This window comes from Anoxybacillus eryuanensis, assembly GCF_051200995.1.
Taxonomy (GTDB): Bacteria; Bacillota; Bacilli; order Bacillales; family Anoxybacillaceae; genus Anoxybacillus; species Anoxybacillus tengchongensis.
In genome coordinates this window covers 1-57197 of sequence record NZ_JBPODS010000004.1, presented here as the reverse complement: position 1 = coordinate 57197, position 57197 = coordinate 1, and the positions used below count along the sequence as shown (strand labels likewise).

The following is a 57197-nucleotide window of genomic DNA, read 5'->3' as shown; positions in this document are numbered from 1 at the left end:
CTCCATGACCTTTGGCAACACGTGCCATATGTAACGCTGCCCATTCGAAAAAGCCAATTTCATCCAAAATTAAAGAAATAATAATAATTGCGATAAAAGCAAGTGTCGCGTTCCAGACGATGCTCGTTACATCGATGACATCTTGAACATCAACAACCCCAACGAGCAATGCTAATACTGCACCACCGCATGCAGACCAACCAATTGATAAATTGCGTGGTTGCCAAATGACAAATACAAGTGTCACGAGAAAAATCAATAATGCGAGAATCACAGAAAGCAAAAAACCACTCCTCTCGTTTATTCGCAAACCATGCGTATTCCTTTTTGCGCGAGTCGATCAATTTCTTCTCTCTGGTTCGGCACATGAGCTAAAATACTTTGAATAAGTGGGTAGCACACGTGTTGTTTGTTGAGTGAATAAAATACCCATTGTGCTTTTTTCGTTTCTTTCACTAAACCGTTGTCTTTTAATTTGCGTAAATGTTGGCTAATGGCTGGTTGACTCATTTGTAATATGTCGACAAGTTCACATACACAACAATCGGTTTCATTTAATATAGCCGTAATTGTTAATCTTGTTTTATCTCCTAATAGTTTTAAAATCGTTGCAGTTTCTTCGATGTGATACATATACCTCCCTCCCTTATCCGTTTATCATTATATAATTATATACTTATATAAAACAAGTAAAGATTTTGTAAAGATGAAAAGAGTCGATCTATTGATCAACTCTTTTCACACAAAACTAGTCGTCATCTACCGTCCATGTGATATTCGTTTTTGTTTGTTGTTTCATTTTTCATTCTCCTTTCATCACGTATTTTTCCGAATTACAAAATGCAAATTAAAACAATTGATACATTGAACATTTACGATCCATCATCTCTTCTTCAACTTGACGAATGAGCTGTTCTCGCTCTATTTCTTCAGCTGTCCATATTCGTCGTTGAATGGAAATCGTTAAAAAAAATAAATGAAATTTCATGATTTGTTCACCCCCTTTCAATAAAAAATCCGCAAGGCAGAATCCCTTTGCGGATAGAACACAAAAAACCGCAGGGAATAGATCCTTCCCTGCGGTATGCGATCATTTGTAAAAAAAGTTCACATCGGAAGGGCGGACCAATCTTGCTTTGTTTAATTGGGTAATATACTACTGTCATTGTTGTCATGGTCCTTCCCTCCTTACAAAATCGATTTATATAGTAAATTATATACACAAAAAGATAAGTTTGTAAATACGTAATAAAAAATTTTCCAAACAAACCACGAAGATATGTATATGAAAGAAAACAAAAGGTATGCTGGGATAAATGTATTATTTTTTTTCTTTTATAAGCATGTGTGATATATTTTTGCTTGTACTATGTATGACATTTGAATATGATCCAAAAGATCATGTAGAGAAAGGAGCGTTTTATGGAACGCACAGAGGTATATGTTTTATCTGGTTTTCTTGGAAGTGGAAAAACAACATTATTAAAGCGGCTGTTACAATATGAAAAAGAACATGGACGGAAAGTTGCTGTTGTTATGAATGAAATCGGCCAAGTGTCGATTGATTCACATGTTGTTTCAGAAGATACTATGTTAAGCGAGTTATTAAGCGGATGTGTATGTTGTACAATTCAAGATCAATTTGAAGTAGAGCTTTATTCGCTTCTTCAGCAACATCGATTAGATGTGATTTATATTGAAACAACAGGGGTAGCGCATCCGGTTGAAGTACTTGATGCGTGCATGTCACCATTATTTGCTGATCGCATTCAAACGAAAGGCATCATCACGACTGTTGATGCAATCCGCTGGATAAATCGTGACCAACTTTCCATTCCGCTACAAATGCTATTAAAAGAACAAATTCGTCATGCAGATGTCTTAATTGTAAATAAAACCGATGAATTACGTCCCGATGAACAAGCAAAATTGTCTTTTGAATTACAAGCAATCAACAGCGAAGCACGTACCATTTTCACAACGTTTTCTAACGTTCGCATAGATGATATACACTCATTTTCCCGTCGTATGCAAAACGAGCATAAGCAGGTGACTATTGAACGATTACGCATTCAAACGTATGTCCACACATTTACAAAACCAATTGATTTAGACATGTTCGAACAATGGGTACGACAGCTACCCGATACAATTTATCGCATGAAAGGATTTTTACGCTTTACTCATACAAGCGGAATTTACTCGTTTCAGTATGCGTATGGTACGCCGTTGTATATGAAAGAAGAGATGAACGTACCGTTACATTTTGTTATTATCGGAGAACAACTCGATAAACAAAAATTAAAACATGAACTCGATAACATACAAAAAGGAGAAGGATAAAAATCCCTCTCCTTATTACTTTCGGCCAAAATCTGCTTTAATTTCTCCCCATTGCTCCGTTTCCCATTTCATAATTTCATTCGTATAACGGTGCGTACGCAACCATGCTTCTGCGCGTTCAATAAGTTGCCAAACACGTTCTGTTTCAGCGATGCGGTCGAGCGTTGTATTCGCTTTTTTTCCTTTTACCCATTTTATAGCTGTAACAGAATCAGAATAAATCGGCCAGTTTTTGTTTTGTTGTTGTAGCCATGCTAACCCGTGTACAATGGCTAAAAACTCACCGATGTTGTTTGTTCCGATCATCGGTCCGACATGAAACAATTGTTCTCCTGTTTTCGTATGTACACCTCGATATTCCATCCATCCTGGATTTCCACTACATGCCGCATCAACACAGATGCTTTCTTCCACATAATTCGTTGAGTACGTTTTATTTTTTTTCGTACAGTTTGCCATCGGACCAGAGGAAAATGCTTGTTCCGCTTCTTCTTTAGATGAAAATGAGCGATATTTTGCTCCTGGAATACCAATTACATATTGTTTACACTCGTCCCAAGAAGAAAAAATACCTGTTTTCGCCCCTTGCCAAACAACATAATATTTTTTCAATATGTCACATCCTCACAAATCGGAATAAAAAAACAAAGTTGAAGATAACAAAGAAGGAATGAAAGAGGAGATATGGCGGAGGAGGGGGGATTCGAACCCCCGCGGGCTTTGACACCCCTATCGGTTTTCGAGACCGACCCCTTCAGCCAGACTTGGGTACTCCTCCGTATGGTGGGGTGCCAAAGAAATTATAGCGAAAACATGATTTTTCGTCAATTATCTTTTTTGTTTTTCCGTATAATCAACAAGTCCCATCGCACACACTTGTAAATCAAGTTGAAGTAGTTTATATACATCTGCATCATCTGGTACTTGCTGTTTGCGCAAAAATGTTTGAACGATGTTAAATAAACGTTTGAAAACAGCCTCTGTTTTTTCTGTGAAAGATTTATGCATTTGTTCATTCACGATCTCGTTGCTTTCTTGAACGAAAATAGGTAACCAATAATGAAGTTGTTCCCAAACCGCCTGCGTATGTGTTGACATACCGAAATGGCCAAAATATATACGATCTGGACGCAATGCCATAAATTTCTCAATTGACGCGCTCATAGCTTCTGGGTCAAATTGATTTGGTGATGTAGAAGGCAAGTATAACTCAACGTAGTATGAAAGTAGCTGTGGATAAAAAACCCCAGCCGTATCACCTGTAAAAATTCCATTGCTTTTTTCATCATAAATAGAAAAATGGTGATTCGCATGCCCAGGTGTATGAAGAAATGTCAGCGTGCGATCTTTTCCAATTTGTAACGTTTCCCCATCTTCTTTTACAATTAATCGATCTTCAGGAATGGGAACGATCGGGTCAAATAATGCGTCAAATTTTTCACCATAAACCGCTTTTGCTCCTTGAATGAGACGAGACGGATCGGCTAAATGGCGCATTCCTTTTGGATGGACAAATACGCGAGCATTTGGACAATGTTGCAATAACAAACCTGCTCCACCAGCATGATCTAAATGAATGTGTGTGACAATGATATTTTTTACGTCGCGCAAATCAATCGATAATGCTTCTAATCCTTTAAGTAAATAAGGAATAGATGGACTTGCGCTCGTTTCAATAATCGTCACCTCTTCTTCCCGAAAAACGTATGCTCCTGTCCGCTGAGCAGTTTGTAAATCATACAAATCAATGAGTGAAATGCCAAATCCTAAATCAACAGGTCGCGACATGGCTATTCTCCTTTCCCTTTTTGAATGAGTTGAGTGAAATGATATACGATTTTTGCTGTTAATCCCCAGATCACTTTGTCTTTGTAGTAATAAAAATGTTCCTCCATGTGTCGTGGATGCCAATTATACTCTCTTCCCCCTGGGATATCATCAAATGGAAAATCTTCCTCCGGTTTTGGCTCAAATGAAACACGATATATTTTTGGTTTCGTTTCTAAAAAGAAAGATAGTGGTACAGTAAACACATCATTTACTTCTTTCTCATTTACTTGCATACAAGTAATATTAGCGAAACCAACAAATGGATAAATAACCATACCAAATGGTGAAAATATATAGTCAAGCGGGACAATATGTGTAATATGTTCTTTTTCAATCCCTAATTCTTCACACGTTTCCCGAATAGCTGTTTCTCTTGGACTTTGATCACACGAGTCCATTTTCCCACCTGGAAAACAAATTTCTCCCGGCTGGCGACGTAGTTGCAGTGAGCGTACTTCAAATAACACAAACACCTCATCATCTTGTTGAATAAGCGGGAGAAGCACAGCATACTGAGCAAATTTGTCGAAATCCATGATTGTTGGCGTCCGTCGTTGCAATTCATTGATTAATGTGGCAATCATTTTATTCATTAGTAAACATCCCTTTTCGTAAATACATAAAAAGAAACAATCAGCGCAACAAGTGCCCAAGTGGCGAGCACCGTCATCGAAAAAGAAAGCGTCATTCCATCAATAGGTGGTGCCATCCCACTAATGTAACTTGTAAGACGTAAATTGACCATGAACAAATATTTTGCCGATTCCCACGATGATACCATACTTGATAAAATGGCTCCTGAAATAAGAGCGGCAAGCATAATTCCCATAACTGCAGCGGTACTACGTATTAACACAGATAACATAAATGTTAGTGTGCCGACGACAAGTGAAACAAAAAAAGCAAGTCCAAATTCAATAAGTAAGTATTTCCATTGGGGGATAAGATGAACAGCTGCCGTATTTAATTCTTCGCCTTGGATCGAAAATCCTGTTAAAAGCGGCAAATTCCATCCCTCGTATCCAAATACAATACCAGAAATGGCGTACGATAAAATAGCGACAGAAAACACGATAAACGATGTAGATAAAGTCATGGCGATATATTTGCTCATTAAAATTTTCCATCGTTTCACAGGACGTGTCAACAATAGCTTGATCGTTCCACCACTCGCTTCTGATGAAACAAGGTCAGCTGCAATGACCATAACAAGTAGCGGCAAAAACAATTCAATCGAGTTTTCAATAAACATGCGCATAAATGTCGGAGCACCGGGAGCCATCGGATTAATATCGTTATCTAAATAATATTGTTGTTGCTGTAAACGAATTTTGAGAAACTTTTTCCATTCTTCAGAAATTCCTGTTGAGTTTAAGCGGTTTTGTGTATCGATGATTTGTTGTTGCAGTTGTGTGCGCCAATCTGTTGTTCCAATGCGTTCTCGAATCGTTTCAATCTGTTTAAGTTGTGCATATGTAAATAAACTAACGAGAACAGCTACGATGGCTGCAATGATAAATAGTCGTTTTTTGCGAACAATTTTTAACATTTCATTGTATACGAGATTAATCAATCGTTTCCCCTCCTGTTAATTCAATAAATAAATCTTCAAGTGTTGGAAGTTTTCGCTCGATTCCACTGACAAGCACTCCTGCTTCAATTAAACGAGCATTGCACCGAGCAATCGTTTCGTTTGATTCATAAATCGTAACGATCGCTCCATCCTTTTCACCGATGACAGTCGTCTCATTTGTTAATATTTCTTTAGCTGTATGAATCGGGACAACGTTCCAATATGTCCGTGCTTGTTCTTGTAATAAATGTTCGACCGTATCAATGCGAATAATCTCTCCTTTGGACATAATGGCGACACGATCGCACATGAGTTGTATTTCACTCAATAAATGCGATGAAACGAGAACGCTTAACTGCTCTTGTTCAGCAAGCGAGCGAATAAACTGTCTCATTTCACGAATGCCGACAGGATCTAAACCGTTTGTTGGCTCATCTAAAATAAGTACCGTTGGTTTTCCAAGCAACGCTTGCGCAATGCCAAGGCGTTGACGCATACCAAGCGAATATGTACGTACAAGATCATAAATCCGATTTTGTAAACCGACAAGTTCGACTACTTCTTGAATGCGATGCATGGTCACTCCTGGAACCATACGCGCAAAATGCTCAAGATTTTCCCACCCGCTTAAATATGGATAAAGTTCAGGGTTTTCAACGATACAACCAATGTGTTGAATGGCTTTTGTAAATTGTTTTTGTAAATTGTATCCACAAATTGAGATCGTTCCAGATGTAGGGCGAATTAATCCGACAAGCATGCGAATGGTCGTTGTTTTTCCTGCACCATTTGGGCCTAAGAAACCAAACACTTCTCCTTTTTTTAACGAAAATGAAAGTCCTTTAATAATTTCTTTTTTTCCAATTGTTTTTCGTACGTTTCGTACAACTAATGTTTCTTCCATTATTTTTCCCCTTTCGTTAACGTAATGAGCGAGGCAACACGTTCACCAATTCGTTTATATCCTTCTTTGTTTGGATGAAATTTATCTGTATACAAATAGTCGTTGACTTGCAGTTCAAATAAATCATATGTCGGAACGCATATGATTGATTTATAGTCGTCTGCTACTTCAGATGCTGCATAATTCCAACTGCGCACAATGGCGGATGTTTCTTTTCCATTGTCTAAATCGTTAAACGGATTGTATAAAGCGATATAGAATACAGGTGCATCATTATTTGCTGTGCGAACAAGTTCGAAAATCGTACGTAGCTGCTGTACAAATTTCTTTTTTTCCTTTTCAATCTGCGTAGTGGACAAATCTCTTAGCGCTTCACCACCGCGAAACAAGTCATTCCCTCCGATTGTCATCAAAATGATGTCCGCTTCTTTTAATTGACGCTGGATTTCTTTTTGTTTTAGTTGATTGATTAACTGTGCCGATCGTTGTCCTTTAATTGCTAAATTAGTTAATTGAATATGTTGGCTTTTTCGTTTTTTTAGTTCGTCAACGACATGACCCACGTATCCCTTTCCTGTTTCATCTCCTGTTCCACGTGTTAATGAATCACCGAGGGCAACGATTGAAAGCGTATCGTTTTCTGCTTGACTTGACGTAATCGATTTCGGTTGTTGTATTGCTGAAGAGGCTTCGTAAAAAAATTGGTCTTGAATCGTGACGACTAAACCAACAACCCATAATAACGTTGTTGCGGCACAAATCACCACAATCATCGTAATCATTCGTTTAGACACAATACCACCCTTTCGCTATTTTCTATGTACCATCATAAACCATTTGTTGTTCAAACGCATAATGAAAACATGCAAAAAGCGAGCACAATCGCTCGCTTTTAAAATTTCGCTTGATAATGTTCAATTTCCCAAGCATGAACTGCTGTTCGATAGCTATCCCATTCATTCTTTTTCATTGCGACATACTCACCAAATACGTGGTTGCCTAACGTATGACGTCCAATTGTTCCATTTTCTAACTCTTCAATCGCTTTCCCTAAACTACCTGGAAGATTTTCGATGCCAAGCTCTGCACGGCGTTCAGCTGTCATATGGAAAATGTCTTCATCAATTGGTGTTGGACAAGTGAGTTGTTTTTCTACTCCATCAAGTCCTGCTTCAGCAATGACTGCAAATGCTAGGTATGGATTGGCAGATGGATCAGGACAACGAAGCTCAACGCGTGTTGCCAATCCTCGTTTCGCAGGAATGCGAATAAGTGCGGAGCGGTTCGATGCTGACCACGCAATATAACAAGGTGCTTCATATCCTGGGACAAGACGTTTATATGAGTTTACAAGTGGGTTTGTAATGGCTGCGAAACTTTTCACGTTTTGCAATAAACCAGCAATGAATTGGTATGCCGTTTCAGATAATTGATTGTCGTCCGATGGATCGAAGAAAGCATTTTCGCCGTCTTTAAATAACGAAATGTTCACATGCATTCCTGAACCATTAATACCGAAAATCGGTTTTGGCATAAACGTAGCATGCAATCCGTATTTTTTAGCAATCGTTTTTACAACCCATTTGTATGTTGTGGCATTGTCCGCAGCACCGAGGGCATCGGCATATTTGAAATTAATTTCATGTTGTCCTTCAGCAACTTCATGGTGTGAAGCCTCAATTGTAAATCCCATCGCCTTTAATGCGCGATAAATGTCTAGGCGGACACGTTCACCGAGATCTTTAGGTGACGGTTCAAAATACCCGCCGTTATCTTGTGGCGTCGTTGTAGGATTGCCATTTTCGTCAGTTTTAAATAAGAAAAACTCTAATTCTGGACCGACGGAAATCGTGTATCCTTTTTGTTTTGCACGTTCAACTGTTTTTTTCAGTACGTTACGTGGATCTCCTTCAAATAACGTTCCGTCTGGGTTGATGACAGAGCAAAGAAAACGAGCTTCTGCATATCCGTCTTCTACAGTCCATGGTAATACCGCAAACGTTTGTAAATCGGGAAGTAAATATAAATCTGAGCGATTGATTGGTGAAAAACCTTTAATTGAAGATCCATCAAACATGATTTTTCCTTCTACCACGTCATCGAGTTGTTCCGTTGTAACTGTGACGTGTTTTAAGACTCCTTCAATGTCAACAAATTGCAAATGCAACAGTTCAACGTGTTTTTGTTTTATGATCTCTTTAATTTGTTCAATTGCTGAAATAGTTGTTTGTTCAGAAACGAGCAATTCACTCATGTTACATTACCTCACATTCCTATGTATAATTTTATAACATGAGTTTATTATATGTAATCATTCTTCTTTTTTCAATAGTTTTTTATCAAATTTTCTGTATTTTTATTTAAAAAAGGACACGCTCATAGGAAGCGTGTCCGAACAAACAAAAACGACGGAAACCCTACCTCTCTTCCGTCCTTACAGCTCCGAAGCTGTGCCAGTGAGAATTTGTTTTGTTGCATATAAAAACGGGATCTCACGAAAAGCGAGATCCCGTACGTTTGACTATTTATGCTTTTTGGACGTTTGCCGCTTGCGGCCCACGGTTACCATTCACGATGTCAAATGTTACTTTTTCGCCTTCTTCCAACGTTTTGAATCCAGTACCTTGGATCGCTGTGAAGTGAACGAATACGTCTGTACCTCCGTCCGTCTCAATGAATCCAAAACCTTTTTCTGCGTTAAACCATTTTACTTTACCTGTGTTCATGTGAAATTCCTCCAAAACAATTTTAAAAATTGACCACCGTTTCATTACTCATAAAACAAAAGCTACACTTCTGTCAAGTCCTTATAAGATGAACCCGACAAAGGTGCAACTTATAACGATCATTGATATAACGAACGAAATGGTACTTCTTAAGTATATAGGCTTAAAAACAAAAAGTCAAATGTTTTTTTTTATTTTTCTTTCCATTTGATACTGCAACCGATGCTTGGCTTTTGTTCTTTCGGAACAGGTTTATCTAATAGCAATGCGTCTAAAGCTGATCGAATCGAAGAACCTGTAACCGGGATTCCGTTACTTGGTCGAGAATCATCGAGTTGACCACGGTAAACACATTGTAGTTCACCATTAAATATGTAGAAATCCGGTGTACATGCAGCTTGATATGCTTTCGCTACTTCTTGTGTCTCGTCAAATAAATACGGAAACGGGTATCCAAACTGTTCAGCTACCTCTTTCATTTTTTCAGGGGAATCATCTGGGTATTTTTCAATATCGTTCGAATTGATCGCAATAAACGAAACTCCTTTTGGTTGATAATCATTAGCTAAACGAACAAGTTCTTCTTGAACATGTTTTACAAATGGGCAATGGTTGCAAATAAACATAATTACCGTCGCAATATCCGATTTGACATCTTCCAGACGAACGGTTTGTCCGTTGATGACGTTAACAAGCTCAAACGATGGCGCTTTTTCCCCTAACGGAAACATATTTGATTCAACAGCTGGCATAGAAATCACCCTTTCTCTTTTCATTCATTTACTATTATAGCAAAATGTACACATATCAAAAAATAAGCGAGTCCTAAGCCCGCTTATTTTTTGATTAGCTGTCCCCGCGTGACGCCAAGTTGATTAATGGCTTTTAGTGTACGCCATACGCTTGTGCCGCTTCGTTTGCCCTCAAGTGCTTCACGATATAAACTGACGACTTCTCCTACTTTTTTCGGCGACTCTTCCAAAAACTCAATACGATATGAACGGACACCAAGCGATAAAAAGTTCGGAATGTATTCGGCACCAGATTGCTCGATCGCATTGTATACCGTATTGCGGCAGCCGATATCGACACGAACAGGATGAAGCATACCGATGCGATCGCGTAAGGATACCCGATGTTTTTCACACGGACGTCCACAGTTTGTGAAATCGGTTCCTTCACTTAAAAATGTACAATATACACAATGCTCAGTATGGAACATCGGCAAGTGTTGATGAATAACAATTTCAATATGTTCGGTTGGTGCCGCTTCAAGTAAATCCATCATTTGTTGGATGTTTAAATCGTATGAAGGGGTAATACGATCAAGCCCTCGCGATAAAAACAATTGCGTAGCCAGATGGTTTGAAACATTAAGTGAAAAATCACCAATTAACGTTTGCTCAACTAATTGACTCGTATAATATTGTACCGCTCCTAAACTACGCACTAAAATGGCATCTGGCTCGGCTTTTAAAATTCCTCTCAAAATTCCATTTTCTCCAGGCATATGAATGCGCGGAGTGGCTAAAGCAATTGGCTTATTTGCAGCTCGTGCCATCTGTACAGCTTTCGGATAATCGGTTGTAAATTCGAAATCCGCATACACCATTTCTACATCCGTATCACATGCCGCTTCGACTTGTTCAAGCGTACGGCAAAGCGCCATTAAAGAAGGATTCTCTGCTCGTTGTTTTTGTCGATAAGGAGATGCCAAATCAACTGCTCGTTTCATATATACCCGTGGACGTTGCCGTTGTTGAATGAGTTGTTCAACAGCTTGTCTTCTCATTCGGTTTAATTCTTTAACAGGAAGAATCACATTACCTGTAATATGCATGTGAACATCTTTTAGTTCAAAAATTGTTCCGCCTAATCTCCCAAATTGTTCTTTTATAAATTCTAGTGTTAACGGTCGTTTTTGAGCAACATCTAACAACTGCTCAGATTGAACAGTTACTTCATTTCCTGTCGTTTCATCGCGCCATGTTGAAATGAGCGGTTTTCCTGCTTCACCGTACACACGCACAGTTAGCGGAAACAACTGATATGGTCGCTCGGTTTCAAACGTTTTGCGCAAGCGACGTTCAAGTTCTTGATCGCTCGTTTTCCAAATGCGATCTCCGACATGTATACGTGTTAAATTGATGTCATGTCGGCCAGGGATAATTTCAACGACACCTTTTTCGACTTCACCCTCGACTTTTTTTCCGTGTTTTCGTAAGTCATACACGCGACCGCCTTCTTCTTTTTCTTCTGGGCGTCCTGCATCAAATACAATTCCGTCTCCACGTTTTAGCGGAGCTTGCAACTCACATAAAACACCATCTTTTAATACTTTTTTGACCGTTCCAAGAAATACGCCACGACTCTTTGGGAACGTTCCATCAACAAGCTGTTTATTGTTCGTTCCTTTTAAAAATCCATGTGTAAATCCACGACTAAAACTTTGCTGAAGTTCGCGTATCTCTTCTTTCGAAGGGGTATAATGCCGCCCCGCTAAATATTCATCAATAGCTTTTCGATATTTACTAACAACATTAGCTACATATTCTGGTGATTTTAATCGACCTTCAATTTTAAATGTGCTAACTCCCGCCTCAATAAGCTCTGGAACGAGATCAAGGGCTGCTAAATCTTTCGGTGAAAGTAAATAAGCAACGTTCCCCATTTCTTTTTGTTCGCCATCAACAATTAAATCGTATGGGAGACGACAGGCTTGAGCGCACTCGCCACGATTGGCGGAACGTCCTCCCCACATTTCTGATGTTAAACATTGTCCGGAATATGATACGCAAAGCGCTCCGTGAACGAACACTTCCAACGGTACGTTCGTTTTCTCGGCAATTTTTTGAATGTGTGTTAAATTATTTTCCCGACCGAGTACCATGACTTCTAAATGATACGGCTTTAAAAATTCAACCGCTTCTGGAGATGTGATGGTCATTTGCGTCGATCCATGAATCGGAAAATCAGGCGACATATCACGAATGAGTTGAACAAGTCCTAAATCTTGTACGATGAGCGCATCTACTCCTGCATCTATACATGCTTCAACTAACTGTTTTGCTTCTTCTAGTTCATTTTCAAAAACTAAAATATTAAAAGTGACATATCCGCGAACATTGTATTTATGCAAATAAGCCATGACATCCTTTAATTCTTCCATGCGAAAATTTTTTGCCCGTACACGCGCATTATATTTATCGACACCAAAATAAATGGCATCTGCACCGTTTGCAACAGCGGCACGAAGACAATCCCAATCTCCGGCTGGTGCTAATAATTCAATTCGTCTCACAACTAGTCAACCTCTCTATTTTTTATCATGAACAACAATATATTACCGAATATCCCCCCTATTTGCCAACAAAGAAAAAGACCTGAATACACAGGCCTTTTAATCAACAAATGGAGGGACGAGATGTTTGGAAAATGACTGTATGTCAATATGACCATTTTTATAGTAAATACCTACAATATAATCCCCTCCTCTTCCATCAGCCATTTGTAAACATTGTTCAATTTTCTTTTTATCATGAACGATTATTTTTTCTTTTTCACGCTCAATCATTTCTGGTGTCCAATCATATATCGGGACTTGTTTTATATTTCTTATAATTTTCACTTCCGCGATATCATTAGCTGTTACTCTCGCTTGTTGCAATAAACCGCGATTTTGTAGCCACTGTTCAATAAGATGGTACGATTTTTTCCATTCAACGCTATCCTCGCGGTATTTTTCATATACTATGCTAATCGTTCCCCAACTTCGATACCCTATTATTTCCCCATCAAACGTTTCATTTAAAAGTTGTTGCTGTAAGATCGTTAAAAACGATTCAATGTCTGCACGATCTTGTAACCGAACGAATTTATCTTCTGAACCAATTTTGATTTGTAAAACATTTTTAAAATGATTTGTGCGCAAAATTGGATAATGATTTTTTTTGAATTCAAGTGAATTAAAAATTGGCGCGTAAAATTGATTGTATATATTTAATGGAACGGTATATTGTCGAACGATTCGGTCTCCATTCTTTAAGTCGTAACCAATCACAACGTGACGTATATCGTTTTCTGTATCTGTATATGTTCGTTGCTCAATAAGTTGTTGATGAAATAAATAAATGTGTTCAATATTTTCTTTTTCGTAAAAAAATGCGTTTTCCTCACTTTCCGTATCATTTTCGAAATAGTATATATGGTCGCCAAAGTAGGCACGCTTCACTTCATCGAGTGAAGGTTGGCGTGACTCGTAACCAAATAGATCAGACGTAAACATCAAGCCGACAACAATGATAAAAATCGTATATCCAACATATTCTTTCCAACCTGTGAATACACGCCATGTTTTTTCTAAAATCATACGGGCAATAACATAACCTAACAATGAAGAAAATACGTAGCCAAAGATGATCCATCCCATCCGTTGTTGCATTTCACCAAAATAAGCTCCACCGACAAGCATGACACAAAATGTAAAACCGTATGTAAACACTGGGCGGAGCGGGCGAAAGGCAATTGCATCTGTCGCTGTTTCCACATGACGTTTTTTGTATAGCCACAAACTTAATACATAAAATATAAAAGTGAGAACAATATATATGAATATTTCAAGCGGTTGGATTCGTCTTGTTTCCCAGTTTAAAGATCGGATAAAAGGCACAATCTCGTTCATGCTATAGGATAAATAATATTCATATGCAAAACCGTATAAAAAATATTTCAAATTAAACATAAGTAAAATGAATATGCCTGCTGGGAAGAAAAAGAGAACGTAAGCAAACACACCTTGTAACACGGACATACCTGTAAGCATTCCAACAAATACAGCCCCAGAAAATAACAATATGTTCATTGCTACTGTACCCGCAAACCAAATAGCTACATGTTTAAATGAATACAACGAAATAGGAAGAAACGGCTTTATTAGTATTAAACATCCCGCTATTATTGCAATGGGTACGATAAGAACGACCATCCCAACAATGATATGCTGAAAAAAAAGCGCTTCTCGCTGGAGTGGCAGACTATGCATGTAATCCGCAGACAATTTCACTTGCATATAACGAAATAAAAAAATAGCGAGCAAAATTGGAAGTGTAAACATAAGAGGAAACTGAATTATGCTTCCAATATCAAATATGCGGCCAGTTTGATGATACATAAGCCAATTTTTATTTTCAGCCATCATAAAAATATGAATAGGCAATGCAAAAAGAAGGCCAACGAAATAAACAAGTGCCACCCATCCAACGTTACGAACAATTTGATTGAAGATCCCACGATTAAACAAGAATGTTTTCAATGTCATACCCCTTTTCCCCCATTTCATAAATAAAAATTTCTTCTAATGTTAGCGGCAATAGGTCAAATAAAATTGGCTCATGTTTTTGAATATGCGCAATGATTTGTTCCTCTTTTCCTCGGACGATACAAAGTAAGACGCTACCGCGATATTCTTGATAAACAACATCCATCTGTTTAAGGAAAGAAGAGGGAGTTTGTCCGTGAAACGCCACTTGTACTTTATGAATGTTTGTTTTCAAGTTATCTAGTTCTTTTTCAATAATGATTGAGCCATTATGCAAAATGCCAATACGGTCACATAAATCTTCTACTTCAAATAAGTTGTGTGAGGAAATAACAACGGTCATTTCTCGTTCTGCTACGTCTTGAAATAAAATGTTCTTCACTTTTTGCCTCATCACAGCATCTAGCCCGTCAAGAGGCTCATCTAAAATAAGCACATCAGGCATTGCTGAAAATGTTAACCAAAATGCGACTTGGCGTTGCATCCCTTTGGACATCCGATGTATTTTCTGATTCATGTTAATTGGAAATAGCTCTTGCATTTTGTAAAAACGTTCTTCGTTCCATTTCGGATATATATGACGATAAAAATCGGCCATTTGTCGGATAGTGGTGTGTGGAAAAAAATAAAGTGCGTCAGGTAAAAAAATCATTCGCTCTTTTTGTTTAATGTTTTCAAAAACCGGTTCACCATCAATAGTAATCGTTCCTTTGTTTTGTTTGTAAATCCCTGCCATCATCTTCATAAGTGTTGTTTTTCCGGCACCATTTGATCCAAGTAACCCATAAATTGATCCTTTTGGAACGAAAAATGTTACGTCTTTAATCGCCTCGAACTCTCCAAATCGTTTGCTTACATCATGAATTTGAATCATGTTCCTCTCCTCCTCGTATCGCACGTTCGGCGCGTTCAACAATCGAAAAGATTTGCTCCTTTTTTATCCCGATATAAAATGCTTCCTGACATAGTTTAAGTATATTTTCCTCTAGTTGTTTGACTTTTTCATCGTAAATAGCCTCTTTTTTGTTGGCGACGAAACTTCCTTTACCCGGAATAGAGTAAATATACCCTTCTCTTTCTAACTCTCGATATGCCTTTTGAATGGTATTTGGATTAATGGTTAACTGTTTAGCGAGCAAACGAACAGATGGCAGTTGCTCATTCGGTTTCAGCACATCGTGAATAATCATTTCCTTCATTTTTTCGATCAGTTGTTCATAAATCGGTTTTCGGCTCCGCAAATCAAGATCAAACACATCGCCCCCCCCTTTCTTTTCTGTACTAACTGTAATAACTGTATTATATTAAATAATACGGTTGTTGTAAATAGTCATAAATATTTTTTGAAATTGAATAAAGCACTCGGCTCAAAAGAACAGACCGAGTGCTTCTAACTAACCTGAGTGTTTATTCAGAATGACTTTAAATTAAATTTTTTCATTAATTCCTCTTTAAATTTATAATTCTTTGCTTCTTGAGGCACGCCAACTTTTTCGCCATCATTACCAGGAATATCAATGTTGTGTTTACCCTCATTGACACCAGAAATTACATACAGATCATCGTATTTCAAATCAGGCACAAGAAGCAGCATGTAGCTATGGTTTTTATCCATGTTTCGGTAGTTATTAATTGAAAATTTAGTCTTTCCAGGCATAATACCATTATCGTAAACGTAGCTTGGTTCAGCTACCTTGATAATATCCCCAGCTTTATAATCGTGAGTAGTTCTATTTTCAAGGACCTTATTTATTTTAAACTGAGTAATTGTATACGCATCTACTGTAAACCCTCTCTCATCGAATGTTACGAAGTTCTCACTTTCAATTGGTTTTCCAGTAACAACAAGTTGAGAAAAGGTAATCATTTCATCTACTGTGTTAAAGGATACTTGTTTAGCATCAATAGTTGATAAACTTACTTTTTTATCAGCCGACATATACCATAGACTTGAGCCGAGAGAAATAAAACCTAACAGTGCTATTGAAACAATGATAATCTTATTTTTTTTCATATTCGTAATATCTCCTTTCATCTATTAATTTCCCCATTTTTGTTTTAGATGGTCTTTATCCGTCTGTTGAGGGGATCCGTATGTTGTTAGTTCATACTCCTTCATTACAGAGGCACCTGAATTGTCATTATGTCTCAAGCTTAGTGCGTGTCCAAATTCGTGAATAATAACGTCAGTTGATTCAGCAGAAGTTAGTGTGTTCATTTGAGGTGTATTGAGTCGAATTCTTGAACGATCCCTTGCATCCTCCGGATTTACTTGGCGCCATCCGAAAAAGCCATACGTCCAATAATCTGCGGTAGCATAAACGGTTGAGCCTGAGATAGTTCCTGCATAAACAACAATGCTATAATATGTAGGCTCAGAAGTGACTTGTGAAATAGCAACCTTTGAAGAAATGTTATTCCAAGTTGCATATGCGGTGTCTGCACGATTATGGTAACCTGCACTGGAAACACTAGCATCACGCCAATACTTAAGGTTTTGTGCCCCAGTATATCCATTAGGATTATAATGATCTGAGTGGGCGTTAACTAAGATGGTTGGTAGTATAAAAGCTAGCGCGAGAATAAGTAATAAAATTCTTTTGACTTTCATAATTTCATTCCTTTCTATAAAATGTTAATTTCATGGATATCATTCTCCATCGATCCTCTTCATCCCCTTCTTTTTTACAAAAATATTTCGTCACAAGCGAAGAAGCATAGAATAATGGCGAAATGTTATTCTTGGGAATCCTATACTCATTAAGCACCATTTCATTTCAATGTATATATTTCTGATTTATATCTAACAATACGTTAATTGTAGTTTTCAAAAAATTAAAAAGCCGCCCAAAAGGCAGCTTTTAATTATGGCTATGTCCATCGTTGTTCATATTTCCATCTTGATGACCATCTTGTTGCATATTGTCGCCATGACCGTGACCTTGTCCATCGTTTTTATTTTGCATCATTTGTTTCTTTTTCATATAACGTTCGTGAGCGACTTTATCAACATCGTCCCATGATACAATCATTGCATTCGGTTGTTCACTTATAAATTTATCAGCATCTTCTTTCTTTGCAAAAAACGCATATCCGTAGTTCATCGGTGTTTTAATATCTGCTTTCACCACTGTCGCGTTTTGTAATTCAATCCATTCTAATGTATTGTAATCACGTACATATTTTTTTGTAGCTTCACTGTGATCTCGTTCATAGTTAAATAAACACCCGATGTCATCAAAAAACAATACGTCACCGTTTTCCGTCGCTGATTTCGCTGTAAATTTGCCGAGTTCATCCTCTTTTGGATATACTTTCATATTACAAAATGCGCACATGGTGTTTTCATCTGGCTCAGCCATCATTGCTTTCGCAAACGCATCTTCTTGTTTTGTTTGCTCTGTCTTCTTGTTTTGTTCAGTTTGTTTTGTCTCTTCTTGCTTATCCCCTGTTTCATTGTTGTTGCACCCTGCTAATGCAAAGATAAGTGCGCCAATCAATAGTATGATCCATTTTTTCATGACTAACGATCCCCCTCATTTTCATTCAATCCGTAAGCAAGTATAATACACATTTGTGAAATTTATTTGAAAAGGTTGTGTAAAAAATGAAAAAAGCGGCATTATACCGCTTTTTCTGTGAAATAATGCTTATAATATCCGCCAACTTTGCCACGGTTATCGATAATAAAATAAAAATCATCTGTTTCGTTTTTTACTTCATACTCTTTGCCTGGTGTTAATACGTTATGTACGATGTATTTTTCTGCATTCGTATGGTTGCATACAACTATTTTAATTGTTGGACGCTCATGCCAATTCAAATGAATCATCAGCGATTTCCTCCTTCAAGAACCTTTATATTTATTTAAAAATTTAGCGAGCTCATGTAGCGCTTGCAATACTGCTAAATGTTTATCGTTTCCGCTCGCTTGTGCTGTAGCCACATCTTTAAACTTTGCATGTGCTTCGTATGATCCATTTTTTTTGTATACGTCTACTCGCACGGTTCCTCTCGGATGCGGAACGATAAAAAATTCCATTCGTTTCATTTTGTTCTCCCCACCTTTAAATCAAGCGTTTATTTAATTTAATAATAGTAGAAAATATGTTAGTTTGAAAGCATTGTTTTACGTGGAGAGAAAAAAGATAGACGATTCACATTTTTAGTCAAGGCGGCGAATGGTGTAACCAGATTCGATTAACACATGTTGAATTTGATTAATATGCTCCCTATTTTTTGTTTCAAGAGAGAATCGAACTTCTGCTTGTCCTGGAAGAACGTTTGTGCCCATTCGTTGATGATCAATGGACATGACATTGGCTTCTAAATCGGCGATAATGCGCAACAACTTATTGAGTTGCCCTGGTTTATCGGAAATAATTGTCGCAAATGTAACAAAGCGTCCTGACTCAACAAGTCCTCGTTCAATGATACGTGAAATAAGTGTGACATCGACATTCCCACCGCTTAAAATTGCGACGATATTTTTTCCTTCAAGTGGAATTTTTTTATACAATAAAGCCGCTAGTGAGCAAGCCGCCGAACCTTCAACAAGTAATTTATTTCGTTCGAGTAAATATAACATCGTTCGTGAAATATCGGTTTCTTCAACACAAACAATATCGTCGACATATTTTTGTATGTATGAAAAAGTTAAATCCCCAATTCGCTTAACAGCGATGCCATCCGCGATTGTATTTAATGGATTAATCATAACTGGCTGATTATGTTGTTTCGCTGCTGTCGTGCTCGCGCAAGCAGTCGATTCAACGCCGTATACACGGACAGATGGTTTTTTCTGTTTCATCGCAATTGCTATACCAGCGAGCAAACCGCCTCCTCCAACTGGACAAATGACTGCATCAATATCATCTAGCTGTTCAAATAATTCTAGTCCAATTGTACCTTGCCCAGCGATAACAGCTGGATCGTCAAAGGGATGAACAAACGTTGCTCCTGTTTTTTGCTGCAACTTTCGAGCGTATTCCAACGATTCATCAAATACGTCTCCGTGTAAAATGACGTTTGCACCATAACTTTGTGTCGCCTGAATTTTACTTAATGGTGCTCCCTTAGGCATAACAATTGTGCATGGGATACCGATCATACTGCTTGAATAAGCGACTCCTTGAGCATGATTTCCTGCGGAAGCTGCAATGACTCCTCGGCTTTTTTCTTTATCACTTAATGACATAATTTTGTTATATGATCCCCGTACTTTGAATGAACCTGTTTTCTGTAAATTTTCTAATTTCATGTATACTCGATTATTCGATAAACGGCTAAATGTTTGAGAAAATTCAAGAGGAGTTTTATGAACAACGGTTTTCATTCGTTGATAAGCTTCTTCAATATGTTGTAGCGAGACCAATAGTTTTCATCCTCCTTTGTGTCTTCTTTATTATATGTTATTTTTAATTAAGCAATCAATTGTTGATTGTTTTTTTCTTTTTGTTTACATTGATTATTTAGAACATAGTTTAATTAATTAAAATGTGCAAAAGAAAAAGCTATGCCCTCGGCACAGCTTATTACAATTTATTACAATCCGGCAGATCGTTGCAGACGTTTCGCGATTTCAAGAAAATCTTCGTATGAAATACCTGGGGCAAAGGTTTCCTCAACAGCTTCTAAATCTGGAATTGGGCCACCTGCTGGCGTACCTTGAATAACTTCAAGCTGTCCTCCATCAAGCGGATGCGTACCTTTCCAAATTTGTTTGACATCTTCATAATCATGTTGGCTAAATGTATACAATCTTCGGTGCCATCCTTGCGCTTCATATTTTCTTGCTGCATCAAACTTATCGTTACTTAAATTAGGGATTGGTAACATTTTTGTCATATCAACCCCTGTAACAATTTGAAGAGCTTTGGCATATGCCATAATATGAACCCCTCCTCGTACGAGTAAATAACCAATCATTTCTCGCGCAACAGGATGATCCGTCATCTCATATACACGCATTTTATGTGTGCGTGCACCACACTCGAGGAAAAAATTGTGTAGCAAGTCTAACACTAAGTTTCCACTATTGAAAACGTAATCCCCTGACCATGATTTTCCCATTGAATCTCCAGGCAACGCTGTTTGCGCCGTAGCGATAAAATGATACGTATTTCGTTGATCTACCCCACTTTGCATTGGTGTAACGTCTGGTGCTCCTTCATATGTCGTGCCGGTTAGACATAAATTAATGGCCGCTGTTACAAGTTCTACATGACCTAATTCTTCTGCTGTAATACTCGCAACTAAGTCGTAAAAAGGCTTTAGTTTTTTCTTTTCACGAAAGTTAAATGACTGAAATAAATAATTGTTTAACGTTGACATTTCTCCGAATTTTCCACCGAGCAACTCTTGGACTGCTGCTGCTGCCTTTGCATCTGCGTATGTGGATTTCGGCAGCTCAATTTGTAGTTTATTTATTCTCGTAAACATCTAGTCTCCCCCTTTTATTTCGGCATAATCCAAACGATTTGTTGTATACGCACAAAAAAGAGGGTGTCGTTACTTTTTAACACAATATGATCAGGCTTCACGTCTTGGAGTGTACCTTGCACATTTCCGCGCACTGTTTCAATCACTATTTCTTTTCCCCTAATCGTTTGCAACGTCTGATAAACATAAGGGTCAATGAAAGCCATAAACTGAGGTGTCATTCTCTCTCCCCTTTCTTATTTTTCTTTCTCATCTTATTCATTTATATTTCGGTTTATCACATTTTTCATTTAGAACATAGTTTTATAAAAATTTTTTTTACATACTAGCCGACTTATTTATTTTGCGTTAAACTTCAACATAGGAATAGTGAAAATGAGGAGTTAAAAGTATGGAAAGTTATGAAAAACTAAAACAAAAAATAAATGAGCTTGAGGAAGAACTCACATTGTATAAACGTTTTGTTGAACACGTTAACTTTCCGTTTTCATACATCGATTATGCACTTGGAAAAGTAATGAAAAAGGAAAGAAATGTACTTTCTCCAACAATTGAAACAATAGAAAAGGATAACAATCAAACTCCGATTCTAAAATGGAATATTGATTTACAAAAAGATTATCCGTTTGAACAAGTGGAACAATTTTTAGCTCCTATTTTTGATCTTGTTTCTCACCATATCGTTTTTGTTGACGCTGAAGGGATCATTACGTTATGTAACTTGCAAGCCGCGAACGATGTTGGCGTCAATCGGGATAAGATCATAGGCAAACATATTCGGGAATTACTAAACATTCCAGACGAGCAAATTATGACGTTAAAAACGTTGCGGACAAAACAACCTCTTTACAATTGCGAAGTGCTTGATCGATATTACGGAATCATTAATACGCGCATTTTATATAACGAAGATGGATCGATTAAACGTGTCATTAGTATGTTTCAATCACTAAATCAAATGAAAGAAGCAGAGAAGCTGGCGATTGCTGGGCGAATTGCTGCAGGAATTGCTCACGAAATTCGAAATCCACTAACAACTGTGCGAGGATATTTGCAGTTTTTAAAAGAACAATTGCCTGAACATATTGTTAGTCTTATTGATCAACTTTTAATCCCTGAACTCGATCGGGCAAATGATATTATTACAGACTTTTTAAACATTGCAAAACCAAGTGAAGTGAAAGCAGAATGGATTGAAATCAATGAATTCATTCAACATGATTTAGATCTTTTACTTAGAAGTGAAGCGCTTCTCCATAATGTAGAGCTTTCCTATCATCTAGATGAAAAACTACAACATTACGTCGTTTACATTGATAAAAATCAGCTGTTGCAAGTGTTCATTAACTTAGTTCGCAATGCCATTGAAGCAAAAACAGAAAAATCATTACGCGTAAATATTGAAACGAAACTACACAATAACCTTGTTCAGATTTATGTGCGTGATAATGGACCCGGAATTCCTCCGACCATTATTCATCATGTTTTTGATCCGTTTTTTTCGACAAAGACTACCGGAACAGGTCTTGGTTTATCTTTGTCGCGAAAAATTGTTGAACTTCATAAAGGATCGATGCGTGTGCAAAGTGAACTTGGTCACGGCTCATGTTTTATTATTGAGCTACCAGCTTATTCAAAAAAATGAGGCTGCATGATTGCAGCCTCATTTTTACGCTTCTTTTTTCCAATTCATTTGTTCTTCTTTCCAACATTCTACTTCATGATCTACACCGATATTCCGCGCGTAAAATACAGGATTTTTTCCTTGTTTTCGTTGCAACATATAGTCTTGTAATGCAGCAAAGGCAACTCGGCCGAGCAAGAAAATCGAAATTAAGTTCACGATTACCATAAATGCCATGAATAAATCAGCTAAGTCCCATACGATTTGAATGCTTGACACAGAGCCCCAAATAACCATTCCTAATACAGCGAGACGATACATAAGCAACGATGTTTTACTTGAACGAATAAATTCAATATTTGTTTCACCATAATAGTAGTTTCCGATAATTGAGCTGTATGCGAATAAAAATACACTTACTGCAACAAATCCTTTTGCCCACTCACCAATATGTGTGCTTAACGCTGTTTGCGTTAAAGTAATTCCATCGAGCCCTTCTTTCATGTAATCGCCTGATAATAAAATCATAAACGCCGTGGCACTACACACAACTAATGTATCAACAAATACACCTAACGTTTGAATTAACCCTTGTTTTACAGGATGAGAAACTTCTGCTGTCGCTGCAGCGTTTGGCGCACTACCCATTCCTGCCTCATTCGAGAATAATCCACGTTTAATTCCCATCATGATTGCTGCACCGAATCCGCCACCAACTGCCTGTTCGATACCAAATGCGTTTTTAAAAATTAAAGCAAAGACCGCTGGTAATTCGGTGATATTTGTAAGTACAACATAAAACGCAATTAATAAGTATAAACCAGCCATCACTGGTACAATAATCGATGATGCTTTCGCCACGCGATGCACACCACCAAAAATAATAAATGCGGTCAAAATTGTAAGTACAACACCAATCACTGTCCGGTCCATTTGAAAAGCATGTTCAAATGCGAATGTAATTGTATTTGCTTGGACAGAGTTAAATACAAGACCAAATGAAAACGTAATTAAGATAGCAAATAATACACCTAACCAACGTTTTTTCAACCCTTGCTCAATGTAATATGCCGGACCACCGCGATAACTTTTTCCATCTTTAACCTTATAAATTTGGGCAAGCGTGCTCTCTACAAAACTTGATGCACCGCCAATTAAAGCGATTAACCACATCCAAAATACCGCACCAGGTCCGCCCACAGAAATGGCTAACGCTACACCGGCTAAGTTACCTGTTCCAACGCGAGACGCTGTACTCATAAAAAACGCTTGTAACGAAGAAATCCCACCTGTTTTCTCCGGTCCTTCTGTAATGACACGGAACATTTCTCCGAAATAACGAAATTGAACAAATTTTGTACGGAATGTAAAGTACAAACCGAAGATAATTAAAAGAGCGATAAGAACGTACGACCATAATATGTTGTTTAAAAATGATACAGCCGTTTGTAATAATTCCATATTCGTCACCTCACCTGATGTTCTAATAAATAAAAAAACGACTTTTTTAATGTAACAAAACTTAACATGAAAAGCAAGAGGGTTATCTATGAATATATAAAAATGGTGTGTTATAATATCGTTTGTCCACATTTTTTGCATGCATTTGGAGGAACCCATGAAAGAAACATATACGTTAAAAGAGAAAATAAAACAATTTTTACATATACTATTTCCGATTTTTCTCACACAAATAAGCTTATATATGATGAACTTTTTTGATGTGACGATGACTGGGAAATATAGTGCTGTTGATTTAGCAGGTGTAGCCATTGGCTCAAACATTTGGGTTGCTATATTTACGGGAATTGGGGGGATCTTAACGGGTCTAACCCCAATCGTTTCTCAATCGTTTGGTGCGAAAGAACACAAACATATTTCTAAAGTAGTTGAGCAGGCAGTATACGTAGCGATCGTCTTTGCCTGCTTTGTGTTGACAATTATTTATTTTCTTGTTCCTGTTTTATTGGAAAACATGTATATTGAGAGCAGTGTGCAAACCGTTGCCTATCAATATTTACAAGCACTATGTATTGGCATTGTTCCAATTTTTATTTATTACGTTCTCCGATCCTTTATGGATGCTCTCGGTCAAACAAAAGTTACAATGACGTTAACGCTATGCTCGTTGCCATTAAACATTTTATTGAATAATATATTTATTTTCGGACGATGGGGTGTACCTGCATTCGGTGGAGTAGGAGCAGGATACGCTACAAGCATAACGTATTGGTGCTTATTGTTATGTGCATTTTTGCTCATTCGCTTTCGTAAACCTTTTTCCACATACAATATACTAAAAAAACTCAGTCCCATTTCGTTTTCTACTTGGAAACAATTAGTGTCGATCGGCACACCCATTGGACTGTCAATTTTTTTTGAGACAAGCATTTTTTCAGCTGTCACCTTGTTAATGAGTGAATTCGGAACAACGGCAATCGCTGCCCATCAAGCAGCGATGAATTTTGCTTCACTTTTATACATGATTCCATTGAGCATTTCTCTCACTTTAACGATTATTGTCGGCTTTGAAGTGGGAGCCAATCGCTTGGGGCATGCAAAACGTTATTGCATGATTGGCATTGCTTTCGCCGTTACGATGGCTATTGTTGCCTCTATCGCTCTATTGTTATTTCGTGAAACGATCGCTTCCCTATATACGAATGATAAACATGTGTTGCAATGGACGAAGCAATTTTTGTTATATGTTTTATTTTTCCAATTTTCTGATGCCGTTGCCGCTCCTATTCAGGGAGCACTACGCGGATATAAAGACGTTCGCTTTCCATTTTTTATCGCACTCATATCGTATTGGTTAGTCGGTTTGCCTGTTGGATATAAACTAGCACGTTATACAACCGCTGGACCGTTCGGATATTGGCTAGGTTTGATTGTAGGTCTAGCTTCTGGTGCCATTTTGTTATTTATACGTTTGCGACAAAAATGGAAACATGTATAAAAGCAAGAGGGAAACCCCTCTTGCTTTTAGCACCAAGCTGCACCAACGATAATAAGCAAGATAAAGAGCACGACGATGAGCACGAATGTTTTTCCGTATACTGGATAACCGTAACCATATCCATAGCCATATCCGTACATAACGTATTTCCCCCTTTGTTGATTGTTTGATTAATATCCCCAGCCACCAATATAAGCACTACCAACAATGATTAACAAAATAAACAATACAACAATTAACGCAAAGCCACCGCCATGATGATGTCCTCCACTCATCTTTTGACACCTCCTTCTTGTACTAACAACCTATTCAATCGCTGAGTAAAACGTTATAGTTTTTAAAAAAATGGGTGAAAAAAAACGCCTGTTCACAAGACAGGCGCTACATGTTTAATGACTTTTCTCTTCGTTTTTCCCACGTACTAGAAATTGAAAATAAAATCAACGCAGTCCAAATGCAGCTAAATGCATATATATGAGCATTTGTAAACGGCTCATGAAATAAAAACACTCCAAGCAGTAAACTTAATGTTGGCGAGATATATTGTAAAAATCCTAAAAGAGTCAGTGAAATATGTTGCGCTCCTTTAGCAAAATATAGAAGAGGTAATGCGGTGGCTGGTCCAGCTCCCATAAGTAATAGCATCGTTGCAAATGAAAAAGATACATCGTGCGACTGCCCAAACGAATGAATAATAAACATGAACGCCAAAGGGGTGGCAAGCATCGTCTCAACAGTTAAGCCAATAGTTGCATGAACAGAAATAATCTTTTTCACAAGACTATACAACGAAAAGCTACATGCAAGTGAAAGTGCAACCCATGGAATTTTCCCATATTCAATCGTCATAACCACAACCCCAAGAGCTGCTAAAATAAACGATACGACTTGCCATTTATAGAGACGTTCTTTTAATACAACGACACCTAATAATACGTTTAACAATGGATTCATATAATATCCTAAACTCGCTTCAACCATATGATCATGATTGACAGCCCATATGTAAATAAACCAATTCGTACTAATGAGAAATGATGCAATAATTAAAGCCAATGCCTGTTTTTTTTCTTGCCATAACAATCGACATGTATGCAAAAATGTAGGCCAGCTTTTTTGAATAAGTAACAACGCAATCATAAACAAAAAGGAAGCAATAATGCGATAAGATAAAATCTCCTCTGCCCCGATCTGTTGCAGTAATTTCCAATATAAAGGCAATATCCCCCACAACACATAAGCAAGCAACGCATAAATCATGCCAAGTTTTTTATTTTCCATTTTGCAACTCCCTTCTTCATCTCACTCCCCGCGAAAAACATGGTCTTGTTCATATGGCTCGATATGCACATGGGCATAAACAACACCATATTTTTGTTCAAGCAAACGCTCCACTTGATCGGAAATGTCATGACTTGTTACAACACTTAAATACGGGGCAACACAAATAGTAACATCTATGACTACTTCATTGCCATACATTCTTCCCTTAATATCAACCACTTTTTTCACACCGTCAATACGCTCAATTTCCTGTTTATATCGCCTTAACATTTCATCATCAAAACCGTCCGTCAACGTATGGGAGGCTTCTCTAAAAATATCCCATGCTGTCTTGCAAATCATAAATCCAATAACAAAAGCAGTAACAGGGTCAAGCCAACGCATATGTAACTGAGCGCCAACCACACCGACGACGGTTCCTACACTAACAAGCACGTCAGATAAATGATCTTTAGCTGCAGCAGCAAGTGCCTGACTATTTGTCACCATTGCTAAACGTTTATTAAACATATATACGAAAAACATAAATATAGCGGAAGCACCTGCTGTCCATACTGCTGTCCAATCTGGTTGAACATACTCTCTATCTTTCAATGTTTGCGCTGCATTTATTAACACATCAACACCGATAGACATCATAATAAATGCTGCAATTAAAGACGAAATATGTTCTGCGCGTGAATGACCGTACGGATGGTTGTCATCGCGCGGTTTTTTCGCAATGAGCAACCCAATTAAAATAGCAATCGAACCAAGAATATCAGTAAAGTTATTCCATCCATCTGCTTTTAATGCTTCAGAGTTTGACACATATCCGACGTACAACTTCGCTAAAGATAAAACAATGTAAGAGCCAATACTTACCCATGCCCCTAATTCTGGTTTCATTTGCATCATATATTCACCAACTTCTTGAACATTTTTGCTTTAACATTGTATCAGGCGTATGTTGTGTGGGTCTATAGCAACAAAATTGGTTCATTGAAGAACATTAGGGAACATGCAATAACATTGCGTTTAACCAAATTTATTGTTGACGGCTGATTGGTAAATGTGATAGATTGTTTAGTGTTTCATCACTCTACCAATTTATCAAACTAAAGTATTTTGTGGAGGTCACATCATGAATGCTGTTGTCGTCTCAGTACTCGTCATGCTCATTCTTAGTTTAATACGAATGAACGTTGTATTTTCATTACTAATCGCATCATTAGTAGGAGGATGGATCGGAAATCTTAGCCTTTCTAAAACAGTTGAAGTGTTTTCAGAAGGATTGGGGAATAGCGCAGAAGTCGCTTTAAGTTATGCTTTGTTAGGTGGGTTTGCTATTGCTATTTCGAAAACAGGATTACCGAACGCCATTGTTCATATCATTATAAAAATCGTTGGAAAACAAGGGGAAGAAAAAAGGACACAATATTCCAAAACACTTGTTCTTCTTGTCATTTTATTAATGTCTTGTTTTTCACAAAACTTAATCCCAATCCATATTGCATTTATTCCCATTTTGATTCCACCACTTTTGCACGTCTTAAATGAATTGCAAGTGGATCGTCGGTTAGTAGCATCAATCATTACATTCGGCTTAATTACGCCTTATATGTGGCTACCTACCGGATTTGGAGCCATTTTTCATGACATTGTACAATCAAATATGGCTCAAGGTGGATTAGCCGTTGCAAAATCAGATATTCCAAAAGCGATGTTTTTACCTTCACTTGGAATGATCGTTGGTTTACTCCTTGCTTTTTTCACATATCGAAAACCGCGCACATATAAACAAGTAAAATTAGAAAGTGAAGGTACTCAATCGTTCCAACAACGCGGAGTGTGGTTTGCGATTATTGCTGTCATCATCGCTTTAACCGTACAACTTGCTCTCGATTCCATGATTTTTGGAGCATTTGCAGGAATCGTCGTCATTTATTTAAGCGGATGCATTCGTTTAGCAGAGAGCGATCGTCTATTAACAGAAGGTATGCGCATGATGGCGTTCATTGGGTTTGTGATGTTAAGCGCCTCAGGCTTCGCCAATGTATTAAAACAAACTGGCCACATTGAGAAACTCGTTGAACAAGCCGCTTCACTTATTGGCCATAACGCAACGCTTGGCGCATTGCTTATGTTAATTGTCGGACTACTGATCACAATGGGAATTGGGTCTTCTTTTTCTACTGTTCCGATTATCGCAACAATTTTCGTTCCACTCTGTATGAAGCTTGGACTTAGCCCAATGGCAACAATTGCAATTATTGGTGCGGCTGGTGCACTTGGTGATGCTGGATCACCTGCCTCCGATAGCACGCTTGGTCCAACATCAGGCTTGAACGTTGACGGTCAACATCATCACATTTGGGATACATGTGTCCCAACATTTATTCATTACAACATTCCTGTCATTATTTTCGCATGGATTGCAGCGATTGTGTTATAAAAAGGGAGCCACTTTCACACAGTGGCTCCCTTTTTTGTCGAAAATTCACCGCACATTCCGACATTTTTTTTAAATAAAATATGTTAATGTATTGTAAAGTATATTTCAAAATTGTAAATATGCACGAAGGGGGAATGAGAACGATGATTTCGCAATTTATCGATCAAACAGAGGCAACGATCCTTCGCTTTTCATTGTCATTATTGAAAGAAATCGAATTAAAAATTATAAAAAAACAAATGATTTCACAACATCAAGCGATAAAATACGCCAAACAACAAATTGATTTATTTGTTAAACAAATGCATTTCCGTCAAGCACTAATCGCCGTGTATCGATCGGAATTATATATATACATCTCTAGAAAACTGGCCCTTGTATTCGAAAAATATCGCGTATTTAAATGTGTGTAAACTTATATTTTCTTTACGATTTGAAAATATTCTTCCAACGTAATTTGTTTCTCATAAATGACTTTGGCCACTTTTTTACCAACATAACGCAAATGCCAAGGTTCGTATTGATATTTCGTAATATGCTCCTTTCCTTTCGGATAGCGAATAATAAAACCAAACTCATGTGCATGTTGAGCTACCCACTGTCCCTCCGGTGTGTCACCAAATGCGGGTGTAATGGCATATTGAACATTTGGACTTGTAATATCGATCGCTAGTCCTGTTTGATGTTCACTTTTTCCGGGCATCGCGACGGCAACAACTGCTTTCTCTTCCCCTAATCGTTGAACTTCGGATGCGAATAGTTGTTGTTGCCGCTCATATGAACGATATCCTGATACAGCATACAGCTCAATTTGTTGTTGTTTCGCTGCTGTAAATAGCTCTTCTAATGCCTTGGCAGCTTCCGAACGCATGTGGCGTTTTTCGATATTCGTTTCTTTAAACGTAAACGGAACGTTTGGAATGACTAAATCAGCTGGTTTGTAGTCAGCTGGTAATTGCTGTTCTTTATTTACTAAAGCTAGCACATTATCTGGATTCATGATGACTTTTACCCCATTTTGTACTTCGATTTGATTCCAAAATCGTTCTTCAAGTACAAGCTCTTCTTGTTCCTTCGTTTCAGAAGATGGTATCGGTGTTTTAGAAGATGGCTCTTCAACTTGTACGGGGGGCTTAGACGGTTGTTGTTCTTGCTCAAGTGATCCAAATGGTTGACATCCACTAACTATAATTAAACAGCAACATATCCATTTTTTCATTTTTCTCCCTCACGAATAGAAGAAAGCTCCGCGGAGTGCCTTCCGCAAGAGCTTTCATTTTTTATTGACGAATCTTATTGACGAATCGCTGTTTCAAGTGCGACTTCGATCATTTCATTAAATGTCGTTTGACGCTCTTCAGCCGTTGTTTCTTCCCCTGTTAAAATGTGATCGCTCACCGTTAGGACAGATAACGCTTTTCTACCAAACTTGGCAGCTAACGTGTAAAGAGCTGTCGTTTCCATTTCTACAGCGAGTACACCGTAACGTGCCAGTTTTTCAAATTGTGCATTTTCATTATAAAACATGTCAGCTGTAAATACACTTCCAATTTTTAGTTGCAACCCTTTTTCTTTTCCAATTTCATATGCTGTTTTCAACAAGTCGAAGTTAGCCGTTGGAGCGTAATCAATTCCCCCGAACGTCATACGATTTATTTGTGAGTCGGTTGAAGATGCCATTGCTAAAATGACGTCTCGGACTTTTACATCTTTTTGAATCGCACCGCACGTTCCAACGCGAATTAATGTTTGAACGTTATAACTTTGCATCAATTCTGTAACATAGATAGAGATAGACGGAACTCCCATACCTGTCCCTTGAACAGAAATTCGATGTCCTTTATATGTACCTGTAAATCCTAACATACCACGAACTTGATTATAGCAAGTAGCTCCTTCTAAAAACGTCTCGGCAATATACTTTGCGCGAAGTGGATCTCCTGGAAGTAAAATTTTATCCGCAATTTCATGTTCTTTTGCACCAATATGAACGCTCATATACATCCTCCTTTAACCTTTACCGTTGCATATATACTATACCACACTTGTATGTTTCGCTAAAGCTTTGTTTTTCATGTATAAAAAAAGAGGGGAGTCCCCTCGTTACGATATTTTCCGAAAATACTTTGGTTTTACATATAAAACTTTTTTATCTTCACTTACGACATATTTTTTCTTCGCTTGTTCGTAATGCTCATATATTAAATAACAAACAACATAAATCGGTAACATTGCTTCCAAAGACGCTAAATAAATGAGGTAAAATGGATGTGCATTCGTTTCGAACATCCCACTAAATACATAGTAAGCGCTTGCAATTACAACGTTAGTGATGCTAATGTTTGCAAAATGGAGTAAAAAAATTTTCTTTCTTCTTCCAATAAATCGCTCTAACTCGAACTTAATAAACAATGAACAAAAAATCGCAATAATGCCGACAATCGAAGAAATGATGAACGCAAACATCGCTTTTCCCACCCCATGTGTATATTTTTTATGAGCCTGTCGATATTAATGGATGTCACTACATGTAAAGGAGGATTACGATTGGGAAAAAAACATCGCAACCGCATCAATAGCCCGAAGAAAAACAATCATGTTCCAAAAGAAACGTTAATCGCTGAAGCTGAAGCACACGATAAAGAGTACAATGCTGATAGACGAAAAAGATAATCCCCTTGCATGCACAAGGGGAATTTTTTATGATACTCTAACCTTGTGCTAATTGTCTATATACAATATAGCACAATTTTGTGAACATTTAAAGACATTTTTTAACGTACATGCATGCGATGAATGCGTTCCCATCCATCCGGACTTAAACGATAAAAAAATTGACCGTACTTTCCTTCATCAATGAGTAAAATGTCACCTGTCCCAACATAACGCGCCTCATAATCTTTCGGTACTAAATCAGGGACGTTAAACATGCGATAAACTTCAGCCAATACATCATCATGATCTTCCCCATCCACCGTCAGTCGATACACTTGTCGATATCCTTTTGTTTGACCAAATTGCGGAGTTTGAAATAACGTTACGTCATAACATTGTGTGGGTTTTAATATTTTCCCCATAAACATTCGAATCACTAACATCCACTCCCTTTCTTCATTACGTAACATATTAGTGATTCGTTTTGTCGATTCCTTTTGCATTTTTTTACTATTTTTGTCGAATATATATAATCTTCCGACATTTCTACGCAAAAAAGAAAGATTGGGAGCTCCCAATCTTTTAAGCATATCGTCGAATCAAGGAAGCAAGATCTGCTTGTAATGTTTGAATATGCTGCTCATGAATGGTGACGCGGATAAATGTTTCATCTAAATCAAGTGCCTCTGCAAATAATCCAGTTAACCCACGAGCCCGTCGATCGACTTGCATAAGCAATTCACATTCACCTAGTGCATGTGGGAAAAAGATGATTTCCACTTCATCAAGCTTTCCACGAAATTCACCACTAATCGGTACAAATTCAAACTCTTGAACAAATGGAAGTCGTTTACGAACATGATAAGCGGCCTCTTTGCACTCGGCTTCTTTTAAACGGAATCCTAAGTTTTCCATCACTTGAAATACTGCATTCATGACTGTAGTTGGTTGAACGCGAATATAATCTTCATCTGTTGGATCGATCGCATTTTTTATGTCAAGTCCTGTGTGTAACCATACTCTCGTTCTTCCGACTGTAATGGGCGTATCAAGTGGAAGAGAAAAAGAAAACGGAAATTGTTTCTTTTCCCCGGCGTGAATAACAAAAGACTGGGCAATTTTCCACTTTTCAATGATTGCTTGTTTCGTTACTTTTCGATCATCTACCTCTTTTGTATATGTAGCACAAAGAGACAAATATATATCATCAATTTGTTGGTCTATATTTCCTCCTGTCACCTCCACAACTCCCGTGATGCGTTCACCAAGTGATAATTGTGACTCGTGTAACTTCGTATCCACCTTTGCTGCCCCGATACCAATACTTGCTAAAACTTTATTAAATAGTCCCATAAAACAACCTCCCATTATTTTTCATTCTACATGTTTTACGAATAAAAAAGAAAAATGTTTCAACTTTCAAATAAAAAACGACGGAACAACCGCCGTTTTATTCATCAATTATTTCTTCATCAATAATACATTTTTCGATCAAATAATCAAACATAATATCTGCCATTTCCTCAATTTCACGCTCTGTTGGGACAAAGCCTCGCCGAACAAGTTCATTGTAAAAGAACTCCGCAATTTCTTCCGTATCAATAACGACTTCAATTTCTTTCACAACATCGCCCCCTTTGTATTATGTTATGAAAAAATGATTCATTTATGTCATCCGTTTTTATGTATATTTGCTGCTATGTGCACATACGTTGAAAGTAAAAAGGAACGGAGGACAAGCTTATGGACGAACGAATTGATCAATGGATGGAAACGATCACGAATGCATTATTTTGCATCGTATTCTTTTTTTGTATTCCATATTTCATATATTTGTTATGGCAATGTATATAGCGTTATTCGCGTCGTTTCCGTTGAGTAAACTTTTTTAGTTGTCCAACGACTTGCTTCATCATCTGTTCATACCGTTCGTCACCAAACCATTCATACAACCATTTATAGTCGTTGTAAATATCTAATAAACCGTCAATAATCTCTTTTTCTTCTTGTTTTCGCCGCAATCGCTCATTTTCAAATTTTCGTGATATCACATGAACTTCACTCCAATGTTGAGCATCGTAATTAGTAATATTATATGTATAGATAAAAAAGCCGACACAACGTCGGCTTTTTTTATCTCGCATAAGATGCTGGAGCAAAGTCAATTTCAAATCCTAAATCTTCGAGCATTTGAAAATCAGCGTGTTTTTCTTGTCCGGCAGTCGTTAAGTAATCACCAACAAAGATGGAGTTCGCAGCATACAAACCAAGTGGTTGTAAGCTACGTAAGTTTACTTCCCTGCCTCCAGAAATACGAATTTCTTTCGTAGGGTTAGTGTATCGAAATAATGCCAACACTTTTAAACAGTAGCGCGGATGTAATTCGTTTGTCCCCTCTAACGGCGTTCCATCAATCGCATGAAGAAAGTTTACAGGGATCGAATCCGCATCTAGCGCTTTTAAACTCCTCGCCATAGCAATTACATCTTGTTTTGTTTCTTTCATACCGATGATCACACCTGAACATGGGGACATCCCTACTTCCTTGACCGTTTCTACCGTACGTACCCGGTCATCGTATGTATGGGAAGTCGTAATGCGAGGATGATGTTCTTTAGATGTGTTAATGTTATGGTTATAGCGATCGACACCCGCCTCCTTTAAGCGCAACGCTTGTTCTGGCTTTAATATTCCTAGACACGCACATACTTTTAAACCATACATTTCTTTAATTTCTTTCACTGCAGATGCAACAATATCAATTTCTTTATCGCTCGGACCTCTTCCACTTGCAACAATGCAGTATGTTCCTATTTTCGCTTCATACGCTCGCTTGGCTCCTTGTAAAATCGTATCTTTATTTACCATTTTATATGTCGGAACTGAAGCAGTTGATATAGAAGATTGGGAACAGTATCCACAATTTTCAGGGCATAATCCCGACTTTGCATTCATAATCATATTTAATTTCACTTTATTTCCGTAATACGTTTTCCGAATGCGATAAGCGCCTTGAAGTAATAGTAACAGCTCATCATCGGGGCAATTTAATATAGCAAGTGCCTCATTGTCTGTAATTTCTCCCCCATCTAATACACGATCTGCTAACGATAACCAATCCATTATTCTCCCCCTTTTACTTCTAATTACCAATAATCGTATTCGATCAATAAATTTATGTCAACATTATTTTTATATATGTTAACAAAAGAAAAGCTAGCGAGACTAGCTCGCTAGCTATACGTTTCTACAATATGTCGCGCAATCCATACCCCGCATGCCCCCGCTTGCGCCAGACCGCGTGTAATTCCTGCACCGTCTCCCCCAACGTATAGTCCTGTAATTTCCGTTTCAAAACGTTCACTTAACTTTGGACGGGCAGAATAAAATTTTGCTTCTACCCCGTAAAAAAGTGTATGTTCTGACGCAATACCTGGGGTGACATAGTTCAATGCTTCTGTCATCTCAATTAAACTTTTCATCGTATTGTAAGGAAGAACGAGACCTAAATCTCCTGGAACCGCTTCCTTTAACGTTGGTTCGATGAATCCTTCTTTAATCCGTTTTTCTGTTGAGCGTCTACCTTTTAAAATATCTCCGTATTTTTGCACAATAATACCACCGTTAGATAATGCATTGGCTAAGCGAGAAATTTGATGAGCGTATTCGTTCGGTTGATCAAACGGATCTGAAAATTTATGAGAAACGAGAAGCGCAAAGTTTGTATTATTGCTTCCTAGTTTCGGATCTTTATACGCATGACCGTTTGCAAGCATAATGCCAGAATGGTTTTCAACAACAACATGACCAGAAGGGTTACTGCAAAACGTCCGAACTTGTGTCCCGACGGATGTATTAAAAATGAACTTCCCTTCGTACAAATGTGTGTTAATTTCCTCCATAACGACGTTAGATGTTTCGACACGTACACCAATATCAACTTGATTGTTGATCATTTTCAATCCACGTCGTTTCAATATATTCGTTAACCAAGCTGAGCCATCACGTCCTGGGGCGATGACGACACGATCAGCATAGAGCATATCTCCGTTTTTTAATTGAATTCCTTTCACACGACTTGTACCATCTATTTTTTCCGTCAAAATATCGCTCACTTCTTCTTTAAACATCATATCAATGTGTGTACGCAAATATTCGTATATGCTCTTTAAAATCTCTAAATTTTGTTCTGTACCAAGATGACGAACTTGTGCGCGTAACAATTTTAATCCAGCTGCATAAGCGCGCTTTTCAATTTCTCTCACTTCATCTGTAAGCGGATCAGTCAACGTATGCGTAGCACCATGCTTCAAGTTGATTTCGTCCACGTAGCGAATAAGTTGTAACACCGTCGAATCAGGCAAATAATCTGTCATCCATCCACCGAACTCGCTCGTAATGTTAAACTTACCATCTGAATAAGCCCCTGCTCCTCCAAATCCATTTGTAATCGAACAAGCAGGTAAACAACCTGCGTAATCTTTTTTTCCAACCGGTGGCGGACATTTTTCAATTTTCTTCTGCAAAATTGGACAATTTCGTCTATAAATATCGTGCCCTTTATCAACTAGTAACACACGTGCTCCTGGTAGTTTTAATGTTAATTCATAACAAGTAAAAATTCCCGTTGGACCTGCTCCAACAACTATCACATCGTAACGATTGTTCACCATTCATCCCTCACCTTCCATTTTCCGAATGTTAATATACTAAATAGCACACAAACAGTCAATAAAAAACGATCTTTTTTAATTTATTTTTTATATAATGTTCGTTTTTATTTAAGACACAAAAAAAGAACGGTACATACCGTCCTTTTAAAAATAACGTTTCTTCCAAAAAACAAACGCCGTAATACTCGAAAGAACGAAAGAAATACTTAAAGCAACTAAATACGCATACGGCTTATCTTGATATGGGATCGGAACATTCATCCCATAAAAGCTTGTCACCATCGTTGGGAAGGAGATGACAATTGTAATTGCAGCTAAAAATTTCATAACAATGTTTAAATTATTTGAAATGACGGAAGCGAATGCATCCATCATCCCACTTAAAATGCTACTATATACTTCTGTCATCTCAATAGCTTGCTTATTTTCAATAATGACATCTTCTAGCAATTCTTGGTCATCTTCATACATCCGCAAATAATTTAAACGAAGTAACCGTTCCATCACGATATTATTTGCTTTTAATGATGTCGTAAAATAAACGAGACTCTTTTCTAAACTGAGTAAAGAAAACAACTCTTTATTTTGCATCGATTGATGCAGCTGTTTTTCAATTTCGCTTGTTTTTCGATTAATTTGCTTTAAGTATCTTAAGTAATACGTAGAAATCATATATAACATTTGTAACGCAAAACGCGTTTTCATATACGTATAAAAATGCTTCACCTTATTTTTTGTAAACTCCTCAAAAATTGGATTTTCTTGAAGACAAACAGTAATAAAACAGGTGTTTGTAATAATCATTCCAATTGGAATGGTTTCATATGTTGGAATGTTTCCCTCATCGTACGTAATAATCGGAATGTCAACGATGATGAGCACATGGTTGTCTTCTTTTTCGATGCGTGATCGCTCTTCATCATCTAGTGCATCTTTAATCGAGTCAATCGGAATATTAAGATGCTCTGCGATATAGCGAATTTCACTTTCTGTTGGAGAAACGAGGTTTACCCAACAGCCGTTTTTGAGCTCATGAATTTCCTCTAATTTTCCTTGATCATTTGATAAATAAATGTTCATCATGGCGTAACTCCCCCTATCTTCTCTACAAGAGGTAAGCGCCACTTTTTTGTCGTTGGAGCGCCTGTTTCGTTTGTGAGCAGTACGTTCCAGCGCCAAAAAACGAAGCTACTTCCCCTATTATTGCTGGTTCTGGTTCATTCGTGTTCGCCCTGCTCATAACGGAACTGTCACTCCTTTCGCTCTCACAATCATTACGGATTAATGATACATGTTTTGCCACCATTTGTATAGTTCCTTTTTTATTTTTTCTTGAATCGAGTATTCAAAAATAGAAAAATGCTTCTCGTTCTTTTATAATCATTGGTGAAGGACGGTGAACATAATGAACATATACATGTGTGATCGAGCGTTTCAGTGGTATAAAGAAGAACTCCAATTACAGCGTGGGGACTATGTTCGTTTTTTCGCTCGATATGGTGGATGTAGCAATGTACAAAAAGGCTTTTCTCTAGGAGTGAATAAGGAAGAACCAATCGCTGTAGCCGTAACGTTAGAAAAAGAGGGCATCATCTTTTTTATCGAACAAAACGATATGTGGTATTTTGATGGTCACGATTTACATATTGAGTTTGATGAAAAACAAAACGAACCGGTATTTATATATAGATAAAAGCGGGCTCTCCCGCTTTTATCTCTTTTTTGCGCGTTCATACGCTTCGTGCCAATCAGGAAAATATTTTCTAATTAAAACAGGTTGAAACGTTTCTTTCGTTACACAAACATGTTTCGAAGTTGCTGTTGCCGCGATTTCATTCGTTGGGGTTAATACTTCATACCCATAAATAACTCGAATACCATCATATGATTCCACCCATGTTTTGATTGTGGCTGTTTCTCCGTATCGTAACGGTTTTTTATAAGAGATTTGTAAATCTATAACTGGGGACACAATTCCCTGCTTCTCCATGTCAGCATATTGAAAACCAAGCTGTTGAATAAAATGAGCTCGTCCTATTTCTAGCCAAATTAAGTAATTGGCATGATAGACAATCCCCATTTGATCTGTTTCTGCATAACGAACCTCAATCTCTTTTTGCGAAATGATCATATTTTTCTCACTCTCCAAAATGACGATACTTTATCACCATTTTACCATAAACATGAGGAAAGCAGAAAATCCACACTTATAACGAAACAAAAGAAGACATACAAAAAGCCGCACGTATGCGGCTTTTATAATTCATATCCATTTTCTCGCGCTTTTGCCTCATCTTTAATTTCCGCTCGCATCGCTTCAATTGCCTCTTCGCGACGGTGATTTTTTTCTCTAATTTTTTCACGCTCCTCTGGACTAGCGAATGCCATTGTTTCTTCTGCCTTCTCAATATTTTCGATCGTGTTTTGTACCATGTGTTGTAACTTTTCTACATTATCGCGACGGTCATCATGATTAGGCTTCATTTGATCATCCTCCTTATCAAAATAAAAATGTACACCCTTTATCGTGTACGTTTTTTTTGACGTTATACATATTATTTTGTTTATCATAAAAAAATTATGTAAACTATAATAAGGGCGAACATTCGCCCTTATTATTCCCCTTTCGTTTGAATCACTTGTGGATGTTGACCAGACTGATCTTGCATTTGCTTTCCTTTATTGCCGCCGGCTGCTCTCGGTTTCGTTCCAATATGTTGCGGCACAAATGGCTGTTGATTACTTTTTGGATTACCCATTTTTCACCCCCCTCTCCCCTGTAGTATGACCACATTACTCTGCTTTATGAAGCCAGCGTGATTCCATTTTCTCTTCCAATTTTTCTAATGCACGTACATCATTCAATAACTGTCGCTTATTTTCCAGTACTAGCTCTGCAAATGTTCGTTTTCTTATTTTCCGCATCACGTATTCACCTACTTTTTGTTTTTTTCTATCTTTTCCAAACATAATGAAAAATATACAAAAAATAGCCGACTGCCTCGGCTATTTCCCCCATTTTTCTGCATATCGCACCATTTGTTCGTATGACATGGGACCAATTTGTTTTTCACGAATAATTCCTTGGTGGTCGATAATAAACGATGTGGGAATTGGTTGAATGTCATATTGTTTCATCACATCGCCATCAACATCTAATACAACTGGAAACGTTAAACGGTAATCTTTAATAAACTCACGTACCTTTTCTTGTGAATCTCTCACCATTACATTTACAGCTAAAATTTCTACTTGTTGACCATACCGTTCATAAAATGTTTGCATATCTGGCATTTCTGCACGACACGGCGGACACCACGTCGCCCAAAAATTCACAATAACCGCTTTTCCGCGCAGTTGTGAAAGTTGAACCGTTTTCCCGTCGGTTGTTTGTAAGGAAAAATCAGGAGCCTTCATTCCTACATGAATACCGGTTTCTATCGTTTGTCTTTCCGTCATATGTTCCCAAAGCATATATGCAAAAAAACTAAATAAAACCATGATGGCAAACCACTTTTTCATCAACATACCTACCCTTCTATTTATCATCTCATAAGAAAAGGCGCATGTGCGCCTTATCGAATATTTTTGTGTTCATTGCTCATTTTTGTTACTTCCACTTCAGCATATGAAGCAAATTCGTTATTGAAGTCATTTTTTTGCTTGGCGTTATTGTTTCGTTGTGCATTTGCGTTTCCTAATTTTGTTCGTCCCATTGTTTCACACCCTCCTTTTCGTACACGAATAGTATGCACGAACGGGACGTTTTACACTACGATGATTGATTATTTAATTTTTGGACATATTCCTTTACCATGTCAACCGTCACATATTTTCGTTGTGGTACGATTCCGTTTTTCGCTAGTTCATTTATTTGTTTTGTCACTTCGTTAATCTTGTGTACAGAAAATGACTCTCCTCGTTGACATAAAGCAACTGCTTCTTCAATATACATCTCCCGTTTCAAATCTAGCTCGACAAATGCTCGAACGAGTGCGTGTTGTTTTTGTGAATGCGCTGTAATTGCTTGATGAACTTCACTCATCATTCATTCCTCCAATCATATCATAAATGCGTTGCAATTCATCTATTGATGCTTGAGCGGTTAATGCCGAAAGCAAACCAGCAAAATGTTCATTCATCTGTTCACACATATGACAATGAAGCCGCTCAATAACGGTATTCCATTGTTTTGTATAGTGCGCAAGCAAGCGTTGTTTTTGTTCATTTATATACGTTGCAACCGGCTCGTGTAATTGTCGTTCTAATTGCTCTTTCATCAATCGCTTTTCATCTTTTTCAAAAAATGATTTCGCATTTTTGTACAACGATAGCGCTTGTTTAAATATGCTGCGCTCTAGTTGTTCAAAAGCAAGCGGAAATTCCAATGTTGGAAAAACAGGAAGATCCACTTTTGTTACAATGAGATCATGAACTTCCTTCCACTGTTTCTCTAACGCCATAAAATGAAGATCATAACGTTTGCTTATAAATGCTTCCATTCGCAAGCTAGTCGCCCGCATTTCTTGTGCCAAATCAAATCCAATGGAATACAACAATTCGTCTAAACATAATTGTAACACTTTTTTTATATTTGCTTGTCGATCATGAAGAACGGACGGATTAAACGACTCTTTAAACCAATCTGGCAAACGGAAAAAAACGCGCTGTTGAATGTAATAAACTAACTCGTTCAATTCTTGTTCGATTGCATGAATGTCATGATTTGTTTCGTATTGTTCGATAATCCGCTCAAGCTGTTGTTGCTCTTGTTGCAATGTTTGTAGCTTCTTGCGCTTTATATCATCGCTTTGTTTTGCTTCCGCAATATATTCTGCTAACCGTTTGTGCGCTTGTTTCATTTGTAAACGAGCGGAAGCTATCGCTAATGAACCGATTTCTTGATGAATAAACGGATAAAATGCCTGCTCAAACGTGCTCATTCCTGAATTCGATAATACGTCATGTTTGAATGTTTCCCCGTTCTTTTCGGCAAGCGCCCATTTACTCGATAATGGAAAAAGACGAGGATGACGAATACCAAATTGTAAAAGCTGATCTTTCACATAGTGAACAACGGCTTGTAATTCCTCTGTTGTATGAGCTAAATCAGCTGCATTAATAATAAAAAACATTTTATCTAAACTAAACGTATCTTTTACCCGACCAAGCTGAATTAAAAATTCGCGATCCGCTTTTGAAAACGCATGGTTATAATATGTGACAAAGAAAATCGCATCGGCATTTTTAATGTAGTTAAATGCGACCCCTGTATGACGAGCGTTGACAGAATCTGCCCCTGGTGTATCAACAAGAATGATGTTTTCACGAGTTAATGGGCAATCATAATACAGCTCAATCCATTCAACAAAACACGATTTCGTTTCATTCGCTACATATTCGCGAAATTGCTCAAGTGAAATCGTAAGCAAGTGTCCAAGCTTTTCTTTCATTTGTTCATACCCACGCACAACGGCTTGTAAAAACGCCCAATGTACGCGTTCTTTTGCTTCAACATGGTGATTGCAAATCGCCTTTGCGCTTTCTTCAATCGCCTCTTGTAATGAGTGAACTTGTATACCGAAAAAACGCAAAGAGTGTTGCAAATCGTTTAAAAGCTGTTGCTCCGTTTTCACTTGTACGACAACTGTTCCATGTGGATGCTCATCTGTTGGTGGAACAATTTTATTAATTGTCGCCGTTGTTGGATGTGGCGAAACAGGTAAGACGTGTTCGCCAATTAACGCATTTGCAAACGAAGATTTTCCAGCACTAAAAGCTCCGAATAGGGCAATCGTAAACGTCCGTTGTTGAAGCTGCCGAACCTTTTCGTTCATTTCTTTCGCTAATTGTTTCAATCCTTCAATCGGAGCAATCATTTGGCTAACCGTACGCAATTTTTCAATCATTTGTTCAACCGTCTCGCTCGTCGTTTGTGCTGGTGGAATTGGATGTTCTTCTTGTATCTTTTCGTTCGCACGGGAAACTTCTTCTGTCTTTCGTTTGCTTTCTCGCATCATAAACGTCTCGTGAATAAACGGATAAACGGCTTCATCGCTTAGTGGCATTGCTGTTTCAACAGTTTTTCGCAACTGTTGACGCGTATGTTCACGTTGACGCGCAAGTTGTTTTAATCGTTCCCAACGCGAATGTTCCTCCGTGAGCTGTGCAAGTTGTTGCTCATACATGGCTAATTGTTGTTGTGCTTTTCCTTTGTTAATCATTTGATCCACTACTTGAAGGGCTACGTCGCGATATAGCCGTTTGATTTCGGTTGCTATATCGTTCGTATACGTTAACACATAATCTCCTGTTACAAGCGGTTGATTCGTTTTCTGTTCAACAAGCCATTGTTTAGAAAATGGAACTTTTAATTGTTGAATGTGATGTAACAATTCATGATCACGGATATCATATTGCTCGTAAAACCGTTTCAACAAGTCACGAATGTGCCATTCCAACTGACTTTCAATTTTTTTATGTAAATCTTTATAAAAAGCACTCAATCTTTTTTCTCGTTCTTCCTCGGTTTTTTTCTTTGTAAATAAAAAGCCGACTTTAAAATCAGGTTGACATGCTTCTAAATAGGCACGCGCATACTCCCTCGTTTCATAAGGCATCATGTAGGCGTTATCTAATGTTGTTGCTAGCTGCTGTTCAACCTGTTGCTTAGCGGTTGACCATGTTTTCTTTATGTCATTAATCGTTTGCTCTATTTCTTCGATCTTTTTCAAAAGTTCCTGTTCATTATTGAACGAAAGCAATTGACGAATGTTTTGTTCTTCTTCTTCCTGTTGCGCAATCACTACTTGCATATGGTTATCAATCATTTGCTCGACCGCAATATGTATACTTTGTTGAAGTCGCTTATTTTTCTCGCCAAAAAGCGACTGTAATAGTTGTTTTAATGCTTCAAACTCGTTATATACATGCTTCTTTTGTTTCAGCGACGTATAAAAAATGCGTTCAAATGCAACTCCCCACTGTTGAAACGCTTCTTCCACCGAGCGAGCAAACAGTAAAAACGGAAGCTCTTCTTCACGATGTTTATCAATTTGATTCACAACTAAGTATATCGTTTTTCCATACTGCGATAACCGTTTTGTAAACTCGAAGTTCATTTCCGCTTGGACATGGTTGTAATCCATCACATAAAATACAACATCCGCTAAATGAAGAGCAGACTCTGTCGCCAAGCGATGAGCATCATCTGTCGAATCAATACCCGGTGTATCCATCAGTACAATTCCACTCGGAATCGCATCTGTTTCATCGCTAATTTCAATCATATCGATAGTATCACCGTCTCGACAAAACGTTTTTACTTCTTCGTAATCGTAAGGAGCAACATATTCAATCGGCTCACTAGCTTTATAATATACGCGCGCATACGGTTTCCCCGCTTTTACTTTGACAAGATTTGCACTCGTTGGAATTGGACTAGATGGTAAAAGCGGAGCCCCAATCAATTCGTTAATTAAACTGGACTTTCCAGCAGAAAAATGACCACAAAAAGCAATCGTAAACTCCCCATCATACGCTTTTTTAATTAATTGTTTTGTTTTTTTAGCTTGCACTGTGTCGCCTATCTCAACAAATTGATCATGAAGTGCAATTAAGCGGTATATCCATTGTTGCAACGGTTCTGTTTGTGTTTTTTGCATTTTTCCCCATACCCCTTTTAAAAAATCTACCTTCATTTTACTGTAGTTCACAAAAAAAATACATAAAAATTCCCCTACTTATGAGGGGATTTTAATAAACGTAGCGCCTGTTCCTCCACACGAATACGGATCGATAAAAGGTGCGCGTTCCATACTGTAAATATGAAAGCCGTCCAATATGCTTGAAACATAAGGGGAATAATAATAAATTCAAGGACAACAACAAAATAATTGGGATGTCGAAACCATCGATACGGCCCTTTCTGTATCCGTTCTGTATTTGGCAATACAATAATTTTCGTATTCCAACACCGTCCAAGTGAAGCGATGATCCAAAAGCGAAACAGTTGTAAAATGATAAATATGTTAAACAAAAATGACCATAAAGTCGGTTCGCGTTTCTTCCTCCCTTCCAGCAAAAGCGAAACAAAAAATAAACTATGCATACAAACGATATATTTATAATGATGTTGTCCAAATTCTTTTGCTCCTCTCTTCTTCATCCATCGTTCATTTCTTTTTGCCCAGTACAACTCAACAAATCGCTGAACAATTAAAAAGAAAAACACGCTCCATTTCATGATTTTTCTCCCCATTTTAACAATAAAAGCTCACAGCTAAATCCAGGCCCCATCGCCATCATTAAGCCATGTTGTTGAGTGATAGACTGTTGTAAAAAACGCCGTAAAACAGCAAGCACAGTCACAGACGACATATTTCCGTACTCCCGTAAAACATGAATCGCGTAAGTTAACTTATTTTCATCTATATGTAAACTATCTTGATAAGCATCAAGCACTTTTTTACCACCTGGATGTACAACAAAATGTTCAATTTGCGAAACGTCAAACCCATTTTTCCGTAAAAACAATTCTACCATTCCACCAATCGATTGACGAATAATAGTCGGAATATGCCTAGAAAACACAACGTAAAACCCTTTATCTTTTATATCCCACCCCATGACATCTTCCATGTTACGCATAAACATCGATTGCATATCGATCACCTGTGGAGCTATACTTCGCAACTGCACATCATCTCCTACAACACACGCACAACCTACTCCATCAGCAAATAGTGATGTGCCAATAAGATTGCTTTTTGACACATCGTCAAGTTGGAAGGTTAGGCTGCAAAATTCTATCGAAAGGACAAGCACTTTCGCTTTTGGATATGCCCGACAATAATCTGCCGCGCGAGCAATGCCGGCTGCTCCCCCTGCACATCCAAGTCCCCATATAGGAATGCGTTTCGTATGTATCGAAAAAGGTAGCTCGTTCATTATTCTCGCCTCAATGCTCGGTGTAGCAATCCCAGTTGTCGAAATATAAAAGATGGCTTCAATATCTTCAAAATGAATATTGGCGCTCTGTAAACAACGTTCGATTGCCTCTTTCCCATATCGAACGGCATGTTCAATATACAGTGCGTTTTTTTCAGCAAATGAGTGCTCTGTCATATACCAATCTAGTGGTTGTACAAACGTTCTTGACTGAATATGGTCGTGTTCAAAAATGCATAATAGACGGTCAATATGTTCGTAACGATGTTGAAACATACGTTTTATGGCATTCATCACTTCTTTTTGCGAAACGCGATAAGGAAGTTCAGCTAATTCCACTGCAATGATGCTCGGCATACATTTCCCTCCTTTCATTATTGATAATATTTTTCTGATAAAGAAATTTTATACATATTAAGTAAAAAAGCTTTCCTCACGACAATAGGAGGAAAGCTTTCGACGTTTTGAAAGGAGGTATGTTGTTGTGCACTTTCATTATAACGCAATTTATTGTTTCGTCACTATGTTTTTTATGTTTTCTTTGTCTGGATTCGTCGAAAAGTGATGTAATTGAAGTGAAAAATTTGTTATGATGAAGAAAAAAAGGGGGTCGTTTTATGGCTTTAGGTGAAAAAATTACAACGATTTTAAATGGAACGATCGAGTCGATTCGTTCTGTCATCCCACTAACGATGACAATTGACAAACCTTCATTATTTACACAGCCTTTCACCCAAACGTCCATTAGTGTATTGATTGGAATGACCGGAGACTTACGCGGACGTCTTATGATTGAAGGGCATGAAACGATGTTTGGAAGTATCGGAGAAACGATGTTCGGTATGCCTTTAGAGGGTGAAATGCTCGAATCGTTTACTGGTGAACTTGGTAATATGATTGCAGGAAACTTAGCGACGATCGTATCTCAAAACGGAATTACAATCGATATTACTCCTCCTACTGTTCTCGTTGGTCAAACAAAAATTTATGGTTTTGATAAAGCATTTCGTGTGCCCATTCACTTTGAAAGCAAGGGGGAATTACAGCTTATTCTAACAATTGATAACGAATGAGGACGAAGAGAAGCTTGCGTTTGTGAGCTTCTTTTTATTTTTTAACCATCTTTTTCTAAATATTTCACATTTTTTTCACAACCTCACAAAATTCATGTGACAAAAGTCACAGCTACTCCTTATTTTTACGGTTATGATGATGGTAAAGTAACGAATGAACAATTTGTGAAATGTACTAGGAAAACGTTTCATTTCGCAAATTGTTTTGTATGATGTAAGTGTATACATTTCTAATTAAGGTTTATTAAGGAAAGGAGGAGCGCAAATGAAAACTCAATTAAACACAAACACACCAAAAACAAAAGTAGAGAAAGAACCTCCATTAAAAGGAACGCTCGCTTCTGTTTTGTTTTTGGGATTTTTCCTCATTTTCACGTGGGTAAGCGTATATTTCTTGTTTTTGAATCGTTTATAGAGAAAGGAGACAGGGCGTTATGCACATGCATAAATATGAAAAAATTTGGCTGTTTTTCGGCATAGGTTCATTATTCGTATTTTTAGCTGTCTTAGGGGTTGGTGCATTCGCACAAGGAACACAGCCACCAAGCTGTTTAACAACGATCGATCCAGAAAAAGTCGATCAAACACCACCTTTTGATAAACCAGGACTTGTAAAAACGGGAGATAACGAATATCAACTAAATATCGTTGCTTCTGCATTTGCGTATACACCAAATCAAGTAGAAATCCCAAAAGGGGCGAAAGTAACGATTAACGTAGCAACAAAAGACGTCATTCACGGATTTGAAATGGCGGGAACAAACGTAAATATGATGGTTGAACCTGGTTATGTAAGTAGTTATACACAAACATTCGATAAAGTCGGTGAGTATGTAATTTTATGTAACGAATATTGCGGTGCCGGTCACCACTTAATGACGGCGAAAGTGAAGGTGGTTGAACAATGATGAACGAAACTTGGAAAGTAGATGCACGTGATGGCAAATTAGCAATGGCTCATATTTATGTCGCTTTCGTTGCACTTGCGTTAGGAGGACTTGCCGGTCTATTACAGGTGCTTGTGCGCTCTGGAAAATTTGAATTGCCAGCAGGCATTAGCTATTATACGATTTTGACAACTCACGGTGTATTACTCGGACTTGTTTTAACTACATTTTTTATCATTGGTTTCCAATTTGCAGCTGTCAGTCGTACGGCCGGAACGCTTTCTGATCGCGTACGATTTTGGGGATGGGTCGGTTTTTGGCTCATGACAATCGGCACAGCGATTACTGCCTTTTACATTTTAATTGGTGAAGCTTCTGTTTTATATACATTTTATGCACCGCTACAAGCACATGCAGGCTTTTATATTGGTTTAACACTTGTTGTCGTCGGTAGCTGGGTGAGCGGATTTGCGATGTTTGCTCACTATGCTAAATGGAAAAAAGCTCATCCTGGTCAAGTAAGTCCGTTGCTTACGTTCATGTCTGTTGTTAACATGGTGTTATGGCTTATTTGCTCGCTAGGTGTAGCTGCAACTGTATTATTCCAACTTATTCCTTGGTCATTAGGTTACGTTGACCGTATTAACGTACTTGTAAGCCGAACATTATTCTGGTATTTCGGCCACCCGCTCGTATATTTCTGGTTATTACCGGCATATATGATTTGGTATGCAATTATTCCGAAAATTATTGGCGGAAAAATGTTCTCTGATTCCCTTGCACGCATGTCATTCATTTTATTCTTAATTTTCTCAATCCCTGTCGGTTTCCACCATCAACTTGTGGAACCTGGAATCGATCCAGCTTGGAAGTACTTGCAAGTTGTCTTAACGTTTATGGTTGTTATTCCATCATTAATGACAGCGTTCTCGATGTTTGCAACGTTTGAGATGTACGGTCGTTCTAAAGGAGCAACAGGATTATTTGGATGGTTACGTAAGCTCCCTTGGGGTGATGCTCGTTTCTTTGCACCGTTTATCGGTATGTTGTTCTTTATCCCTGCTGGTGCCGGTGGTCTTGTCAACGCATCACACCAATTAAACCAAGTTGTTCATAATACGATTTGGGTAACGGGTCACTTCCATTTAACATTAGCAACAACTGTTGTATTAACATTCTTTGGTGCAGCTTATTGGCTTATCCCACATTTAACGGGACGTGTGATGACAAAAGCGATGAACCGTTTAGCGATCATTCAAACGATCGTTTGGTCGATTGGTATGATTTTTATGTCTAGTGCAATGCACTTTGCTGGGTTGCTTGGCGCCCCACGCCGTTCAGCATTTTCAACATACGGCGATGCACCACAAGCTCTAGAGTGGGTTCCTTATCAAATCGCTCAAGCAGTTGGCGGAACAATCTTGTTCATCGGTATTATTCTTGTACTCATTATCGTTACGAACTTAGCATTTTTCGCTCCAAAAGGTGAAACAGAGTTCCCTGTTGCAGAAGTTGCTGAACAGGCTGAACGTACACCGCTCGTATTTGAAAACTGGACATTATGGATCGGTATTGCTGTTGTACTCATTTTGATCGCATATACGGTTCCATTTATCGATATGATCCAAAATGCACCTCCTGGCTCAAAAGGATTTAAACTTTGGTAAAAAAACCGGGCATTTGCCCGGTTTTTATAATCGATAAATATGTTTATATTTTTCTTCCAAGTAGCGAATCAAGTAGGTCGGGTTTAACCCTTCTCCAGTTACTTCATGTAAAATGTCAAGCGGCTTTTTCGTCTTTCCATATTGGTGAATATGTTTTGTAAGCCACTCTCGAATATGCACGAATTCTCCATTTTCAATCAACTTATCAAAGTCCAACAATTGTTTTTCCATTGCATATTTAAACTGTGCTGCATACATATATCCAAGGGCATACGATGGAAAATAACCAAAACTTCCCCCGGCCCAATGTACATCTTGAAGAATTCCTTCTGCATCACGCTCTGGACGAATGCCTAAATACGCCTCGTATTTTTCATTCCAAATGTGTGGCAAATCTCTCACTTCAACCGCGCCATCAAACAATGCTTTTTCCATTTCATATCGAATAATAATATGTAATGGATACGTCAATTCATCCGCTTCAATGCGAATAAGAGACGGTTTTGACTCGTTAATTGCACGATAAAAATCATCCAATGAAACATCAGCAAAATGCGGAGCATATTGTTGCAATAAGCTATAATGTCGCTTCCAAAACGAATAATGACGTGCAATAAAATTTTCATAAAACAGCGATTGGGATTCATGAATGCCCATTGACGTACCATCGTAAAGCGGTGTACCTGCCCATTCTTTAGATATGTTCTGTTCATAAAGAGCGTGACCACATTCGTGAATCGTACCAAATATAGCCGTCCGAAAATCGTTTTCGTCATATTTCGTTGTAATTCGGACATCTCCTTCATTTAACGTTATCGCAAAAGGATGTGTGGTTTCATCGAGCCGCCCTGCATCAAAATCGTAACCTAATTCTTTTAAAAGCGCTAAACTAAATGCTCGTTGCTTTTCTTTCGGAAACGGCTGGAATAAAAAGCTTGTCTCCGGCTTATGTTGCGACTCGCTAATTTGTTGAACGAGCGGAACAATATGATCGCGTAATTTTGAAAACACGCTGTCTAGCAAATCAACAGTCACACCTGGTTCGTACAAATCTAATAACGTATTATATGGGTGTCCATTTGTCCCCCAGTATGTGATAAAACGTTTTGTAAAATCGACAAGCTGCTCTAAGTACGGTTCAAAAAGGGAAAAGTCAGATTTCGCTTTCGCTTCTTCCCATACACTTTCCGCTTTGGACTGTAAAATAACATATTGTTTATACTCATCAGCAGGAATTTTTTTATTTCGTTCGTACTCTTTCTGACATTCTACTAACGTACAACGGGTGACCGGTGACAATTGTTCCTGTACGGACTTCGCTGAAAGTTCCGCAATATATGCGGCCATTTGCTCTGAGGTCGACATATGGAATACATCTTGTGATAACATTCCGATCACTTCTGAGCGTTGATCAACCCCTTTTCTGGGAGCACCTGTACGCAAATCCCAATACATAAGCGAAATAGCTTCTTTGTACGCCATCATTTTTTTGACGTACTGCAAAAATTGCTTTTCAACAGCCTGAATATTTTTCTTCATCTTCTTCCCTCCATTCCGTTGTATCGTTATTCTACAATATTTACAAATATTCCTTTATTTTTGCTGTACATCTGTCGGTAATACACGTTTGATCGTTTCAATCACTTGCATTGGCTCATCATCTGTCACAAAAATACATACAATTCCTCGATCGTCTCGTTGACGAATGAGGCGCCCTACCCCCTGTCGCAATCGTAAAACCATATACGGAACGTCCACTTCCCAAAACGGATTGTCCGTTTGTTTTCGCTTTGCCTGAAAAACGGGATCATTCGGTGGATAAGGGAGTGCCCAAATGATGACGTTGCTTAGTGACGGACCTGGAATGTCTAATCCTTCCCATAAATGTTGGGCACATAAAATCGTTTCTTCTTCGTTTTGAAAGCGCGAAACGAGTTCGCTAATTTCTTGATCGCCTTCAAATAAAAAAGTGAGTCCTTCTTCTTGTTGCGCTCGAGCTTTAAATTCATTCAATTGTTCGCGTGTTGGGAACAATACAAGCGCACGCCCATTTGTCTCACGTATTTTTTCGATGGCGTACGCATATTTCTCTTCAAATATGCGTTCGTTATTCTCAAATATTGGCATATCAATCGTCATTTGTTCATCATAGTCAAATGGAGAATCAACATGAAATGATAAATATTCGTCGATGCCAAGACTTTTTGCCATATAATCAAATGATTTTTCATTCGATAATGTGGCAGATGAAAAAATAAATGGAATATGTTTAGAAAACACTTTTTCGCGCAACACTTCTTGCACCGTTCTCGGCATAATGACAAGCGTGTTTCCATCGAGTGACGACTCAAGCCATGTAATGGCATCACGATTATGAATGAATAAATATAACGAATGATGAATTTGGTCTAAATATTCATCAACAACTTTCAATTGATAATGGTCAATCGTATACGTTTCACTCTCAAATACGAGTTCGTCTCCAATTTGTTCTACTTTCGTTCGTAGCGTTTTTGCCAGTTGTAAAAGGGACGCAGTAAATGTTATTTCTTGACGATTAGATCCCGGTACCGCTTTAGCATGATTCATCAATTCATCAAAAAATCGTGCACTGAGTTCTAATGTATCCTCGATTAAATAAGCTAATTGTTCGCGAATATCATTTTCTAATAACCGAGAAAGCAACGTTTCTAATGTCGTTTCTTTCATACGATATGTTAACGCTTTTTGAGCAGCAAACTCCAATAAATGTCCTTCATCAAAAATGACACAACTCGCTTCTGGTAACAGTGGTAACTGTCCTTCACGTTTTCGTGCTTCATACGTCCAAATATGTTCCATATAAAAATCGTGAGAACAAATAATCAGATCCGTTGCTTTGCGATAATAATCGCGCGATAACGTTTGACCACAACGATGACGCTTTTCACATGATAAACAGTCTTGAAACGGATCCCAAGCAATTTTTGACCATTGCTCGTCGCTTAAATGAGCATAATCTTTTCGATCGCCGTAATGGTAAAACGTTTGGAGCGGAGCATGATCATGAACAAATGGCGGCAATTCGTCAAAAATTTGCTCGTACAATTCTTCCTCTTCGGTCATTAATATATCGTCCAATTTGTTTAAACATAAATATTGGTCTGGTGACTTCGCTAAGCGGACATCGATGTTTATGTTTAAAACACGCGAAATTTTAGCAATATCTCCTTCTTTTTTCACAAGTTGTTCAATTAGCGTTTCATCTGCACAAGCAATAATGGCAGGTTTTCCGATATATCGTGCATAACAAATGGCATAAAGTAAATATACAATCGTTTTTCCCGTACCTACCCCTGCTTCTGCAAACATCACTTTTTTCTCTTTAAATGCTCGCTCAAGCTGAAATGCCATAAAAATTTGCTCATCACGTAATTCAAACCCTGCTTCAGGTAAAATATCGTAAAACACGTCCCCAATCCATTCGTTTAATTTATCAAAAAAATTTTCATTTTTACTTAATACAAACGGATATTTGCTCATATTTTTTAGCCCCTCCATTAATTTTAACGAAGTACACAAACATTAATTATCGACCAAAAAAAGAAAGAAGTCAATGAAGTTGAAAAGAAAAAGAAGCTGTCAATGAGACAGCTTTTCATATGAGCGCGGTGGACGAGGTCCCCAAAATTGATAATATTGCGTTTCAATGAAACCGTTAAACAATTTGCGACGCTTCGTTGCTTGTTTTCCGTACAACTGCTCAAAGTGACGATGGGATGTTAAAATATAAATCGACCACGTATCTAAAGCTGCGAATGTTTTTCCCATCTCTCGATACAGCTGTTCCACTTCTTCTTTCTCCCCTAACCGCTCACTATAAGGAGGGTTCCCGACGATGACGCCATACTCGTCTTTCGTTCGAAAATCTTTCACCTGCATTTGTTTAAACGTAATTAAATCAGCTAGTCCTGCTTCTTGTGCGTTTGTTTTCGCGATATCTACCATACGATGATCAATATCAAAGCCGACGATATGTAGCGGTTGATCGTAGTGCGCTAAATCTTCCGCCTCTTCCCTTGCTTCATCCCAAAATCGAGATGGAATCCAACCCCATTGTTCAGATACAAAATCGCGGTTAAATCCTGGTGCAATATTTTGGCCAATCAGCGCCGCTTCAATCGCAATCGTTCCCGATCCACAAAATGGGTCAACAAATGGACGATCCGGATTCCAATTCGTTAACTGAACGAGCGCTGCCGCTAATGTTTCTTTTAATGGTGCTTCTCCTTGCTTGATACGATATCCCCTTTTATGTAACCCAGCACCACTCGTATCGATTGTTAATGTAGCGATATCTTTATGTAAAGCGACTTCAATACGAAATTGGGCACCTGTTTCCTCGAACCATGAAATACCATAATGTTGTTTTAAATGTTCAACAATCGCTTTTTTTACGATCGCTTGACAATCGGATACACTAAACAATTTTGATTTAACCGACTTCCCAACAACAGGAAATTGGGCGTCCATAGGTAAAAACTGTGCCCATGGCAACGCTTTTGTTTGTTCAAATAACTCTTCAAACGTCGTTGCACGAAATTCCCCCACCTTCACTTTCACCCGATCGGCTGTGCGAAGCCATAAATTCGTACGACAAATCGCCCGCTCATCTGCAACAAACGTCACTTTTCCATTGTCCACCTGACAGTCATATCCGAGCGCCCGGATTTCATCTGCAACAATGGACTCAAGCCCCATTGCTGCAGTTGCAATTAACGTTATCTGCCCCATATTCATTCACCTTTCATTGATATATTCATTCCATTCTTGAATAAAGTGCTGCACCTCATCTATTGGCATCGGTTTAGCAATGTAATATCCTTGTGCCATATCACATTGTTGTTTATTTAAAAATTCATATTGTTGCTCTGTCTCGACCCCTTCCGCCACGACCGATAAATGTAAATGATGCGCCATCATAATAATTGTTGAGACGATCGTCGCATCATCGCTATATAAAGATAAGCGACGAATAAACGATTGATCGATTTTTAAAATATCAATTGGAAAACGATGCAAATAACTTAATGAAGAAAAACCTGTCCCAAAATCATCAATAGCTAGTTTAAAACCGCACTGTTTTAACTGTACAAGTTTTTGAACAGATTCCTCTGCATTTGGCATAATCGTACTTTCCGTTAGTTCTAATTTAAAAAAGCGTGGATGTACATCGTTTTGTTTGACAATCGTCGATAGTTGCTCAACGAAATCATCTTGTTGAAAATGAACAGCAGAAATATTCATTCCGATTTTCATATGCGGAGCGAATTGATGAATCGCCTTGATATGTATACATGCTTGTTCGAATAGCCATTTTGTTATTGGAACAATCAATCCCGTTTCTTCTGCAAGCGGAATAAATTGCCCAGGAGAAATGAAACCGATATTCGGTTGTTGCCAACGTATTAACGCTTCAAGTGCTTCAATTTTTTTCGTTTTCATATTAACAATAGGTTGATAGCAAATGAATAATTCATTTCGTTCAATCGCTTTTCGTAAATAATTTTCTAACATGACCACTTCGCTTTGGTAGTCTAACTTAGCTGTATATAACTCAAAGCGATTTCTTCCGCTTTCTTTCGCTTTTTGCATAGCACGATCGGCTCGACGTAATAATGTTTCACCATCATCTCCGTCGTTTGGGTACATGCTTATGCCGATGCTTGCTGACATATATACATCTTTTCCGTTTAACATAAAAGGAGCTTGTAATGATTCAATCATTTGTTCTGCTATGCTAACAGCTTCTTGAACATCCTTTAGTTTAGGTAAAATAACTACAAATTCATCTCCACCAATACGCGCTAACGTATCCTTCGTGCGCAGTAGCTTTTTTAAACGATTGGCTACCTTTTTTAACAATACGTCTCCATTATGATGTCCAAGCTCATCGTTAATATATTTAAAGCGGTCTAAGTCAAGAAACAAAATAGCTAATTGTTGATTGTAGCGACGTGCCATATCAAGTAAATGTTGCAGACGTTTCGTAAATAATTGTCGATTTGGAACGTTGGTCAACAAATCATAGTTCGATAATCGCGCAAGTTGCTCCATCGTCCGCTTATGTTGCGTCACATCTGAAAAAATTGCTACATAATGTGTTGGATTTCCGGTAGCGTCATAGATAGCTTTAATCGTTAACCATTCTACAAACAACTCGCCATTTTTTCGTTTGTTCCAAATTTCTCCCTTCCAAACCCCATGATCACGTATCGTTTCCCACATATTTTCATAAAACTTGCGATCATGTAAACCAGAGCGAAGAATATTCGGTTTTTTTCCGAGCACTTCTTCTTGTGTATAACCTGTTACTGTTTCGAAAGCTGGATTAGCTAATAAAATATGCCCTTCACTATCCGTCACAATAATTCCTTCGTCCGCTTCTTGAATAACGGCATGGGACACAGATAAAAATGTATCTAAACCAAACAAAGATGCTAATTTTTTGTCCACAACAAACTCTCCCCTCATATTCCCAAAAAACAAAAACTCCCCTGACGTTATGCAGGAGAGTGAGACCATGAATCATGTTCTGTAAGCCATGTTCTGTTCCGTCGTACTGCAAACGGCTCGCGCCTCGTACTTCGGTGGTAATCATCTATCTACAGGCTGTATGCCTGTCCTTCTCTCCGTTCATTTCCTTTGAGAAGGTGCCCCTACCATCATTTGGGTTTCTCGCTCGTGGGGTTTACCGCGTTCCACTCTTGCCGTTTCCAGCAAGACTACGTCACTGTGGCACTTTAAAGGTAATCGAGCCATATCCATTGAAGGACGTAGGCTCTTTCCCTGCCGTCAGCCCAGCTTACCGCCAGACTGCCCTAGCTTATGCATTCGCTAGGCACGAACACTACGGGCATCTCAGCACCGTGCGAGCATGGACTTTCCTCTACGATGCATACACATCGCAGCGATTACCCGAACATGATTCATGTAAGCATATGTTAGTATATCCGAAACGATAAGCCAAATCAATAGAAAAGGTTGGAACATTTATTCGTAAAGTTTGTTTCCAAAAACATGTTTTTCCAAATTGGAAAGACGCTGTAAAATATCAAAATTCGTCGTTCCCGTTTGAGATGGCTGACGTTTTTGTGCCTCCTGCAATTGGCTTTTTAAACGAGTATTTTCTTGTTGTAATTGTTCAATCATTTGATGAAATGTTTCATAGTCTTTAATAATTAAATCAAGAAAGCGATCAACTTCATCTTGATTATATCCGCGCATGCTTATTTTAAACTCTTTTTCGAGAATGTCTTTTGCTGTTAAGTTGATGCGATCTGAAAGCACGTTTGCTCACCTCAATTATCCATGTCTACACCTATTCTTTCAAAAAAAGCAGTCCTTGTCAATTTTTCATTTTCACAAACTTCGTCTTTTTTCGAATCGAGTAGGAGGAGGTGATTAACCTCCGTCCTCTCACACCACCGTACGTACGGTTCCGTATACGGCGGTTCAATCAAGATCAATGACGCAAGAATTCATAACGTTCTTGTAGACTTTTGAGGCCTTGGTCATTCCAGTAGGAGTTTCCAAGGGTTCTGTGTAAGATGGGGCTATTTGAAATACGCCAGTACCCTTTCCGACTATTTCCCCATTCATAAGCTTTCCACGAAGGAACTCCCAATTTGATCAAGTTTCGTATCCTCGTTTTTGGTGTTTTCCAATTTTTCCATAAGCACATACGAAGTCTTCGACGAATCCACCCGTCCATTTTCCGAAAAATTGATTTCGTGTCCGCCAGCGCAAAGTACCCACACCATCCGAATACATACTGATTCAGTTTCTGAATTCGGTATTCCATGGAATATGGCATCTT

Annotated in this window: 67 protein-coding genes, 1 tRNA gene and 1 other RNA gene (1 of these 69 running past the window's edge); 11 read left to right on the top strand and 58 right to left on the bottom strand. The window is 38.1% G+C overall.

Translation table 11 applies throughout. The annotated features are described in order from the left end of the window. The 3 genes from HNQ84_RS06645 to HNQ84_RS06635 all read right to left on the bottom strand — a co-directional run. Positions 1-283, bottom strand: the 5' end (the start) of a protein-coding gene (locus tag HNQ84_RS06645; protein WP_435621579.1) for an arsenic transporter. The gene continues 1016 nt to the left of window position 1, outside the view; only the first 283 of its 1299 coding nucleotides appear in the window; its start codon is at positions 281-283; its stop codon lies off the left edge, out of view. Positions 284-300: 17 nt separating this feature from the next. Beyond that, positions 301-633: an ArsR/SmtB family transcription factor gene (locus HNQ84_RS06640; RefSeq protein WP_183248604.1), complete on the bottom strand. Its 333-nt coding sequence runs from the start codon at positions 631-633 to the stop codon at positions 301-303. 214 nt (positions 634-847) lie between these two features. After that, the gene (locus HNQ84_RS06635) at positions 848-988 is read right to left on the bottom strand and encodes a YrzI family small protein (protein ID WP_183248602.1); all 141 of its coding nucleotides are present in this window, start codon (positions 986-988) and stop codon (positions 848-850) included. 434 nt (positions 989-1422) lie between these two features. Here HNQ84_RS06635 and HNQ84_RS06630 point away from each other — a divergent pair, with 434 nt between their 5' ends. Beyond that, on the top strand, positions 1423-2343 hold the full coding sequence (locus HNQ84_RS06630) for a CobW family GTP-binding protein (RefSeq protein ID WP_435621578.1): 921 nt from the start codon (positions 1423-1425) through the stop codon (positions 2341-2343). Between the two features lie 15 nt (positions 2344-2358). On the opposite strand, the gene HNQ84_RS06625 is transcribed toward HNQ84_RS06630, so the two are convergent. The 22 genes from HNQ84_RS06625 to HNQ84_RS06520 all read right to left on the bottom strand — a co-directional run bounded on the left by HNQ84_RS06625 (position 2359) and on the right by HNQ84_RS06520 (position 21355). After that, positions 2359-2955 (bottom strand): ribonuclease H1 domain-containing protein, encoded by a 597-nt coding sequence (locus tag HNQ84_RS06625; protein WP_183248599.1) that lies wholly within the window; start codon positions 2953-2955, stop codon positions 2359-2361. A 73-nt stretch (positions 2956-3028) separates the two neighbouring features. Then, positions 3029-3121, bottom strand: a tRNA-Ser gene (locus HNQ84_RS06620). 50 nt (positions 3122-3171) lie between these two features. Next, positions 3172-4131: an MBL fold metallo-hydrolase gene (locus HNQ84_RS06615; RefSeq protein WP_435621577.1), complete on the bottom strand. Its 960-nt coding sequence runs from the start codon at positions 4129-4131 to the stop codon at positions 3172-3174. Positions 4132-4133: 2 nt separating this feature from the next. Beyond that, positions 4134-4766, bottom strand: a complete 633-nt coding sequence (locus HNQ84_RS06610; RefSeq protein WP_435621576.1) for an NUDIX hydrolase — start codon at positions 4764-4766, stop codon at positions 4134-4136. Continuing rightward, entirely contained in the window at positions 4766-5746 is a 981-nt protein-coding gene (locus tag HNQ84_RS06605) for a DUF2705 family protein (protein WP_435621575.1), read from the bottom strand. Before HNQ84_RS06605 ends, HNQ84_RS06610 begins: the two co-directional genes overlap by 1 nt. Next, entirely contained in the window at positions 5739-6650 is a 912-nt protein-coding gene (locus tag HNQ84_RS06600; RefSeq protein ID WP_032101768.1) for an ABC transporter ATP-binding protein, read from the bottom strand. The genes HNQ84_RS06605 and HNQ84_RS06600 overlap by 8 nt, the downstream gene beginning before the upstream one ends. Continuing rightward, positions 6650-7444: an SGNH/GDSL hydrolase family protein gene (locus HNQ84_RS06595; protein ID WP_435621574.1), complete on the bottom strand. Its 795-nt coding sequence runs from the start codon at positions 7442-7444 to the stop codon at positions 6650-6652. Before HNQ84_RS06595 ends, HNQ84_RS06600 begins: the two co-directional genes overlap by 1 nt. Positions 7445-7542: 98 nt before the next feature. Then, entirely contained in the window at positions 7543-8904 is a 1362-nt protein-coding gene (gene glnA / locus HNQ84_RS06590) for a type I glutamate--ammonia ligase (RefSeq protein ID WP_435621573.1), read from the bottom strand. Between the two features lie 271 nt (positions 8905-9175). Next, positions 9176-9376, bottom strand: coding sequence for a cold-shock protein (locus HNQ84_RS06585; RefSeq protein WP_003398700.1), 201 nt, complete (start codon positions 9374-9376; stop codon positions 9176-9178). 191 nt (positions 9377-9567) lie between these two features. After that, positions 9568-10128, bottom strand: coding sequence for a thioredoxin family protein (locus HNQ84_RS06580; RefSeq protein WP_435621572.1), 561 nt, complete (start codon positions 10126-10128; stop codon positions 9568-9570). Positions 10129-10211: 83 nt separating this feature from the next. Beyond that, a complete protein-coding gene (locus HNQ84_RS06575) occupies positions 10212-12677 on the bottom strand; it encodes a U32 family peptidase (protein WP_435621571.1) in 2466 nt (821 codons plus the stop codon). Between the two features lie 99 nt (positions 12678-12776). Further along, on the bottom strand, positions 12777-14693 hold the full coding sequence (locus HNQ84_RS06570; RefSeq protein WP_435621570.1) for a DUF6449 domain-containing protein: 1917 nt from the start codon (positions 14691-14693) through the stop codon (positions 12777-12779). Further along, complete coding sequence (locus tag HNQ84_RS06565; RefSeq protein ID WP_435621569.1) at positions 14668-15567, bottom strand: ABC transporter ATP-binding protein; 900 nt, start codon at positions 15565-15567, stop codon at positions 14668-14670. Before HNQ84_RS06565 ends, HNQ84_RS06570 begins: the two co-directional genes overlap by 26 nt. Continuing rightward, positions 15551-15949 (bottom strand): GntR family transcriptional regulator, encoded by a 399-nt coding sequence (locus HNQ84_RS06560; RefSeq protein ID WP_435621568.1) that lies wholly within the window; start codon positions 15947-15949, stop codon positions 15551-15553. The genes HNQ84_RS06565 and HNQ84_RS06560 overlap by 17 nt, the downstream gene beginning before the upstream one ends. Before the next feature lie 155 nt (positions 15950-16104). Then, complete coding sequence (locus tag HNQ84_RS06555; protein ID WP_183247841.1) at positions 16105-16728, bottom strand: hypothetical protein; 624 nt, start codon at positions 16726-16728, stop codon at positions 16105-16107. Between the two features lie 3 nt (positions 16729-16731). Beyond that, a complete protein-coding gene (locus HNQ84_RS06550; protein WP_435621567.1) occupies positions 16732-17304 on the bottom strand; it encodes a zinc metalloprotease in 573 nt (190 codons plus the stop codon). A 250-nt stretch (positions 17305-17554) separates the two neighbouring features. Continuing rightward, positions 17555-18214 (bottom strand): nitrous oxide reductase accessory protein NosL, encoded by a 660-nt coding sequence (locus HNQ84_RS06545; RefSeq protein WP_435621566.1) that lies wholly within the window; start codon positions 18212-18214, stop codon positions 17555-17557. A 101-nt stretch (positions 18215-18315) separates the two neighbouring features. Continuing rightward, positions 18316-18525 carry a DUF6501 family protein gene (locus HNQ84_RS06540; RefSeq protein ID WP_032101776.1) on the bottom strand — a complete coding sequence of 70 codons (210 nt, stop codon included), beginning with the start codon at positions 18523-18525 and terminating at the stop codon, positions 18316-18318. Between the two features lie 15 nt (positions 18526-18540). Further along, positions 18541-18744 carry a hypothetical protein gene (locus tag HNQ84_RS06535; protein WP_032101777.1) on the bottom strand — a complete coding sequence of 68 codons (204 nt, stop codon included), beginning with the start codon at positions 18742-18744 and terminating at the stop codon, positions 18541-18543. A 114-nt stretch (positions 18745-18858) separates the two neighbouring features. Next, positions 18859-20067, bottom strand: a complete 1209-nt coding sequence (gene ilvA, locus HNQ84_RS06530) for a threonine ammonia-lyase (protein ID WP_435621565.1) — start codon at positions 20065-20067, stop codon at positions 18859-18861. A gap of 170 nt (positions 20068-20237) precedes the next feature. Continuing rightward, positions 20238-21134 carry a manganese catalase family protein gene (locus HNQ84_RS06525; protein ID WP_435621564.1) on the bottom strand — a complete coding sequence of 299 codons (897 nt, stop codon included), beginning with the start codon at positions 21132-21134 and terminating at the stop codon, positions 20238-20240. Between the two features lie 14 nt (positions 21135-21148). Further along, a complete protein-coding gene (locus HNQ84_RS06520; protein ID WP_435621563.1) occupies positions 21149-21355 on the bottom strand; it encodes a YuzF family protein in 207 nt (68 codons plus the stop codon). Positions 21356-21525: 170 nt separating this feature from the next. Here HNQ84_RS06520 and HNQ84_RS06515 point away from each other — a divergent pair, with 170 nt between their 5' ends. Beyond that, positions 21526-22779 (top strand): two-component system sensor histidine kinase NtrB, encoded by a 1254-nt coding sequence (locus tag HNQ84_RS06515; RefSeq protein WP_435621562.1) that lies wholly within the window; start codon positions 21526-21528, stop codon positions 22777-22779. Between the two features lie 24 nt (positions 22780-22803). Here the strand turns inward: HNQ84_RS06515 and HNQ84_RS06510 are convergent, their stop codons facing one another. Beyond that, positions 22804-24219, bottom strand: coding sequence for an alanine/glycine:cation symporter family protein (locus HNQ84_RS06510; protein ID WP_435621561.1), 1416 nt, complete (start codon positions 24217-24219; stop codon positions 22804-22806). Between the two features lie 157 nt (positions 24220-24376). Between HNQ84_RS06510 and HNQ84_RS06505 the strand changes: the two genes are divergently transcribed. Beyond that, positions 24377-25717, top strand: coding sequence for an MATE family efflux transporter (locus tag HNQ84_RS06505; protein WP_435621560.1), 1341 nt, complete (start codon positions 24377-24379; stop codon positions 25715-25717). A gap of 26 nt (positions 25718-25743) precedes the next feature. On the opposite strand, the gene HNQ84_RS06500 is transcribed toward HNQ84_RS06505, so the two are convergent. The 4 genes from HNQ84_RS06500 to HNQ84_RS06485 all read right to left on the bottom strand — a co-directional run bounded on the left by HNQ84_RS06500 (position 25744) and on the right by HNQ84_RS06485 (position 27898). Continuing rightward, positions 25744-25857: a YjcZ family sporulation protein gene (locus HNQ84_RS06500; protein WP_435621559.1), complete on the bottom strand. Its 114-nt coding sequence runs from the start codon at positions 25855-25857 to the stop codon at positions 25744-25746. A gap of 30 nt (positions 25858-25887) precedes the next feature. Beyond that, positions 25888-25992: a YjcZ family sporulation protein gene (locus tag HNQ84_RS06495; protein WP_021094060.1), complete on the bottom strand. Its 105-nt coding sequence runs from the start codon at positions 25990-25992 to the stop codon at positions 25888-25890. Between the two features lie 106 nt (positions 25993-26098). Next, positions 26099-26998, bottom strand: a complete 900-nt coding sequence (gene rarD, locus HNQ84_RS06490) for an EamA family transporter RarD (RefSeq protein WP_183243354.1) — start codon at positions 26996-26998, stop codon at positions 26099-26101. A 21-nt stretch (positions 26999-27019) separates the two neighbouring features. Then, on the bottom strand, positions 27020-27898 hold the full coding sequence (locus HNQ84_RS06485) for a cation diffusion facilitator family transporter (protein ID WP_435621558.1): 879 nt from the start codon (positions 27896-27898) through the stop codon (positions 27020-27022). 226 nt (positions 27899-28124) lie between these two features. On the opposite strand from HNQ84_RS06485, the gene HNQ84_RS06480 reads away from it, so the two are divergent. Beyond that, positions 28125-29435 (top strand): Na+/H+ antiporter family protein, encoded by a 1311-nt coding sequence (locus HNQ84_RS06480; RefSeq protein WP_435621557.1) that lies wholly within the window; start codon positions 28125-28127, stop codon positions 29433-29435. Positions 29436-29515: 80 nt separating this feature from the next. After that, entirely contained in the window at positions 29516-29848 is a 333-nt protein-coding gene (locus HNQ84_RS06475) for a hypothetical protein (protein ID WP_055441299.1), read from the top strand. Between the two features lie 2 nt (positions 29849-29850). Here the strand turns inward: HNQ84_RS06475 and HNQ84_RS06470 are convergent, their stop codons facing one another. The 3 genes from HNQ84_RS06470 to HNQ84_RS06460 all read right to left on the bottom strand — a co-directional run bounded on the left by HNQ84_RS06470 (position 29851) and on the right by HNQ84_RS06460 (position 31901). Further along, a complete protein-coding gene (locus HNQ84_RS06470; protein WP_183247864.1) occupies positions 29851-30654 on the bottom strand; it encodes a M15 family metallopeptidase in 804 nt (267 codons plus the stop codon). 74 nt (positions 30655-30728) lie between these two features. Further along, positions 30729-31433 carry a purine-nucleoside phosphorylase gene (gene deoD, locus HNQ84_RS06465; RefSeq protein WP_435621556.1) on the bottom strand — a complete coding sequence of 235 codons (705 nt, stop codon included), beginning with the start codon at positions 31431-31433 and terminating at the stop codon, positions 30729-30731. A 105-nt stretch (positions 31434-31538) separates the two neighbouring features. Beyond that, on the bottom strand, positions 31539-31901 hold the full coding sequence (locus HNQ84_RS06460; protein ID WP_183243366.1) for a hypothetical protein: 363 nt from the start codon (positions 31899-31901) through the stop codon (positions 31539-31541). An 81-nt stretch (positions 31902-31982) separates the two neighbouring features. Here HNQ84_RS06460 and HNQ84_RS06455 point away from each other — a divergent pair, with 81 nt between their 5' ends. Next, the gene (locus tag HNQ84_RS06455; protein ID WP_281380392.1) at positions 31983-32108 is read left to right on the top strand and encodes a hypothetical protein; all 126 of its coding nucleotides are present in this window, start codon (positions 31983-31985) and stop codon (positions 32106-32108) included. Positions 32109-32209: 101 nt separating this feature from the next. Here the strand turns inward: HNQ84_RS06455 and HNQ84_RS06450 are convergent, their stop codons facing one another. The 8 genes from HNQ84_RS06450 to HNQ84_RS06415 all read right to left on the bottom strand — a co-directional run bounded on the left by HNQ84_RS06450 (position 32210) and on the right by HNQ84_RS06415 (position 38003). Continuing rightward, positions 32210-32533 carry a hypothetical protein gene (locus tag HNQ84_RS06450; protein WP_183243367.1) on the bottom strand — a complete coding sequence of 108 codons (324 nt, stop codon included), beginning with the start codon at positions 32531-32533 and terminating at the stop codon, positions 32210-32212. Positions 32534-32672: 139 nt separating this feature from the next. Then, on the bottom strand, positions 32673-33443 hold the full coding sequence (locus HNQ84_RS06445; protein ID WP_435621555.1) for a sporulation protein: 771 nt from the start codon (positions 33441-33443) through the stop codon (positions 32673-32675). 97 nt (positions 33444-33540) lie between these two features. Then, positions 33541-33714: a YozD family protein gene (locus HNQ84_RS06440; protein ID WP_069201725.1), complete on the bottom strand. Its 174-nt coding sequence runs from the start codon at positions 33712-33714 to the stop codon at positions 33541-33543. Positions 33715-33946: 232 nt separating this feature from the next. After that, a complete protein-coding gene (locus HNQ84_RS06435) occupies positions 33947-34141 on the bottom strand; it encodes a YodN-related protein (protein ID WP_032101791.1) in 195 nt (64 codons plus the stop codon). Positions 34142-34223: 82 nt separating this feature from the next. After that, positions 34224-35216, bottom strand: coding sequence for a biotin synthase BioB (gene bioB / locus HNQ84_RS06430; RefSeq protein WP_435621645.1), 993 nt, complete (start codon positions 35214-35216; stop codon positions 34224-34226). A gap of 107 nt (positions 35217-35323) precedes the next feature. Continuing rightward, a complete protein-coding gene (locus HNQ84_RS06425; RefSeq protein ID WP_435621554.1) occupies positions 35324-36760 on the bottom strand; it encodes an NAD(P)/FAD-dependent oxidoreductase in 1437 nt (478 codons plus the stop codon). 147 nt (positions 36761-36907) lie between these two features. After that, positions 36908-37846, bottom strand: coding sequence for a magnesium transporter CorA family protein (locus HNQ84_RS06420; protein ID WP_055441294.1), 939 nt, complete (start codon positions 37844-37846; stop codon positions 36908-36910). A 22-nt stretch (positions 37847-37868) separates the two neighbouring features. After that, positions 37869-38003 carry a hypothetical protein gene (locus HNQ84_RS06415; RefSeq protein ID WP_280790528.1) on the bottom strand — a complete coding sequence of 45 codons (135 nt, stop codon included), beginning with the start codon at positions 38001-38003 and terminating at the stop codon, positions 37869-37871. A gap of 165 nt (positions 38004-38168) precedes the next feature. Here HNQ84_RS06415 and HNQ84_RS06410 point away from each other — a divergent pair, with 165 nt between their 5' ends. After that, positions 38169-38456 carry a HesB/YadR/YfhF family protein gene (locus HNQ84_RS06410; RefSeq protein ID WP_435621553.1) on the top strand — a complete coding sequence of 96 codons (288 nt, stop codon included), beginning with the start codon at positions 38169-38171 and terminating at the stop codon, positions 38454-38456. Positions 38457-38474: 18 nt separating this feature from the next. Here the strand turns inward: HNQ84_RS06410 and HNQ84_RS06405 are convergent, their stop codons facing one another. From HNQ84_RS06405 to HNQ84_RS06360, 10 genes are all read right to left on the bottom strand, one after another. Further along, positions 38475-38894: an acyl-CoA thioesterase gene (locus HNQ84_RS06405; RefSeq protein ID WP_435621552.1), complete on the bottom strand. Its 420-nt coding sequence runs from the start codon at positions 38892-38894 to the stop codon at positions 38475-38477. Between the two features lie 125 nt (positions 38895-39019). After that, complete coding sequence (tlp, locus tag HNQ84_RS06400; protein ID WP_435621551.1) at positions 39020-39247, bottom strand: small acid-soluble spore protein Tlp; 228 nt, start codon at positions 39245-39247, stop codon at positions 39020-39022. A gap of 131 nt (positions 39248-39378) precedes the next feature. Continuing rightward, the gene (locus HNQ84_RS06395) at positions 39379-39522 is read right to left on the bottom strand and encodes an acid-soluble spore protein N (protein ID WP_003396082.1); all 144 of its coding nucleotides are present in this window, start codon (positions 39520-39522) and stop codon (positions 39379-39381) included. A 34-nt stretch (positions 39523-39556) separates the two neighbouring features. Next, a complete protein-coding gene (locus HNQ84_RS06390) occupies positions 39557-39688 on the bottom strand; it encodes an FbpB family small basic protein (protein WP_183247880.1) in 132 nt (43 codons plus the stop codon). Between the two features lie 81 nt (positions 39689-39769). Then, entirely contained in the window at positions 39770-40291 is a 522-nt protein-coding gene (locus tag HNQ84_RS06385) for a peroxiredoxin family protein (protein ID WP_435621550.1), read from the bottom strand. Between the two features lie 47 nt (positions 40292-40338). Beyond that, the gene (locus HNQ84_RS06380) at positions 40339-40479 is read right to left on the bottom strand and encodes a hypothetical protein (protein WP_183247884.1); all 141 of its coding nucleotides are present in this window, start codon (positions 40477-40479) and stop codon (positions 40339-40341) included. 56 nt (positions 40480-40535) lie between these two features. Beyond that, on the bottom strand, positions 40536-40808 hold the full coding sequence (locus tag HNQ84_RS06375) for a YpbS family protein (protein WP_183247886.1): 273 nt from the start codon (positions 40806-40808) through the stop codon (positions 40536-40538). Then, complete coding sequence (locus HNQ84_RS06370; protein ID WP_435621549.1) at positions 40801-44427, bottom strand: dynamin family protein; 3627 nt, start codon at positions 44425-44427, stop codon at positions 40801-40803. The genes HNQ84_RS06375 and HNQ84_RS06370 overlap by 8 nt, the downstream gene beginning before the upstream one ends. 74 nt (positions 44428-44501) lie before the next feature. Next, a complete protein-coding gene (locus HNQ84_RS06365; protein WP_435621548.1) occupies positions 44502-45008 on the bottom strand; it encodes an isoprenylcysteine carboxyl methyltransferase family protein in 507 nt (168 codons plus the stop codon). Next, positions 45005-46069, bottom strand: a complete 1065-nt coding sequence (locus tag HNQ84_RS06360; protein WP_435621547.1) for a type III polyketide synthase — start codon at positions 46067-46069, stop codon at positions 45005-45007. The genes HNQ84_RS06365 and HNQ84_RS06360 overlap by 4 nt, the downstream gene beginning before the upstream one ends. A 260-nt stretch (positions 46070-46329) precedes the next feature. Between HNQ84_RS06360 and HNQ84_RS06355 the strand changes: the two genes are divergently transcribed. The 4 genes from HNQ84_RS06355 (at position 46330) to HNQ84_RS06340 (ending at position 49339) form a co-directional block, all read left to right on the top strand. Continuing rightward, positions 46330-46785, top strand: a complete 456-nt coding sequence (locus HNQ84_RS06355; protein ID WP_183243397.1) for a chemotaxis protein CheX — start codon at positions 46330-46332, stop codon at positions 46783-46785. Positions 46786-47050: 265 nt separating this feature from the next. Then, the gene (locus tag HNQ84_RS06350) at positions 47051-47200 is read left to right on the top strand and encodes a cytochrome c oxidase subunit 2A (RefSeq protein WP_435621546.1); all 150 of its coding nucleotides are present in this window, start codon (positions 47051-47053) and stop codon (positions 47198-47200) included. A 19-nt stretch (positions 47201-47219) separates the two neighbouring features. Next, positions 47220-47693, top strand: a complete 474-nt coding sequence (locus HNQ84_RS06345; RefSeq protein WP_006318623.1) for a cytochrome c oxidase subunit II — start codon at positions 47220-47222, stop codon at positions 47691-47693. Next, entirely contained in the window at positions 47690-49339 is a 1650-nt protein-coding gene (locus HNQ84_RS06340; protein ID WP_435621545.1) for a b(o/a)3-type cytochrome-c oxidase subunit 1, read from the top strand. Before HNQ84_RS06345 ends, HNQ84_RS06340 begins: the two co-directional genes overlap by 4 nt. Positions 49340-49363: 24 nt before the next feature. Here the strand turns inward: HNQ84_RS06340 and HNQ84_RS06335 are convergent, their stop codons facing one another. The 7 genes from HNQ84_RS06335 to HNQ84_RS06305 all read right to left on the bottom strand — a co-directional run. After that, entirely contained in the window at positions 49364-50878 is a 1515-nt protein-coding gene (locus HNQ84_RS06335) for a carboxypeptidase M32 (RefSeq protein WP_435621544.1), read from the bottom strand. A gap of 54 nt (positions 50879-50932) precedes the next feature. Then, positions 50933-52861, bottom strand: coding sequence for an ATP-dependent DNA helicase (locus HNQ84_RS06330; protein WP_435621543.1), 1929 nt, complete (start codon positions 52859-52861; stop codon positions 50933-50935). A 99-nt stretch (positions 52862-52960) separates the two neighbouring features. After that, a complete protein-coding gene (locus HNQ84_RS06325; RefSeq protein ID WP_435621542.1) occupies positions 52961-54112 on the bottom strand; it encodes a THUMP domain-containing class I SAM-dependent RNA methyltransferase in 1152 nt (383 codons plus the stop codon). 6 nt (positions 54113-54118) lie between these two features. Continuing rightward, positions 54119-55852, bottom strand: coding sequence for a putative bifunctional diguanylate cyclase/phosphodiesterase (locus HNQ84_RS06320; protein WP_435621644.1), 1734 nt, complete (start codon positions 55850-55852; stop codon positions 54119-54121). 59 nt (positions 55853-55911) lie between these two features. Further along, positions 55912-56304, bottom strand: an RNA gene (gene rnpB, locus HNQ84_RS06315) — RNase P RNA component class B. 67 nt (positions 56305-56371) lie between these two features. Continuing rightward, the gene (gpsB, locus tag HNQ84_RS06310; RefSeq protein ID WP_435621541.1) at positions 56372-56668 is read right to left on the bottom strand and encodes a cell division regulator GpsB; all 297 of its coding nucleotides are present in this window, start codon (positions 56666-56668) and stop codon (positions 56372-56374) included. Between the two features lie 175 nt (positions 56669-56843). After that, positions 56844-57197 (bottom strand): group II intron maturase-specific domain-containing protein (locus HNQ84_RS06305; protein ID WP_435621540.1); only part of this gene is annotated, 354 nt, incomplete at its 5' end.

Excerpts from the sequence above, each read along its gene's own strand:
- HNQ84_RS06640 (WP_183248604.1), bottom strand. The coding sequence starts at position 633 with ATGTATCACATCGAAGAAACTGCAACGATTTTAAAACTATTAGGAGAT.
- HNQ84_RS06635 (WP_183248602.1), bottom strand. The coding sequence starts at position 988 with ATGAAATTTCATTTATTTTTTTTAACGATTTCCATTCAACGACGAATA.
- HNQ84_RS06630 (WP_435621578.1), top strand. The coding sequence starts at position 1,423 with ATGGAACGCACAGAGGTATATGTTTTATCTGGTTTTCTTGGAAGTGGA.
- HNQ84_RS06615 (WP_435621577.1), bottom strand. The coding sequence starts at position 4,131 with ATGTCGCGACCTGTTGATTTAGGATTTGGCATTTCACTCATTGATTTG.
- HNQ84_RS06610 (WP_435621576.1), bottom strand. The coding sequence starts at position 4,766 with ATGAATAAAATGATTGCCACATTAATCAATGAATTGCAACGACGGACG.
- HNQ84_RS06600 (WP_032101768.1), bottom strand. The coding sequence starts at position 6,650 with ATGGAAGAAACATTAGTTGTACGAAACGTACGAAAAACAATTGGAAAA.
- glnA (WP_435621573.1), bottom strand. The coding sequence starts at position 8,904 with ATGAGTGAATTGCTCGTTTCTGAACAAACAACTATTTCAGCAATTGAA.
- HNQ84_RS06585 (WP_003398700.1), bottom strand. The coding sequence starts at position 9,376 with ATGAACACAGGTAAAGTAAAATGGTTTAACGCAGAAAAAGGTTTTGGA.
- HNQ84_RS06580 (WP_435621572.1), bottom strand. The coding sequence starts at position 10,128 with ATGCCAGCTGTTGAATCAAATATGTTTCCGTTAGGGGAAAAAGCGCCA.
- HNQ84_RS06570 (WP_435621570.1), bottom strand. The coding sequence starts at position 14,693 with ATGACATTGAAAACATTCTTGTTTAATCGTGGGATCTTCAATCAAATT.
- HNQ84_RS06565 (WP_435621569.1), bottom strand. The coding sequence starts at position 15,567 with ATGATTCAAATTCATGATGTAAGCAAACGATTTGGAGAGTTCGAGGCG.
- HNQ84_RS06555 (WP_183247841.1), bottom strand. The coding sequence starts at position 16,728 with ATGAAAGGAGATATTACGAATATGAAAAAAAATAAGATTATCATTGTT.
- HNQ84_RS06550 (WP_435621567.1), bottom strand. The coding sequence starts at position 17,304 with ATGAAAGTCAAAAGAATTTTATTACTTATTCTCGCGCTAGCTTTTATA.
- HNQ84_RS06545 (WP_435621566.1), bottom strand. The coding sequence starts at position 18,214 with ATGAAAAAATGGATCATACTATTGATTGGCGCACTTATCTTTGCATTA.
- HNQ84_RS06540 (WP_032101776.1), bottom strand. The coding sequence starts at position 18,525 with ATGATTCATTTGAATTGGCATGAGCGTCCAACAATTAAAATAGTTGTA.
- HNQ84_RS06535 (WP_032101777.1), bottom strand. The coding sequence starts at position 18,744 with ATGAAACGAATGGAATTTTTTATCGTTCCGCATCCGAGAGGAACCGTG.
- HNQ84_RS06525 (WP_435621564.1), bottom strand. The coding sequence starts at position 21,134 with ATGTTTACGAGAATAAATAAACTACAAATTGAGCTGCCGAAATCCACA.
- HNQ84_RS06520 (WP_435621563.1), bottom strand. The coding sequence starts at position 21,355 with ATGACACCTCAGTTTATGGCTTTCATTGACCCTTATGTTTATCAGACG.
- HNQ84_RS06515 (WP_435621562.1), top strand. The coding sequence starts at position 21,526 with ATGGAAAGTTATGAAAAACTAAAACAAAAAATAAATGAGCTTGAGGAA.
- HNQ84_RS06510 (WP_435621561.1), bottom strand. The coding sequence starts at position 24,219 with ATGGAATTATTACAAACGGCTGTATCATTTTTAAACAACATATTATGG.
- HNQ84_RS06505 (WP_435621560.1), top strand. The coding sequence starts at position 24,377 with ATGAAAGAAACATATACGTTAAAAGAGAAAATAAAACAATTTTTACAT.
- HNQ84_RS06500 (WP_435621559.1), bottom strand. The coding sequence starts at position 25,857 with ATGTACGGATATGGCTATGGATATGGTTACGGTTATCCAGTATACGGA.
- HNQ84_RS06495 (WP_021094060.1), bottom strand. The coding sequence starts at position 25,992 with ATGAGTGGAGGACATCATCATGGCGGTGGCTTTGCGTTAATTGTTGTA.
- rarD (WP_183243354.1), bottom strand. The coding sequence starts at position 26,998 with ATGGAAAATAAAAAACTTGGCATGATTTATGCGTTGCTTGCTTATGTG.
- HNQ84_RS06485 (WP_435621558.1), bottom strand. The coding sequence starts at position 27,898 with ATGATGCAAATGAAACCAGAATTAGGGGCATGGGTAAGTATTGGCTCT.
- HNQ84_RS06480 (WP_435621557.1), top strand. The coding sequence starts at position 28,125 with ATGAATGCTGTTGTCGTCTCAGTACTCGTCATGCTCATTCTTAGTTTA.
- HNQ84_RS06475 (WP_055441299.1), top strand. The coding sequence starts at position 29,516 with ATGTTAATGTATTGTAAAGTATATTTCAAAATTGTAAATATGCACGAA.
- HNQ84_RS06470 (WP_183247864.1), bottom strand. The coding sequence starts at position 30,654 with ATGAAAAAATGGATATGTTGCTGTTTAATTATAGTTAGTGGATGTCAA.
- deoD (WP_435621556.1), bottom strand. The coding sequence starts at position 31,433 with ATGAGCGTTCATATTGGTGCAAAAGAACATGAAATTGCGGATAAAATT.
- HNQ84_RS06460 (WP_183243366.1), bottom strand. The coding sequence starts at position 31,901 with ATGTTTGCGTTCATCATTTCTTCGATTGTCGGCATTATTGCGATTTTT.
- HNQ84_RS06450 (WP_183243367.1), bottom strand. The coding sequence starts at position 32,533 with ATGTTAGTGATTCGAATGTTTATGGGGAAAATATTAAAACCCACACAA.
- HNQ84_RS06445 (WP_435621555.1), bottom strand. The coding sequence starts at position 33,443 with ATGGGACTATTTAATAAAGTTTTAGCAAGTATTGGTATCGGGGCAGCA.
- HNQ84_RS06420 (WP_055441294.1), bottom strand. The coding sequence starts at position 37,846 with ATGATGAACATTTATTTATCAAATGATCAAGGAAAATTAGAGGAAATT.
- HNQ84_RS06415 (WP_280790528.1), bottom strand. The coding sequence starts at position 38,003 with ATGAGCAGGGCGAACACGAATGAACCAGAACCAGCAATAATAGGGGAA.
- HNQ84_RS06410 (WP_435621553.1), top strand. The coding sequence starts at position 38,169 with ATGAACATATACATGTGTGATCGAGCGTTTCAGTGGTATAAAGAAGAA.
- HNQ84_RS06405 (WP_435621552.1), bottom strand. The coding sequence starts at position 38,894 with ATGATCATTTCGCAAAAAGAGATTGAGGTTCGTTATGCAGAAACAGAT.
- tlp (WP_435621551.1), bottom strand. The coding sequence starts at position 39,247 with ATGAAGCCTAATCATGATGACCGTCGCGATAATGTAGAAAAGTTACAA.
- HNQ84_RS06395 (WP_003396082.1), bottom strand. The coding sequence starts at position 39,522 with ATGGGTAATCCAAAAAGTAATCAACAGCCATTTGTGCCGCAACATATT.
- HNQ84_RS06390 (WP_183247880.1), bottom strand. The coding sequence starts at position 39,688 with ATGCGGAAAATAAGAAAACGAACATTTGCAGAGCTAGTACTGGAAAAT.
- HNQ84_RS06385 (WP_435621550.1), bottom strand. The coding sequence starts at position 40,291 with ATGTTGATGAAAAAGTGGTTTGCCATCATGGTTTTATTTAGTTTTTTT.
- HNQ84_RS06380 (WP_183247884.1), bottom strand. The coding sequence starts at position 40,479 with ATGGGACGAACAAAATTAGGAAACGCAAATGCACAACGAAACAATAAC.
- HNQ84_RS06375 (WP_183247886.1), bottom strand. The coding sequence starts at position 40,808 with ATGAGTGAAGTTCATCAAGCAATTACAGCGCATTCACAAAAACAACAC.
- HNQ84_RS06370 (WP_435621549.1), bottom strand. The coding sequence starts at position 44,427 with ATGCAAAAAACACAAACAGAACCGTTGCAACAATGGATATACCGCTTA.
- HNQ84_RS06365 (WP_435621548.1), bottom strand. The coding sequence starts at position 45,008 with ATGAAATGGAGCGTGTTTTTCTTTTTAATTGTTCAGCGATTTGTTGAG.
- HNQ84_RS06360 (WP_435621547.1), bottom strand. The coding sequence starts at position 46,069 with ATGCCGAGCATCATTGCAGTGGAATTAGCTGAACTTCCTTATCGCGTT.
- HNQ84_RS06355 (WP_183243397.1), top strand. The coding sequence starts at position 46,330 with ATGGCTTTAGGTGAAAAAATTACAACGATTTTAAATGGAACGATCGAG.
- HNQ84_RS06350 (WP_435621546.1), top strand. The coding sequence starts at position 47,051 with ATGAAAACTCAATTAAACACAAACACACCAAAAACAAAAGTAGAGAAA.
- HNQ84_RS06345 (WP_006318623.1), top strand. The coding sequence starts at position 47,220 with ATGCACATGCATAAATATGAAAAAATTTGGCTGTTTTTCGGCATAGGT.
- HNQ84_RS06340 (WP_435621545.1), top strand. The coding sequence starts at position 47,690 with ATGATGAACGAAACTTGGAAAGTAGATGCACGTGATGGCAAATTAGCA.
- HNQ84_RS06335 (WP_435621544.1), bottom strand. The coding sequence starts at position 50,878 with ATGAAGAAAAATATTCAGGCTGTTGAAAAGCAATTTTTGCAGTACGTC.
- HNQ84_RS06330 (WP_435621543.1), bottom strand. The coding sequence starts at position 52,861 with ATGAGCAAATATCCGTTTGTATTAAGTAAAAATGAAAATTTTTTTGAT.
- HNQ84_RS06325 (WP_435621542.1), bottom strand. The coding sequence starts at position 54,112 with ATGGGGCAGATAACGTTAATTGCAACTGCAGCAATGGGGCTTGAGTCC.
- HNQ84_RS06320 (WP_435621644.1), bottom strand. The coding sequence starts at position 55,852 with ATGAGGGGAGAGTTTGTTGTGGACAAAAAATTAGCATCTTTGTTTGGT.